Source organism: Rhodococcus aetherivorans (genome assembly GCF_011058165.1).
Classification (GTDB): Bacteria; Actinomycetota; Actinomycetes; order Mycobacteriales; family Mycobacteriaceae; genus Rhodococcus; species Rhodococcus aetherivorans.
On the sequence record NZ_JAALEG010000049.1, the window covers coordinates 1 to 44,201 of the forward strand.

At 71.0% G+C, this 44,201-nt stretch carries 37 protein-coding genes and 1 pseudogene; 29 read left to right on the forward strand and 9 right to left on the reverse strand.

From position 1 onward, the window contains the following. Window positions 1-78: 78 nt before the first annotated feature. Window positions 79-294, reverse strand: a complete 216-nt coding sequence (locus tag G6039_RS18420; RefSeq protein WP_006948069.1) for a hypothetical protein — start codon at window positions 292-294, stop codon at window positions 79-81. 216 nt (window positions 295-510) lie between these two features. Between G6039_RS18420 and coaE the strand changes: the two genes are divergently transcribed. Then, window positions 511-1,728, forward strand: coding sequence for a dephospho-CoA kinase (gene coaE, locus G6039_RS18425; RefSeq protein WP_029543986.1), 1,218 nt, complete (start codon window positions 511-513; stop codon window positions 1,726-1,728). A 24-nt stretch (window positions 1,729-1,752) separates the two neighbouring features. Here the strand turns inward: coaE and G6039_RS18430 are convergent, their stop codons facing one another. Both G6039_RS18430 and G6039_RS18435 read right to left on the reverse strand, forming a co-directional pair. Then, window positions 1,753-2,265 carry a ribonuclease FAU-1 family protein gene (locus G6039_RS18430; RefSeq protein WP_006948072.1) on the reverse strand — a complete coding sequence of 171 codons (513 nt, stop codon included), beginning with the start codon at window positions 2,263-2,265 and terminating at the stop codon, window positions 1,753-1,755. A gap of 49 nt (window positions 2,266-2,314) precedes the next feature. Beyond that, window positions 2,315-2,908, reverse strand: coding sequence for a DUF3267 domain-containing protein (locus tag G6039_RS18435; protein ID WP_006948084.1), 594 nt, complete (start codon window positions 2,906-2,908; stop codon window positions 2,315-2,317). 218 nt (window positions 2,909-3,126) lie between these two features. On the opposite strand from G6039_RS18435, the gene uvrB reads away from it, so the two are divergent. From uvrB to G6039_RS18450, 3 genes are all read left to right on the forward strand, one after another. Next, window positions 3,127-5,280 (forward strand): excinuclease ABC subunit UvrB, encoded by a 2,154-nt coding sequence (uvrB, locus tag G6039_RS18440; RefSeq protein ID WP_029543981.1) that lies wholly within the window; start codon window positions 3,127-3,129, stop codon window positions 5,278-5,280. A 10-nt stretch (window positions 5,281-5,290) separates the two neighbouring features. Then, window positions 5,291-6,163, forward strand: coding sequence for an SCO6745 family protein (locus G6039_RS18445; protein ID WP_006948091.1), 873 nt, complete (start codon window positions 5,291-5,293; stop codon window positions 6,161-6,163). A 169-nt stretch (window positions 6,164-6,332) separates the two neighbouring features. Beyond that, window positions 6,333-6,785 carry a universal stress protein gene (locus G6039_RS18450; protein ID WP_006948093.1) on the forward strand — a complete coding sequence of 151 codons (453 nt, stop codon included), beginning with the start codon at window positions 6,333-6,335 and terminating at the stop codon, window positions 6,783-6,785. A gap of 8 nt (window positions 6,786-6,793) precedes the next feature. Here the strand turns inward: G6039_RS18450 and G6039_RS18455 are convergent, their stop codons facing one another. From G6039_RS18455 to G6039_RS18465, 3 genes are all read right to left on the reverse strand, one after another. Next, a complete protein-coding gene (locus G6039_RS18455) occupies window positions 6,794-7,207 on the reverse strand; it encodes a DUF732 domain-containing protein (protein ID WP_235194028.1) in 414 nt (137 codons plus the stop codon). Window positions 7,208-7,301: 94 nt separating this feature from the next. Further along, window positions 7,302-9,542, reverse strand: a complete 2,241-nt coding sequence (locus G6039_RS18460) for a HelD family protein (protein ID WP_144415070.1) — start codon at window positions 9,540-9,542, stop codon at window positions 7,302-7,304. A gap of 166 nt (window positions 9,543-9,708) precedes the next feature. Next, window positions 9,709-10,755 carry a DoxX family protein gene (locus tag G6039_RS18465; RefSeq protein ID WP_029543972.1) on the reverse strand — a complete coding sequence of 349 codons (1,047 nt, stop codon included), beginning with the start codon at window positions 10,753-10,755 and terminating at the stop codon, window positions 9,709-9,711. A 136-nt stretch (window positions 10,756-10,891) separates the two neighbouring features. On the opposite strand from G6039_RS18465, the gene G6039_RS18470 reads away from it, so the two are divergent. From G6039_RS18470 to nuoN, 18 genes are all read left to right on the forward strand, one after another. After that, window positions 10,892-11,497, forward strand: a complete 606-nt coding sequence (locus tag G6039_RS18470) for an SRPBCC family protein (protein WP_231385909.1) — start codon at window positions 10,892-10,894, stop codon at window positions 11,495-11,497. A 42-nt stretch (window positions 11,498-11,539) separates the two neighbouring features. Beyond that, a complete protein-coding gene (locus G6039_RS18475) occupies window positions 11,540-11,899 on the forward strand; it encodes an ArsR/SmtB family transcription factor (RefSeq protein ID WP_029543966.1) in 360 nt (119 codons plus the stop codon). Window positions 11,900-11,981: 82 nt separating this feature from the next. Further along, window positions 11,982-13,784 carry a SulP family inorganic anion transporter gene (locus G6039_RS18480; protein ID WP_029543964.1) on the forward strand — a complete coding sequence of 601 codons (1,803 nt, stop codon included), beginning with the start codon at window positions 11,982-11,984 and terminating at the stop codon, window positions 13,782-13,784. Window positions 13,785-13,963: 179 nt separating this feature from the next. Next, entirely contained in the window at window positions 13,964-14,386 is a 423-nt protein-coding gene (locus tag G6039_RS18485; protein ID WP_006931010.1) for an Rv3143 family two-component system response regulator, read from the forward strand. A 292-nt stretch (window positions 14,387-14,678) separates the two neighbouring features. Continuing rightward, complete coding sequence (locus tag G6039_RS18490) at window positions 14,679-15,038, forward strand: NADH-quinone oxidoreductase subunit A (RefSeq protein WP_003937927.1); 360 nt, start codon at window positions 14,679-14,681, stop codon at window positions 15,036-15,038. A 67-nt stretch (window positions 15,039-15,105) separates the two neighbouring features. After that, entirely contained in the window at window positions 15,106-15,672 is a 567-nt protein-coding gene (locus G6039_RS18495) for a NuoB/complex I 20 kDa subunit family protein (protein WP_006931008.1), read from the forward strand. Between the two features lie 110 nt (window positions 15,673-15,782). Beyond that, window positions 15,783-16,466: an NADH-quinone oxidoreductase subunit C gene (locus G6039_RS18500; RefSeq protein WP_235193996.1), complete on the forward strand. Its 684-nt coding sequence runs from the start codon at window positions 15,783-15,785 to the stop codon at window positions 16,464-16,466. Then, window positions 16,466-17,779 carry an NADH dehydrogenase (quinone) subunit D gene (gene nuoD / locus G6039_RS18505; protein ID WP_006931006.1) on the forward strand — a complete coding sequence of 438 codons (1,314 nt, stop codon included), beginning with the start codon at window positions 16,466-16,468 and terminating at the stop codon, window positions 17,777-17,779. Before G6039_RS18500 ends, nuoD begins: the two co-directional genes overlap by 1 nt. Further along, a complete protein-coding gene (gene nuoE, locus G6039_RS18510) occupies window positions 17,776-18,639 on the forward strand; it encodes an NADH-quinone oxidoreductase subunit NuoE (RefSeq protein ID WP_006931005.1) in 864 nt (287 codons plus the stop codon). Before nuoD ends, nuoE begins: the two co-directional genes overlap by 4 nt. Window position 18,640: 1 nt before the next feature. Beyond that, window positions 18,641-19,966 (forward strand): NADH-quinone oxidoreductase subunit NuoF, encoded by a 1,326-nt coding sequence (gene nuoF, locus G6039_RS18515; RefSeq protein WP_006931004.1) that lies wholly within the window; start codon window positions 18,641-18,643, stop codon window positions 19,964-19,966. After that, a complete protein-coding gene (locus G6039_RS18520; protein ID WP_029543957.1) occupies window positions 19,963-22,434 on the forward strand; it encodes an NADH-quinone oxidoreductase subunit G in 2,472 nt (823 codons plus the stop codon). The genes nuoF and G6039_RS18520 overlap by 4 nt, the downstream gene beginning before the upstream one ends. Further along, window positions 22,427-23,842 (forward strand): NADH-quinone oxidoreductase subunit NuoH, encoded by a 1,416-nt coding sequence (gene nuoH / locus G6039_RS18525; RefSeq protein WP_037200919.1) that lies wholly within the window; start codon window positions 22,427-22,429, stop codon window positions 23,840-23,842. The genes G6039_RS18520 and nuoH overlap by 8 nt, the downstream gene beginning before the upstream one ends. Then, a complete protein-coding gene (gene nuoI / locus G6039_RS18530) occupies window positions 23,835-24,428 on the forward strand; it encodes an NADH-quinone oxidoreductase subunit NuoI (RefSeq protein ID WP_029543953.1) in 594 nt (197 codons plus the stop codon). Before nuoH ends, nuoI begins: the two co-directional genes overlap by 8 nt. A gap of 33 nt (window positions 24,429-24,461) precedes the next feature. Continuing rightward, on the forward strand, window positions 24,462-25,268 hold the full coding sequence (locus G6039_RS18535) for an NADH-quinone oxidoreductase subunit J (RefSeq protein WP_170914106.1): 807 nt from the start codon (window positions 24,462-24,464) through the stop codon (window positions 25,266-25,268). After that, window positions 25,265-25,564 carry an NADH-quinone oxidoreductase subunit NuoK gene (nuoK, locus tag G6039_RS18540; protein ID WP_006930999.1) on the forward strand — a complete coding sequence of 100 codons (300 nt, stop codon included), beginning with the start codon at window positions 25,265-25,267 and terminating at the stop codon, window positions 25,562-25,564. Before G6039_RS18535 ends, nuoK begins: the two co-directional genes overlap by 4 nt. A gap of 122 nt (window positions 25,565-25,686) precedes the next feature. Continuing rightward, a complete protein-coding gene (gene nuoL, locus G6039_RS18545) occupies window positions 25,687-27,705 on the forward strand; it encodes an NADH-quinone oxidoreductase subunit L (protein WP_164528095.1) in 2,019 nt (672 codons plus the stop codon). Then, window positions 27,705-29,339: an NADH-quinone oxidoreductase subunit M gene (locus tag G6039_RS18550; RefSeq protein ID WP_043799570.1), complete on the forward strand. Its 1,635-nt coding sequence runs from the start codon at window positions 27,705-27,707 to the stop codon at window positions 29,337-29,339. The genes nuoL and G6039_RS18550 overlap by 1 nt, the downstream gene beginning before the upstream one ends. Continuing rightward, on the forward strand, window positions 29,336-30,985 hold the full coding sequence (gene nuoN / locus G6039_RS18555) for an NADH-quinone oxidoreductase subunit NuoN (RefSeq protein WP_051446059.1): 1,650 nt from the start codon (window positions 29,336-29,338) through the stop codon (window positions 30,983-30,985). The genes G6039_RS18550 and nuoN overlap by 4 nt, the downstream gene beginning before the upstream one ends. 102 nt (window positions 30,986-31,087) lie before the next feature. On the opposite strand, the pseudogene G6039_RS31300 reads toward nuoN, so the two are convergent. Continuing rightward, a pseudogene (locus tag G6039_RS31300) lies at window positions 31,088-31,204 on the reverse strand (hypothetical protein); the annotation flags it as partial. Window positions 31,205-31,463: 259 nt separating this feature from the next. Between G6039_RS31300 and G6039_RS18565 the strand changes: the two are divergent. The 5 genes from G6039_RS18565 (at window position 31,464) to G6039_RS18585 (ending at window position 36,182) form a co-directional block, all read left to right on the forward strand. After that, window positions 31,464-33,041: an alkaline phosphatase D family protein gene (locus tag G6039_RS18565; protein ID WP_043799574.1), complete on the forward strand. Its 1,578-nt coding sequence runs from the start codon at window positions 31,464-31,466 to the stop codon at window positions 33,039-33,041. A gap of 162 nt (window positions 33,042-33,203) precedes the next feature. Further along, complete coding sequence (locus tag G6039_RS18570; RefSeq protein ID WP_043799578.1) at window positions 33,204-33,422, forward strand: helix-turn-helix domain-containing protein; 219 nt, start codon at window positions 33,204-33,206, stop codon at window positions 33,420-33,422. 154 nt (window positions 33,423-33,576) lie between these two features. After that, entirely contained in the window at window positions 33,577-33,858 is a 282-nt protein-coding gene (locus G6039_RS18575) for a P-loop NTPase family protein (RefSeq protein WP_043799581.1), read from the forward strand. A gap of 329 nt (window positions 33,859-34,187) precedes the next feature. Further along, window positions 34,188-35,384: an adenylate/guanylate cyclase domain-containing protein gene (locus G6039_RS18580; protein WP_043799585.1), complete on the forward strand. Its 1,197-nt coding sequence runs from the start codon at window positions 34,188-34,190 to the stop codon at window positions 35,382-35,384. A gap of 441 nt (window positions 35,385-35,825) precedes the next feature. After that, a complete protein-coding gene (locus tag G6039_RS18585; protein ID WP_152103848.1) occupies window positions 35,826-36,182 on the forward strand; it encodes a hypothetical protein in 357 nt (118 codons plus the stop codon). Window positions 36,183-36,406: 224 nt separating this feature from the next. Here the strand turns inward: G6039_RS18585 and G6039_RS18590 are convergent, their stop codons facing one another. Beyond that, window positions 36,407-39,877: a serine/threonine-protein kinase gene (locus tag G6039_RS18590; RefSeq protein ID WP_043799592.1), complete on the reverse strand. Its 3,471-nt coding sequence runs from the start codon at window positions 39,875-39,877 to the stop codon at window positions 36,407-36,409. A gap of 1,041 nt (window positions 39,878-40,918) precedes the next feature. Here G6039_RS18590 and G6039_RS18595 point away from each other — a divergent pair. Next, window positions 40,919-41,635, forward strand: coding sequence for a hypothetical protein (locus tag G6039_RS18595; protein WP_006936541.1), 717 nt, complete (start codon window positions 40,919-40,921; stop codon window positions 41,633-41,635). Beyond that, window positions 41,632-42,984 (forward strand): nitroreductase/quinone reductase family protein, encoded by a 1,353-nt coding sequence (locus tag G6039_RS18600; protein WP_043799595.1) that lies wholly within the window; start codon window positions 41,632-41,634, stop codon window positions 42,982-42,984. The genes G6039_RS18595 and G6039_RS18600 overlap by 4 nt, the downstream gene beginning before the upstream one ends. 364 nt (window positions 42,985-43,348) lie before the next feature. Here G6039_RS18600 and G6039_RS18605 read toward each other — a convergent pair. Beyond that, a partial coding sequence (locus tag G6039_RS18605; RefSeq protein ID WP_164528096.1) for a CHAD domain-containing protein occupies window positions 43,349-44,201 on the reverse strand: 853 nt, incomplete at its 5' end.

Consider the following 44,201-nt stretch of genomic DNA (forward strand, 5'->3'; position numbering starts at 1 on the left):
CCGGAAAAGGCCGCGGCCCCGCTCCTCGAGGAGCGGGGCCGCGGCCTTTTCCGGGGGCCGACCGGATGCCGGAGGTGCTCAGCTCACCGCCGGGGTGCTGGCCCACTGGGCCGGCAGTTCGGCGGCGCGCTTGCGGATCGCCGCCTGGCTGTGGCGGGCGTTGCTGAGCAGCATGGTGAACCAGTTACGCCGGTGCTCGGCGAGCGCGGCGGCGACCTCGGGGATGAGGATGCAGTGAACACCGTTCTCCATGCCGAGGCGATGCCGACCGGGCAGCTGAGGGGAGGATCGCATGCGGTGCCTTTTCGAGTGGGGCGGGTAATGACGATGGTCGGACGCTCGGTCCGACGATATCCGACGCGCCGATGATACTGGGGCAGGCGAGGCGGGTGAGATGGGCGTGTTGCCGACGAAATCCCAGGTCGCGACCAGTCCGTGACCCCGTTGTGACTGCAGTGTGACGACCGACCGGTGTCCGGCACCCGGATCGGTGATGCGACACTGTTCGACGTGCTGAGACTCGGACTGACCGGAGGCATCGGAGCGGGCAAATCCACCGTCTCCCACGAACTCGTCGCGCTGGGGGCGGTGCTCGTCGACGCGGACACCATCGCCCGCGAAGTCGTCGCGCCGGGCACCGAGGGCCTGGCCGAACTCGCCGCGGCCTTCGGTGACGACATCCTGCTGCCGGACGGATCCCTGAACCGACCGGCGTTGGCCGCCAAGGCCTTTGCCAGCGACGAGGCGCGGGCGGTGCTCAACGCGATCACCCATCCCCGGGTGGGGGCGCGCACCGCCGAACTGGTCGCCGCCGCACCCGCCGACGCCATCGTCGTCCAGGACATCCCGCTCCTCGTCGAGGGCGGCATGGCGCCCGCGTTCCATCTCGTCGCCGTGGTGCACACCGACGCCGGCGAGCGCCTGCGCCGCCTGGTCGAACTGCGGGCGATGCCCGAGGGCGACGCGCGTGCCCGCATCGCCGCCCAGGCCACCGACGAACAGCGCCGCGCGGCCGCGGACGTCTGGCTGGACAACAACGGCGACCGGGACGCCCTCGCGGCGGCCGTGCGCGCCCTGTGGACCGAGCGGCTCGTGCCGTTCGAGGCGAACCTGCGCAGCCGCACCCCCGTGCAGCCGGCGCCGGTGCTCCGCGACCCGAATCCGGACTGGCACCGGCAGGCGCAGCGGCTGATCGGCCGGCTCGCGCTCGCCGCCGGGGGCGGCGCCGTGCGGATCGACCACATCGGCTCGACCGCCGTGCCCGGGCTGGCCGCCGTCGATGTGCTCGACCTCCAGATCACCGTGCCGGACCTCGCCGCGGCGGACGCACTCGAGGACCCCCTCGCCGGCGCCGGATTCCCCCGCATCGCCCACGTCGACCACGACGACCCGCGGCCGTCGTACGGTGCCGGCGGCGAGACCGACCCGGCCGTGTGGGGCGCGCGCCTGCACGGCAGCGCCGACCCCGGTCGGCCCGCGTACGTGCATCTGCGGGTGCAGGGCTGGCCCGGCCAGCAGTTCGCCCTGCTGCTGCGGGACTGGTTGCGCGCGAACCCCGAGGCCGTCGCCGAATTCGCCGAGATCAAGCAGGCCGCGGCCCGTGACGCGGCCGCCCGGCACGACCCGGCCGAGGCCGCCGCCGTCTACGCCGGGGAGAAGGCCCCCTGGTTCGACGGCGCCTACACGCGTGCCTGGGAGTGGGCAGAGAAGACCGGCTGGTCGGCCTGACGCCCGGACCGAGGCGGGACCCGCTCAGCGCCAGCTGACCGGCATGGCCAGCGCGGCCAGCCAGGCATCGAGATCGTGGCCGTGCGTGGCGATGCCGTCCACCGCCCGCAACGCCCGCTGCACCGCGCGCTCGGCGGTCCCCGGATCCAGCAGTCCCGCCGCCGCGGCGGCGAGCAGTTCGTCGACGTCCTCGACGGCGGTGTCGCGGCCGGTGCGCACCACGAGATCGAGGTAGTGGTCGCGCGAGTGCCACACGTTCCCCTCGCACCAGAACTCGCCGACGTCGACGTACCGGTCCTGGTCGCGTTCGAAACCGGGCCGGAAGTGGAAGATCGACGCGCGCAGGCCGAGGTCCGGCAGCAGCCACGACTCGAGATACCCGAACTGCGGGTGGTCGGCGGGCCGCGCCATGTACAGGCCCCACCGCTCGACCCGGTACACCTCCACCTCCCGCACGATGCCCTTCGGGTCGACGTTCGTGTGCGCGGCCACATCGAAGGTCTCGACCTTTACGTGGTGAAGTTTCGCCTCGGGCATGGGCTGAACGTTACTGCGGTCCGGGCCGGTAAACCCGCCGGTGCCGGACCTACCGGCCCGCCGGCCCGGCCGGCACCACCGTCGTCGTCTCGTGCCCGTTGTCCTGCACGAGCGCGGAGGCGGGCAGCCGCCACAGCGCGCCGGCCTGGACGTAGTCGCCGGCCGACCCCGCGAAGTTCACCACCGTGACGACAAAGACGGTGAGGACGAAGTCGGCGGGCACGGCGAACAGCAAGGCCACCAGGACCGCGCCCCACAGCGCCACGGGGGCGAGCGTGACGGTCACGGCCGCGTTCCGCGTGAGCCAGGCGTCGCTGCCCGTCGTAAGGAAGGGGAACCGCACCGCGTACGTCGGGCGCACGCCGGAGAGGATCCGGGAGACCAGGCCGTGGGTCAGTTCGTGCACCGCCAGGTAGCCGAGGCACGCCACGACGGTGACGACGACCGTGGGCGCCGTGCCCCACCCGCTCCGCAGCGGCAGGCCCAGGACCACTGCCGCGCCGAGGAGCACGGCGACGGTGAGGACGAGGACGGTCCGGACGGCCGCGGCCGCCCGCGTGTCGTTCTTCAGGTCCAGCCGGGTGTGGACCCGATAGTCCGGTGGGGGCGCCACCGCGGGCTTCGGGTCGTTGCGAGCGTTCACGTGTACCCCCTGGATTTCGCGGTCTCCCGGGCGGACGCTCCGACGAGAGCCGACGGTGGACGGGCGGGCCGGTCCGACCGATCATGCCCGGCGGACGACTCCGTGTCCCGGCGGATGACTCCGTGTCCCGGCGGATGACTCCGTGTCCCGGCGGCCAGGCACCGGGTCCCTGCCGCCGCCGATCGGCATTGTCGGTGCCGCCGCCTACCCTGGTTCCCATGGCGTTCGCAAGCGAGCATCCCGTTGTCGCCCACTCCGAGTTCCGCCCCGTGGGGGAGATCGAACGGGCCGAGGGCCGGTTCGAGGTGGTCAGCGACCACAAGCCTGCCGGGGATCAGCCGGCCGCGATCGACGAACTCGAGCGCCGCCTGCAGGCGGGGGAGAAGGACGTGGTGCTGCTCGGTGCCACGGGCACCGGCAAGTCGGCCACCACCGCGTGGCTGATCGAGCGGGTCCAACGCCCCACCCTGGTGATGGCGCCGAACAAGACCCTCGCCGCGCAGCTCGCCAACGAGCTGCGGGAGATGTTGCCGCACAACGCCGTCGAGTACTTCGTGTCGTACTACGACTACTACCAGCCCGAGGCGTACATCGCGCAGACCGACACGTACATCGAGAAGGACTCCTCGATCAACGACGACGTGGAACGGCTGCGGCACTCGGCCACCTCCGCGCTGCTCTCCCGTCGCGACGTCGTGGTGGTCGCGTCCGTGTCGTGCATCTACGGCCTGGGCACGCCGCAGTCCTACCTGGACCGTTCCATCGCGCTCGAGGTCGGGGTGGAGGTGCCCCGCGACGCCCTGCTGCGCCTGCTGGTGGACGTGCAGTACACCCGCAACGACATGGCGTTCACGCGCGGCTCGTTCCGGGTCAAGGGCGACACCGTCGACATCATCCCCGCGTACGAGGAACTCGCCGTGCGCATCGAGTTCTTCGGCGACGAGATCGACGCGCTCTACTACCTGCACCCCCTGACGGGGGAGGTGGTGCGCAAGGTGGACTCGCTGCGGATCTTCCCCGCCACCCACTACGTCGCCGGGCCGGAGCGGATGGAACGGGCTGTGACCGACATCGAGGCAGAACTCGAGGACCGTCTCGCCGACCTCGAGAACCGCGGCAAGCTGCTCGAGGCGCAGCGCCTGCGCATGCGCACCCAGTACGACCTCGAGATGATCCGCCAGGTCGGGTTCTGCTCCGGCATCGAGAACTACTCGAGGCACATCGACGGCCGTCCCGCCGGTTCCGCGCCGGCCACCCTGATCGACTACTTCCCGGAGGACTTCCTGCTGGTCATCGACGAGTCCCACGTCACCGTCCCGCAGATCGGCGCCATGTACGAGGGGGACATGTCGCGCAAGCGCAACCTCGTCGAATTCGGGTTCCGGCTGCCCTCGGCCGTCGACAACCGCCCGTTGACCTGGGAGGAGTTCGCCGCCCGCATCGGCCAGACCGTGTACCTGTCGGCCACCCCCGGCCCGTACGAGCTCGGGCAGGCCGGCGGCGAGTTCGTCGAACAGGTCATCCGGCCGACCGGACTGGTGGACCCGAAGGTCGTCGTCAAGCCCACCAAGGGCCAGATCGACGACCTGGTACACGAGATCCGCGAGCGCGCCGACCGGGACGAGCGGGTGCTCGTCACCACCCTCACCAAGAAGATGTCCGAGGATCTCACCGACTACCTGCTCGAGCTCGGCATCCGGGTGCGCTACCTGCACTCGGACATCGACACCCTCCGGCGCGTCGAGCTGCTCCGGCAGCTGCGGCTCGGCGAGTACGACGTCCTCGTCGGCATCAACCTCCTCCGCGAGGGCCTCGACCTACCCGAGGTCTCGCTCGTGGCGATCCTCGACGCCGACAAGGAGGGGTTCCTGCGCTCGACCACCAGCCTCATCCAGACCATCGGCCGGGCCGCCCGCAACGTCTCCGGCGAGGTCCACATGTACGCCGACAAGGTCACCGACTCGATGGCGCGTGCCATCGAGGAGACCGAGCGGCGCCGCGAGAAGCAGATCGCGTACAACCGCGAGCACGGCATCGACCCGCAGCCGCTGCGCAAGAAGATCGCCGACATCCTCGACCAGGTCTACGAGGAGGCCGACGACACCGTGGAGGTCGGGGGCTCGGGCCGCAACGCCTCCCGCGGCCGCCGCGCCCAGGGGGAATCCGGTCGCGCCGTGAGCGCCGGCGTCTACGAGGGCCGCGACGTGAAGTCCATGCCCCGGGCCGAACTCGCGGACCTCGTGCAGGAACTGACCGACCAGATGATGAACGCGGCCCGCGAGCTGCAGTTCGAACTGGCCGGGCGGTTGCGCGACGAGATCGCCGACCTGAAGAAGGAACTGCGCGGGATGGACGCCGCCGGCCTCGCGTAGCGTCTGCGGCATGGACCCACAGTCTGCCGGCCGCATCGCCCGTGCCCTCGAACTGATCCACTCCGTCGGGTACTTCGCCCCCGAAGTCGACGCCGCGCTCGGCGACACCGGCCTCGAGGCCGGCCGGATGCGGTACTTCGCGGCGCGTTCCGCCGCGCTCGGCGCGGTCGGGGCGGGCGTCGTGACCGCCACCTTCTACAACTTCAGTCCCCGTCTCGTCGCGTCCGCGATCCCGCACGCCTGGCGGCTCGCCACCCCGGAGGCCGTCGTGGCCGCCCGGCTGCGCGGCATCGACGAGTCGCTGGCCCGAATCCTCGGGCCCGAGGTGCTGGACTCGCCGGAGATGCGCGAGGCGGCGGACCTCGCCGCGAGCGCCGCCCGGGCCGTCCCGGGACCGGAGGGCCGGCCGCTGTACGCGGGGCACGCCGACCTGCCGTGGCCGGACGCCCCGCACCTGATCCTGTGGCACGCGCTGACCCTGCTGCGCGAATACCGGGGCGACGGGCACGTCGCGGCGTTGCAGACCGCCGGCCTGACCGGGATCGAGGCCCTCGTCACCCACACCGCCGCGGGGATCGGGTTCAGCGAGGACTTCGCCCGCGCGCGCCGCGGCTGGAGCAAGGAGGAGTGGGCCGACGCGGAGACGGCGCTGCGCTCGCGCGGACTGCTCGACCGCTCCGGTGCGCTCACGGACGAGGGCTTCGAGGTCCGCGAACTCGTCGAGGACCTGACCGACGACCTCGCGGCGGTGCCGTGGGCGGCGCTGGGCGAAGACAAGGCCGACCGGCTGACGGAGCTCGCGCTGCCGTGGCGGGACGCCATCGTGGAGTCCGGCGTGTTCCCCGCGCAGATGTTCGGCCCGCGTTACGGTGACGCACGGTAACGTCAACGGTCGTCAGTGGCGTCGAGCGCACGGCGGCGGGCCCTGTGGGATCCACCCCAAAGGCCGTCAACCCCGTCCGGTCGGCCGCTACTGTCGACGCAGCAGTCGGAAGGGGGACGCAACGACGGTCGCCCGCCGGCGAAACCCGACCAATTTCATGGAGGAATGCATGAGCGCCTACCGGACCGTAGTCGTCGGAACCGACGGTTCCGAGTCGTCGTACCGCGCCGTCGAGAAGGCAGCAGCTCTCGCCGGTGACGCCGAGGCCCGTCTCGTCATCGCGTGCGCCTACTACCCGGTGGATCCGAAGGACAGCGCCCGCGCCGCCGACGTGCTCGGTGAGGACGCCTACCAGGTGACCGGATCGGCGCCCACCTACGACATCCTGCGCACCGCCCGGGAGAAGGCCCACGCAGCCGGCGCCAAGAACGTCCTCGAACGGGCCGTCGTCGGGGCTCCCGTCGACTCGCTCCTCGAACTGGTCGACGAGGTGGAGGCGGACCTGCTCGTCGTGGGCAACCGGGGCCTGAACACCCTCACCGGCCGGTTGCTCGGCTCCGTACCCTCGGATCTGGCCCGCAAGTCGACCTCGGACGTGCTCATCGTGCACACCGTCCGCTGACGCGTCGATCAGCAGTAGGTCTCGCGGGCGGCACCCACGTAGAACCGGGCGGCGTCGTCGCCCTGCAACGCCGTCCGCGAGACGGACGCCGCGAAGGCCGCGACGGACCGGACCGAGCCGAGGATCTGTTCTTCCGGCAGGCCGGCGGCCAGCTGGGCACACGTCCCCCGGACCAGTGCCACCAGCGTCTCGTCGGGCACCCCGGCGGCCAGCCCGGCCTCGGCCAGGGCCTGCTTGAACCGCAGGGCCGGCCCGTCCAGCGCCTCCGCCTCGACCGGTGCGGCCGCCATCGGGACCGTGACCGGGATGGCGGCCGCGGAGTCCTCCGAGGCCGCGGTCCCCGCACAACCCGCGGTGGTGGCGAGGACCCCGAACCCTGCCAGGATGCGCGCCCAGCGCCCCCGAGGCCACACCGCTCTCACCGCCCCGCCTCCCGCTCCGACCGGTCGCACGTTCGTCCGCAACATACCGCCCGGCCGAACGGCGCAGGCGGTGAAACGGCACATCGGTGACCTGTCACAGCCGGGCCGGCGCCACCAGCGCCGCCAGTGCCTCGGGCAGTTCCCCGGTGTGCAGCACCCCGAGCCGTTGGGTGGCGCGGGTGAGCGCCACGTACAGGTCGTTGAGCCCGCGAGGCGACTCCGCCACGATGGCGGTCGGCTCCACCAGCAGCACCGAATCGAATTCCAGTCCCTTGACGTCCTTCACGGTGGACACCCGCACCGAATCCGACCGCAGATGCGCCCACTGCGCCGCGAGATCGTGCGGCACGATCACCGCCGTGAGGCCCGGGCCGTCCTCGGCCGCGAGGGCGCCGTGCACGGCTTCGAGAAGGCCGTCCGCGTCGACGTTCCGGACCCACGGTGTGAACCCGGACTCGCGCACCGAGCGGGGCGGCACCTGGTGCGGATCGATCTCGGCGAGGACCGCATGTGCGATCTCCATGATCTCCGCGGGCGTGCGGTAGTTGACGGTCAGCTCGGCCTTCTTCCACCGGTTGGCCACGTACGGCTCCAGGATCCGCTGCCAGGACGAGCTGCCGGCCGGATCCCCGGTCTGCGCGGTGTCGCCGACCAGGGTCATCCAACGGTTCGGGATGCGCCGCATCAGCATCCGCCAGGCCATCTCGGACAGCTCCTGCGCCTCGTCGACGATCACGTGCCCGTACGTCCAGGTCCGGTCCCCGGCGGCCCGTTCGGCCGTGGTCTCGTGGCTCGAGCGGCTCTGTCGCTGCGCGAGCTGGTCGGCGTCGATCAGGTCGTACGCCATCAGGATCTCCGGATCCAGCTCGTCCTCGAGATCCTGCGGGGCCGACCCCGTCAGGATGTCCAGGGCGCCCTGCGCGTCGGCGATCTGCTTGCGCCACTGCCGCGCGACGCGCTCCCGCTCGGCCGCGTCGTCGACGCCGAGCAACTCGGCGAGTTCGTCGAGCAGTGGCGCGTCCGCGGCGCTGAACACCCGCGTCGCCGAGGGGCGCAGCAGCAGGGCGCGCTGGTCCTCGTCGAGTTCCGGCGCCGCCGACGCGAGCCGCTCCCGGGACGCGAACAGCTCCGCGAGCACCTGCTGCGGGCTCAGCTGCGGCCACAGCGAGTCGATCGCCGCCGTGATGTCGCGGTCCGCCCGCATCTCGGCCCGGATGTCGTCGATGTCGTCCCGGCTCAACAGGTTTCCGCCGTCGACCAGATTCGCACCGATGATCGACGCGAGCTGGTCGGCGAGCGCGTCCACCACCGCGGAGACGAAGATCGGGCGAGCCAGGTTGTGCGGCCGGCGCGACGACCGGGCCCGGCCCCGCGCCCGCGTGACCGTCTTGCGGTCGAGGGTCAGCCGGTAGGTGTCGAAGACCAGGGGGATCGGCGTCGTCGGGATCTCCTGACGGTCCCGCACCGCCTTCTTCAGCACCTCGATCATGTCGAGCGAGCCCTTGATGGCGCCTGCCTCGAGGGAATCCTCGACGCTCGCGCGCACCCCGGGGTACAGGTCACCGATCGTGGACAGCAACACGCCGGTCTCGCCGAGGGACGGCAGCACCTGCCCGATGTAGTCCAGGAACGTCGAGTTCGGTCCGACGATGAGCACACCGCTCTTCGCGAGCTGCCGACGGTACGTGTACAGCAGGAACGCCGCCCGGTGCAGGGCCACCGCGGTCTTCCCGGTGCCCGGGCCGCCCTGGACGACGAGCACGCTCTTGTGCTCGGACCGGATGATCGCGTCCTGCTCGGCCTGGATCGTCGCGACGATGTCGTGCATCTGCCCGGTCCGCGCGGCGTTCAGTGCGGCCAGCAGCGCCGTCTCGCCGGCGACACCCCCCGCCGAGACGGTGGCGTCGTGCGCCTGGGCCGCGTCGAGATCGAGGTACTCGTCGTTGAGCGCGGTGATCGCGCGGCTGCGCGACCGGATGTGCCGGCGCCGCGTCACGCCCTCCGGCGCCGCCGGCGTCGCCAGATAGAACGGCCGGGCCAACGGCGCCCGCCAGTCCAGCAGCAGCGGCTCGTAGTCGTTCGCCTCGTCGAGGATGCCGATGCGGCCGATGTACCGCACCTCGGTCCCGTCGCCGTCCTCGCCGTCGCGCACGTCGATCCGGCCGAAGCACAGCCCGTGCTCGGCCGCGTCGTATTTCGCGATGTCCTCCGTGTACAGCTGCGTGAAGGACTCCCGCTCGCTGCGGGCCTGCGGAGTGCCGCCGGTGTCGAGCAGCACCCGGCTCAGCCGGGTCTTGGCGTAGGCCCGCATGGAGTCGAGGTGGCCGTACAGCATCGACAGGTAGACCTGCTCACGCTCTTGGTCGGGGTGGGACAGGCCATCGGCCGGCAAGGGGTCTCCTCGGGGTCGGACGGGCGGCGGGTGCGCCGCCACGAAGTGCCCAAGAAGTCTAGTGGCGGTCCCGCACCCGCGCAGAATCGCCGGGTGCGGGACCGTGCTGTCAGCGCTGCAACTGCAGGCGGGCGCGGGTGAGGGCCTCCTCGGCGCGGTGACGGGCCTGCTGCGCCAGCAACAGGGAACGCTCCTCCGCCGTCAGCGCCCGCTCGCGGGCGACCTTCGCCAGCTCCGGGCCGCGCTCACGGGCCGTGCCCCACAGCAGCGAACTCCGTTCCCGGGCGACCTCGGCGAGTTCGGGGCCGCGTTCGCGGGCGACGTCGAGCAGTTCGGTGCCGCGTTCGCGGGCGACGTCGGCGAGTTCGGGGCCGCGTTCGCGGGCGACGTCGAGCAGTTCGGTGCCGCGTTCGCGGGCGACGTCGGCGAGTTCGGGGCCGCGTTCGCGGGCGACGTCGAGCAGGTGCGTGCCGCGCTCGCGGGCGACCTCGGCGAGCTCGGGTCCGCGCTCGCGGGCAACGCCCAGCAGGTGGCTTCCACGCTCACGGGCGGTGCCGGCCACCTCCGCTGCCTCCTCCGACAGGACCCGGACCCGCTCGGCCACCTTGTGCAGGCTCTCGGTGACCGCTTCGCCCGCGCCGTCGTCCTGATGAGGCAGGACACCGGCGACGGCCTCCTGGGCGCGCCGTGCGGCCCGCCGTCCGCGCCACCCCAGCGACGGCTTGCCTTCGGTGTCCACCGCGGTGATGATCAGCCCGCCGAGCAGGCTGACGTTCTTGAGGAACTGGGTGCGCTGGATGGCCCGGGCCTCCGCATCCTCGACGTTCCAGAAGTCGTGACCCGCCACCGTCGTGGGCACGAGCGTGGTGGCCAGGGCAAGAGCCGCCAGCCGCGGTGCCTTCCCGACCGCGAGCAGCGCACCCGCCCCGATCTGCACGGCGGCGTTGATCCGCACGAGTGTCTCCGGATCGTTCGTGAGCTTCTCGCTCACCGAGTCCGGGAGCTTCTGCGTCACCGTGTCGGGCAGCATGCCCACCGCCCGGTCGAGTCCCGGCTGCGCTGCCGCCGCCTTGGTGGACGAGTCTCTCAGCGCGTCGATGCCCCCGGCGACGAAGACCGACGCGAGCATGGGGCGGGCAATTCTGCGGACAATCATGTGCTTCCTCCCGTGATCGGTGGCGGTTCCACCTTTGCACGCATACCCCGCCGCCCGGCGCGATATGCGCGTTCGACCCGGATCACGCTCCGGACGCCGCGCAACGATTGCGCGCCGAGGTGGCACGATGTGCGGCGTGAACGATGGGGGAGAAGCGGCAGGGGTCGGCGACATCGGTGGGGCCGGGGTGCGCGTGGTGCGCACGACGACATCGGTCCGGGTCGAGGCCACGATACCGGTGTCGGCCGCGGCGCTGTTCGGGGTGATGCGGGACCCGCTGCGGCACAGCGAGATCGACGGCTCGGGCACGGTGCAGGTGCCCGCGGGGCAGCCCCCGATCACCGCCGTCGGCCAGCGCTTCTCCGCGCAGGTGCACTTGCCCGGGCGCAGCGCGTATCCGGTGGTCAACCACGTGGTGGCGTTCGAACCCGACCGGCTGCTGGCGTGGCTGCCGGCCAACCCGGACACGCCGCCGCTCGGCATCCGGTGGGAGTGGTCCTTCACCGGGACGACCGGGGGCGCTGCGGTGAGCCAGACGTGCGACTGGTCCGCGGTGACCGACACCGCGTACCTGCGTCGCGTGCGGCTTCCGCGGGTCTCGCCCGCGCAGATGTCCGCGAGCCTCGCCCGGCTCGGGCGTGCGGCGCGTTCCCGAACCGCGCCGGGTGCCGACGGTGTCGGTGTCCGGTGTGTCGCATGTCACGCACACCCTACCTCTTTGATTGCTAAACTACGCAAGTAACGGCATCGCCCGCCGGCGGTGGCTCGGACGACGGGAACGGTGATGGTCGCGCAGGCGCGTCAGCCCCTCTATCGGATGAAGGCCGACTTCTTCAAGACGCTCGGACATCCGGCGCGCATCCGCGTCCTCGAGCTGCTCAGCGAGCGCGAGCATGCCGTCTCCGAGATGTTGCCCGAGGTGGGGATCGAACCCGCCAATCTCTCCCAGCAACTGGCGATCCTCCGGCGCGCAGGCCTGGTCACCGCGCGCCGGGAGGGGCTGTCGGTGACGTACGCGCTGACGTCGCCGCGGGTCGCGGAACTGCTGGGCGTCGCCCGCGCCATCCTCACGGGGGTGGTCGCCGGACAGGCGGAGCTGCTCGAGGACGACGTAGCCGAACCGGCGGGCCGAGCGCGCCGCTGAGCCGGTCGCGCACCGGGGCGCTTCGCGCGCATTGATTGCAGACTTTATTAAGTGCTTATTTATTGTTTGTGGTGGAGGCACGATGTCGATGTCGGCAGAGCAGCAGGATGCGGTGACCGGGCGCACCGAGGAAGAGGCGGCGGGAGCCGGCACCGTCGTGGCTCGCGCCGCGCGGTCGGTCGCCGCGCTGATGCCGCGCTGGGTCGAGTGGAAACCGGCCCTGCGCTCGCCCCGCGCCGATCTGACCGCCGGACTCGTCGTCGCCCTCGTCGCGTTGCCCCTCGCGCTCGGCTTCGGCATCAGCTCCGGTCTCGGGGCCGCGGCGGGCCTCGCGACCGCCGTCGTCGCGGGAGCGGTCGCCGCCGTGTTCGGCGGCTCCCGCTTCCAGGTGTCGGGCCCGACCGGCGCGATGACCGTCGTCCTGGTGCCGATCTTCCATGAGCACGGCGCCTCCGGCGTCCTCGCGGTGGGACTCGTCGCCGGCGTCGTTCTCGTCGTCCTCGCCTTCGCCGGCATCGGCCGGGCGGTGCGGTTCATGCCCGCCCCGGTGATCGAGGGCTTCACCGCCGGGATCGCCGTGGTCATCGCCCTGCAGCAGGTTCCGGCCGCGCTCGGCATCGCCCACGCCGAGGGGGAGAAGGTGTGGCAGAGCGCGTTCGACGCCGCCCGGCAGTTCGTCGACCAGCCGTCCCTTCTGCCCACGGTCGTGGCGGTGCTTGTCGCGGCGGCCATCCTGATCGGCGGCCGGTACCTGCCGAAGCTGCCGTTCTCGCTCGTCGCGGTGGTGGTGGCCACCGTCGTCGCACAGCTGTTCCATCTGGACGTCACGCGGATCGGGTCCATCCCGTCCGGCTTCAGCGCCCCCAGCCTCGGATTCCTCGACCTGGGTGAGCTGACGTCGCTTCTCGCGCCGGCGCTCGCGGTGGCCGCGCTCGCGGCCCTCGAATCTCTGCTGTCCGCGACCGCCGCGGATTCGATGAGCGTCGGCACCCGGCACGACCCGGACCGGGAGTTGTTCGGGCAGGGCCTGGCCAACATCGCCGCCCCCCTGTTCGGCGGCGTTCCGGCCACGGGCGCGATCGCCCGGACGGCCGTCAACGTCCGCTCGGGGGCGCGGTCCCGGCTGTCCGCCCTCACCCACGCCGTCATCCTCGCCGGGATCGTCTACCTCGCCTCGCCGCTCGTCGCCCAGATCCCCCTTGCCGCGCTCGCCGGCGTTCTGCTCGCCACCACGGTGCGCATGGTCGAGACCGCCTCGATCGTCGCGATCACGCGGGCCAGCCGCGCGGATGCGATCGTCATGACGGTGACGTTCCTGGTCACCGTCGCCCTCGACCTCGTGACGGCGGTCGCGATCGGTGTCGGGTTCGCTGCGGTGCTCGCGCTGCGGGCGGTCGCGAAGTCCGCCCGGATCGAGCAGGTTCCCCTCGACGAGGAAGGGGATCACGCCGCCGAGGAACACGAGCTGTTGCGTGAGCACATCGTCGCGTACCGGATCGACGGTGCTCTGTTCTTCGCCGCGGCCCACCGATTCCTGCTCGAGCTCGCCGACGTCACGGACGTCAAGGTCGTGATCCTGCGCATGTCCCGGGTGACGGCCATCGACGCCACCGGCGCCCTGGTCCTCAAGGACGCCATCACCAAGCTCGAGCACCGGCACATCACGGTCCTGATCTCCGGGGCCAAACCGGAGCACCTGCGGCCGCTGTCCGCGCTGGGTGTCTTCACCACCAAGGACAGCGAGGAGCGGCACGTCTTCGCGACCACGCCCCGAGCGATCGCGTACGCCCGCATGCTGGTGCTGCCGGAACACCGGTACGCCCAGGCCGCCGCCGGTTCCGAGGGGAAGGGGCCGGGAGATTCCGAAGCTCTTCCGGGCGAGTAGAATCGGCGGTGTGACCGGCCCTCGTGGCAGCCTGGCTCTCCTCACCCGGTAACGCCAGGTGAGCACGGGGACCGGTCGCCTGCCGTCGGCGGGACCGGCGGGGCGCGGGCGGCCGCGAGCCGTGCGTGCCGCGGCTCGCCTCCCGGGGGCCCTCCGTTCCGGCCAGTAGCATCTGCTCCGTGACCGACTCGACCGCGAGTACCAGCCGTCCTGCCGCCCTGCGCGTTCTCGTCTACAGCGACGACGCCGACACGCGCGAGCAGGTCACCCGGGCGCTGGGCCGGCGACCCGATCCCGAACTCCCCGAACTCGACTTCGTCGAGGTGGCGACCGAGCCGATGGTGATCCGCCGCATGGACGCCGGTGGTATCGACCTCGCGATCCTGGACGGCGAGGCGGCCCCCGCCGGTGGGATGGGGATCGCCAAGCAACTCAAGGACGAACTCGAACAGTGCCCGCCCGTCGTTGTGCTGACCGGCCGGGCGGACGACGCGTGGCTGGCCGACTGGTCCCGCGCCGAGGCCGCGGTGCCGCGGCCTCTCGACCCGTTCCGCCTCGCGGAGACGGTCGTCGCGCTGCTGCGCGGCCGCAGCGCCACCTGAGGGCGGCGCGAAGCGGGCGCCGGCATCGGCCCACGGTCCGGGCGATCTGCCGGTCCCGGCGTCCCGGCACCCCCGCAAGGGTCGGGCGAAACGGAGAAATCACGCCGCGTCGTATCCGCCTCGGCGGGACACCGCGCCGGTAGGCTGAGCCGTACATCACAATGATGCGGTTGAAGTGACTCACGGCACTGTCTCCGTATCGTGATCGTTCGGCCCCAGCGGCCGGTGGAGGTCGGCAAGGGCAACGGGGTCGGCGCGGGTGGCCGGCTCGCACGGAGAGGAGCCAGGCGCCATGAACGTCTACATCCCGATCCTCGTGCTCGGAGGGATCGCGGTCGCCTTCGCGGTGTTCTCGGTCGTCGTGTCCTCGGTGATCGGCCCGAGCCGCTACAACCGAGCCAAGCTCGAAGCCTACGAGTGCGGGATCGACCCGACGCCGCAGCCGCCGGGCGGCGGCAGGTTCCCGGTGAAGTACTACCTGACGGCCATGCTGTTCATCATCTTCGACATCGAGATCGTGTTCCTCTATCCGTGGGCCGTGCACCTCGATGCCCTGGGGGTCTTCGGGCTGGCCGCGATGGCGCTGTTCGTGTTCAACGTCGCCGTCGCCTACGTCTACGAGTGGCGGCGGGGTGGTCTCGGCTGGGAATGACCGCGACAGGGAATGGGATTGTGCCGTAATGGATTCGAACACCGACCGAAAGTGATAAGAGTCGGACATGGGTCTCGAGGAGAAGTTGCCGAGCGGCTTTCTGCTGAGCACGGTGGAGAGCTTCGCCGGTTTCGCGCGCAAGGGTTCGCTGTGGCCCGCGACCTTCGGGCTCGCGTGCTGCGCGATCGAGATGATGACCACCGTGTCGCCGCGGTTCGACATCGCACGGTTCGGGATGGAGGCGTTCCGCGCCTCGCCGCGACAGGCCGACCTCATGATCGTCGCCGGCCGGGTCAGCCAGAAGATGGCCCCGGTGCTGCGGCAGGTCTACGACCAGATGGTCGAGCCGAAATGGGTATTGGCCATGGGTGTGTGCGCCTCCTCGGGCGGCATGTTCAACAACTACGCCGTCGTCCAGGGTGTCGACCACATCGTTCCCGTCGACATCTACCTACCCGGGTGCCCGCCCCGGCCGGAGATGCTGCTGCACGCCGTCCTGATGCTGCACGAGAAGATCCAGCAGATGCCGCTCGGCGTGGACCGGGAGAAGGCCGTGCAGGCCGCCGAGGAGGCGGCCCTGGCCGCCGCCCGGCCCGTCGTGCCCACCCTCCAGGTGCGGGGGTCGGCCCGGTGACCTCCTCCTCCGACAACGAACGGTCCTCGCGCCCTACGGATCCCGCGACGCGCGCGCAGGACACCGCACTGCCGGTGGACCGGGCGGCCACCACCGGCCCCGAGGGAACGCTGCCGGCGCGGCCCGACGGCGGCGCCGAGGTGATCGGCGTCCGCACGGGCATGTTCGGGGTCCGCGGCAGCGGCGACACCTCCGGCTACGGGCGGCTCGTACGCCCGGTGACCCTGTCCGGGAGCACCCCGCGCCCGTACGGCGGGTACTTCGACGACGTGGCCGACGCCCTGCACGCCGCCGTCACCGAGTCCGGGGTGGATGTCGAGGCGGCGATCGAGAAGGTCGTCGTCCACCGCGGTGAGCTGACCTTCCACGTCCGTCGCGAGCACCTTCCCGAGGTGGCCCGGCGGTTGCGCGACGAACCGGACCTGCGCTTCGAACTGTGCCTCGGCGTCGACGGGGCGCACTACCCGCAGGACACCGGCCGCGAACTGCACGCGGTGTACCCGCTCATGTCGATCACCCACAACCGCCGCATCCGGCTCGAGGTGTCGGCCCCGGACGCCGACCCCCACATCCCGTCGCTGTACGGGGTGTATCCGACCAACGACTGGCACGAGCGCGAGACCTACGACTTCTTCGGGATCGTGTTCGACGGCCACCCGTCGCTGACCCGCATCGAGATGCCCGACGACTGGTCGGGACATCCGCAACGCAAGGACTATCCGCTCGGCGGCATCCCCGTCGAGTACCACGGGGCGGAGATCCCGCCGCCCGACGAGCGGAGGGCGTACAGCTGATGACCGACATCACCGAGGGGCCGGTCCACACCGTCGTCGGCGAGGACTGGGACAGCATCGTCGAGGCCGCCCGCGCCTCGGCCGCCGACCGCGGCGACGAACGCATCGTGGTCAACATGGGGCCCCAGCACCCGTCGACCCACGGCGTCCTGCGGCTCGTGCTCGAGATCGAGGGCGAGACCGTCACCGAGGCCCGCTGCGGAATCGGCTACCTGCACACCGGCATCGAGAAGAACCTCGAATACCGCACCTGGACCCAGGGCGTCACCTTCGTCACCCGGATGGACTACCTGTCGCCGTTCTTCAACGAGACCGCCTACTGCCTCGGCGTCGAGAAGCTGCTCGACATCACCGACGCGATCCCCGAACGGGCCACCGTGATCCGCGTGCTGCTCATGGAGCTCAACCGGATCTCCTCGCACCTCGTCGCCCTGGCCACCGGCGGCATGGAACTCGGCGCGATGACCGCGATGTTCCTCGGTTTCCGGGAGCGGGAACTGATCCTCGACGTGTTCGAGACGATCACCGGTCTGCGCATGAACCACGCCTACATCCGTCCGGGCGGGCTCGCGCAGGACCTGCCGGCCGGGGCGGTCGAGAAGATCCGCGACCTGCTCGACCTGCTGCCCCGGCGGCTGCGGGACATGGCGGACCTGCTCAATGAGAACCACATCTGGAAGGCCCGCACCCAGGGCATCGGCTACCTCGACCTGACCGGCTGCATGGCCCTCGGCATCACCGGCCCCGTCCTGCGCTCGACCGGCCTGCCGCACGACCTGCGCAAGTCGCAACCGTACTGCGGCTACGACACCTACGAGTTCGACGTGTGCACCGACACCGGATGCGACGCCTACGGCCGCTACCTGATCCGGATCGACGAGATGAAGCAGTCGATCAGGATCGTCGAGCAGTGTCTCGACCGGCTGCGACCCGGGCCGGTCATGGTGGAGGACAAGAAGATCGCGTGGCCGGCCGACCTGTCCCTCGGCGCGGACGGTCTCGGTAACTCCCCGGAGCACATCCGGAAGATCATGGGCAACTCGATGGAGGGCCTGATCCACCACTTCAAGCTCGTCACCGAGGGTTTCCGCGTCCCACCCGGCCAGGTGTACACCGCCGTCGAGTCCCCGCGCGGGGAACTGGGCGTGCACATGGTCAGCGACGGTGGCACCCGGCCGTACCGGGTGCACTTCCGGGACCCGTCCTTCACGAACCTGCAAGCGGTGTCCGCGATGTGCGAGGGCGGCATGGTCGCCGACGTCATCGCCGCGGTCGCCAGCATCGATCCCGTGATGGGGGGAGTGGACCGTTGACGCAGGAGCAGCGAGTAGCGATCGAGCCGGACCCGGCCCCCGGCCCGGTGTTCATCCAATTCGGCCCACGACCCGAGGAGCGGACCCGATTGGTGCGGCCGGGCGCCCGCGAGCGGTACCCGGCGGACGTGCGGGCCCGCCTCGAGACCGACGCCGCGGAGATCATCGGCCGCTACCCGCAGCCACGCTCCGCCCTGCTGCCGCTGCTGCACCTGGTGCAGTCCGAGGACGGGTACATCACCCCCGCCGGCGTCGAGTTCTGCGCCGACCGGCTCGGGCTCACCGGCGCCGAGGTCGGCGCGGTGGCCACGTTCTACTCCATGTACCGGCGCGAGCCCACCGGCGACTACCTCGTCGGCGTCTGCACCAACACCCTGTGCGCGATCATGGGCGGCGACGAGATCCTCGAAGCGCTCGAGGGACACCTCGGGCTGCGCACCGCAGCCGCCGGCACCGCGGAGGACGCCGCCGGCGACGCCACCGAGGCCGGCACCATCACCCTCGAGCACCTCGAATGCAACGCCGCCTGCGACTTCGCACCCGTCGTGATGGTCAACTGGGAGTTCTTCGACCACCAGACCCCGGACTCGGCCCGCGCGCTCGTCGACGACCTGCGCGCCGGCCGCCCCGTCACGCCCACCAGGGGCGCACCGCTATGCACCTTCCGGCAGACCGCCCGCATCCTCGCCGGGTTCCCGGACGAGCGTCCCGGCGCCCTGGCGGCGGGCGGCAGCGCGGGTGCGGCATCGCTCGCGGGCCTGCGCATCGCCCGTGAGCGGGGCATGCGGGCCCCCGCGCCGGAGCCGGACCAGTCCTCCGACCCGGGCCCGGTCGCCGGACCCCGATCCGAAGGAGGCTGACGTGCCGTTGACCCCTGTCCTGAGCCGGTACTGGGACGAGCCCGAGTCCTGGACACTCGACACCTACCGCCGCCACGACGGATACGAGGGCCTGCGCAAGGCACTGCGCATGCCCCCGGACGAGGTGATCGCCACCGTCAAGGAGGCGGGCCTGCGCGGCCGCGGCGGCGCCGGCTTCGCCACCGGCGTGAAGTGGAGCTTCATCCCCCAGGGTGACGGCAAACCCCACTACCTGGTGGTCAACGCCGACGAATCCGAGCCGGGCACCTGCAAGGACATGCCCCTGCTGCTGGCCACACCGCACGCGCTCGTCGAAGGCGCCGTCATCGCGGCGTACGCCATCCGCGCCGCGCACGCCTTCGTCTACGTCCGCGGCGAGGTGGTGCCGGTGCTGCGCCGGCTGCAGGCCGCGGTCGCCGAGGCCTACGCCGCGGGCTTCCTCGGCCGCGACATCCTCGGCAGCGGCTACGACCTCGAACTCGTCGTGCACGCCGGCGCCGGGGCGTACATCTGCGGTGAGGAGACCGCGCTGCTGGATTCCCTCGAGGGCCGACGCGGCCAGCCCCGGCTGCGCCCGCCGTTCCCCGCCGTCGCGGGCCTGTACGCGCGCCCGACGGTCGTCAACAACGTCGAGTCGATCGCGAGCGTGCCGTCGATCCTCCACAACGGGATCGAGTGGTTCCGCTCCATGGGCACCGAGAAGTCACCGGGCTTCACGCTCTACTCCCTGTCCGGTCACGTGACGACACCCGGCCAGTACGAGGCGCCCCTGGGAATCACCCTGCGGGAACTGCTCGACTACGCGGGCGGCGTGCGGGCCGGGCACCGGCTGAAGTTCTGGACCCCCGGCGGCTCGTCGACGCCGCTCTTCACCGACGAGCACCTCGACGTCCCGCTCGACTACGAAGGCGTCGCCGGGGCCGGCTCCATGCTGGGCACCAAGGCACTGCAGATCTTCGACGAGACCACCTGCGTGGTGCGCGCGGTGCTGCGCTGGACCGAGTTCTACGCGCACGAGTCGTGCGGCAAGTGCACACCGTGCCGGGAGGGCACCTACTGGCTGGTGCAGATCCTGCGGCGGCTCGAGCGAGGCGACGGAACCGGAGCCGACCTGGACAAGCTGCTCGACCTCTCCGACAACATCCTCGGCAGGTCGTTCTGCGCACTCGGCGACGGCGCGACCAGCCCCATCACGTCGTCGATCAAATACTTCCGCGACGAGTACCTGGCGCACTTCGAGCACGGCGGCTGCCCGTTCGACCCGCACCTGTCCACCCTCATGGCGGGCGCCGGTGCGGGCCGACCGAACGACGGGGGTACGCGATGAGCGTCCACACCAACCACGACACCACCGGCCTGCCGACCCCGCCCGATCTGGTGACCGTCGTCGTCGACGGCGTCGAGATCAGCGTCCCGAAGGGCACCCTCGTCATCCGCGCCGCGGAACTGCTCGGCGTCCAGATTCCCCGATTCTGCGACCACCCGCTGCTCGAACCCGTCGGCGCGTGCCGCCAGTGCCTGGTCGACGTGGAGGGCCAGCGCAAGCCCGTCGCCTCGTGCACAACCCCGGTGACGGACGGCATGGTCGTGCACACGCAGCTGACGTCGCCTGTGGCCGACAAGGCGCAGAAGGGCGTGATGGAGCTGCTGCTGATCAACCATCCGCTGGACTGCCCGGTCTGCGACAAGGGCGGCGAATGTCCCCTGCAGAACCAGGCAATGTCGAACGGGCGTGCCGAGTCCCGCTTCAGCGAGGTCAAACGCACGTTCCCCAAACCGATCTCGCTCTCCTCGCAGATCCTCCTGGACCGCGAGCGATGCGTGCTCTGCGCCCGGTGCACACGGTTCTCCCAGCAGATCGCCGGCGACCCCTTCATCGAACTGATGGAACGCGGCGCCCTGCATCAGGTCGGCATCTACGAGAAGGAACCGTTCGAGTCCTACTTCTCCGGCAACACCGTGCAGATCTGCCCGGTCGGCGCGCTCACGGGGGCGGCCTACCGGTTCCGCGCCCGGCCGTTCGACCTGGTGTCGAGCCCGAGCGTGTGCGAACACTGTGCCAGCGGCTGCGCCCAGCGCACCGACCACCGGCGCGGCACGGTGCTGCGCCGGCTGGCCGGTGACGACCCGCAGGTCAACGAGGAATGGAACTGCGACAAGGGCCGGTGGGCCTTCACCTACGCCACCCAGCCCGACCGCCTCACCACCCCGTTGGTCCGGGGCGACGACGGCACGCTCGCACCCGCCTCGTGGCGCGACGCCCTGCGGGTCGCCGCCCGCGGCCTCACCGCCGCGCGCGGCCGTACCGGCGTGCTCGTCGGCGGCCGCGTCACCGTCGAGGACGCGTACGCGTACGGCAAGTTCGCGCGTATCGGCCTGGACACCAACGACATCGACTTCCGGTCGCGTCCGCATTCCGCGGAGGAGGCACAATTCCTGGCGGCCCGGGTCGCCGGCCGGTGGCCCGGCGCCGGCGCCGTGACCTACGACGACCTCGAGAACGCCCCCGCGGTGCTGCTCGCCGGATTCGAGCCCGAGGACGAGTCGCCCATCGTGTTCCTGCGGCTGCGCAAGGCGGTCCGCAGGCGGGGGCTGGCGGTGCGCGCGATCGCACCGTTCGCGAGCCGTGGCCTCGAGAAGCTGTCCGGCCGGCTCCTGCCGGCCGTCCCGGGCGCCGAACCGGACCTGCTCGACACCCTCCGCCTCGCCGGTCGGCCCGGACACCGGGACGAAGCGGAGACCGCCGAGCTCCTGCGCCGACCCGGTGCGGTCGTCCTGGTGGGGGAGCGGCTGGCCGCGGTGCCGGGGGCGTTGTCGGCCGTCGGCCGTCTCGCCGACGACACCGGCGCGCGGCTGGCGTGGATCCCGCGGCGGGCCGGTGAACGCGGTGCGCTGGAGGCCGGGACCCTGCCGGGACTTCTGCCCGGCGCCCGACCGGTCACCGACGCCGACGCCCGACGCCAGGTCGCCGCCGTCTGGGGCGTGCCGGACCTGCCGCCGTCCGCCGGCCGGGACACGGCGCAGATCCTCACCGACGCCGCGTCGGGCACGCTCGGAGCCCTGGTGATCGGCGGGGTCGACGTCGACGACCTGCCCGACCCGCACGCCGCTGTCGCCGCGGTCGACGCCGCCGGCTTCGTCGTCAGCCTGGAACTGCGGCGCAGCGCGATCACCGACCGGGCCGACGTCGTCTTCCCCGTCGCACCCGCGGTGGAGAAACCGGGAACCTTCCTCGATTGGGAGGGCCGGGCGCGCCCCTTCGCCGCCGCGTTGCGCAACACCGGCGCCCTGCCGGATCAGCGGGTCCTCGGCGCGATCGCCGACGAGATGGGCGTCCGCCTCGGCCTCGTCGACGCCGCGGCGGCTCTCGACGAGCTCGTGGCGCTGGGTTCCTGGGACGGCGCACCTGCCGGTCCGCCGGACGTCGCGCCGCGGGACCGCCCGCAGCCGGGCCCCGGTGAGGCGGTGCTCGCGGGATGGCGGATGCTCCTCGACCGCGGACGGATGCAGGACGGCGAACCGCATCTCGCCGGGACCGCCCGCCGGCCGGTGGCCCGGCTGTCCGCCGTCACCGCCGCCGAGATCGGCGCCGACGCCGGGGATCCGGTGACCGTCGCGACGGACCGGGGCTCGATCACGCTGCCCTTGGCGATCGCCGACATGCCCGACCGGGTCGTGTGGGTGCCGCTCAATTCGCCGGGATGCGCGGTGCATCGGCAACTGGCCGCGTCCGTGGGGGACACCGTCCGGATCCGCCGGGGCGACGCCCGGTCGCAGGAGGTGACCGATGAGTGACGCCGTTCTGTTCGGCGCCGCGGCGGTGCCGGTTCCCGGTGCCCTGTCGGCGCAGTCCGGGTACCCCGATCCGGCGTCGTTCGGTCAGGATCCGTGGTGGCTGGTCGTCGTCAAGGCGGTGGCCGTCTTCGCCTTCCTGGTGTTGACGGTGCTCGTCGCGATTCTTGCGGAGCGAAAGATCCTGGCGCGCATGCAGATGCGGGTCGGCCCGAACCGGGTGGGCCCGCGCGGGTTGCTGCAGAGCCTCGCCGACGGCGTCAAACTCGCCCTGAAGGAGGGCATCGTGCCCGCGGGCGTGGACAAACCCATCTACGTCCTCGCGCCGATCATCGCGACAGTGCCGGCGTTCATGGCGTTCGCCGTCATCCCGCTCGGGCCGGTGGTCTCCGTGTTCGGCCAGCGCACGCCGCTGCAGTTGACGGACCTGTCCGTGGCCGTGCTGTACATCCTCGCGGCCACCTCGATCGGCGTCTACGGCATCGTGCTCGCCGGCTGGGCGTCCGGGTCCACCTACCCGCTGCTGGGCGGTCTGCGCTCGACGGCGCAGGTGATCTCCTACGAGATCGCGATGGCCCTCTCGTTCGCGGCCGTCTTCCTGCTGTCGGGCACGCTGTCCACCTCCGGCATCGTCGCCGCCCAGGACGGCGTCTGGTACGTCTTCCTGCTCCTGCCCTCGTTCCTGATCTACGTCACGGCGATGGTCGGCGAGACCAACCGGGCACCGTTCGACCTGCCCGAAGCCGAGGGCGAACTCGTCGGCGGCTTCCACACGGAGTACTCGTCGCTGAAGTTCGCGATGTTCATGCTCGCCGAGTACGTCAACATGGTGACGGTCTCGGCGCTGGCCACCACCCTGTTCCTCGGCGGCTGGCGCGCGCCGTGGCCGCTGAACATGTGGGAGGGCGCGAACTCCGGCTGGGTGCCGCTGCTGTGGTTCGTCCTCAAGGTGTGGGGATTCCTGTTCCTGTTCGTATGGTTGCGCGGCACACTGCCCCGGCTGCGGTACGACCAGTTCATGAACCTGGGCTGGAAAGTGCTGATTCCGGTGGCGCTCGCCTGGATCATGGTCGTCGCCGTGATCCGCGTCCTGCGCACGGAGGGCCTGGACCGGTGGCAGTTCGTCCTCGCCGCGGCGGGTGTCGTCGTCGCCCTGGCGGTGCCGTCGCTCATGTGGAACCGCATGCGCGCCGGCCGCCCCCGGCCCACCGGGACCCCCGGCGGGACGGCGGCCCCTCCGTCTGCGGCGACCGCCGAGCCGTTCGACCCGATGGCCGGGGGCTTCCCCGTCCCGCCGCTGCCCGGCCAGACGCTGCCGCCGCGGCGGCGACGCACCCCCGTCGCCGCAGCCGCCGAGGGCGGCGCCGGGCGCCGTTCCGATCCGACCACCGAGGAGAACCGCGATGCCTGACTTCCTCGATCCCATCGCGGGATTCGGAGTGACCTTCAGGGCGATGTTCCACAAGGCCCAGACCGAGCGCTACCCCGAGCAGAAGGAACCGACCGCACCGCGCTACCACGGCCGACATCAGCTCAACCGCCATCCCGACGGACTGGAGAAGTGCATCGGGTGCGAACTGTGTGCCTGGGCGTGCCCCGCCGACGCCATCTACGTCGAGGGTGCGGACAACACCGACACCGAGCGATACTCGCCGGGGGAGCGCTACGGACGCGTCTACCAGATCAACTACCTGCGGTGCATCGGGTGCGGGCTGTGCATCGAGGCCTGCCCGACGCGGGCGTTGACCATGACCAACGAGTACGAGATGGCCGACGACAACCGGACCGACCTGATCTACGACAAGACCAGGCTGCTCGCGCCGCTCGCGCCCGGCATGGCCGCCCCGCCCCACGACATGTACCCGGGCACGACGGACGAGGACTACTACCTCGGCACAGTGACCGAGGCCGCGCCCGGCACCACGTCGGCCGCCGACGGAACCGTCGAAGCCGACCGGGAACCGACGCAGCCGCGAGGCGGCCGCGATGTGGCGTGACCGGCGGAGAGGGGAGTGGTCTCGATGGACCCGATGACTCCGGCGCTGCTGGCGGCCGAGGCCTTCACCCGCACGTCCACCGGTGAGGCCGTGCTGTTCTGGATCCTCGGAACACTCGCGGTGATCGGCGCACTGGGCGTCGTCACCGCGACCAAGGCCGTGTACTCGGCGATGTTCCTCGCCGTCACCATGATCATCCTCGCGGTGTTCTACATCGCCCAGGACGCGTTGTTCCTCGGCGTCGTGCAGATCGTGGTGTACACGGGGGCGGTCATGATGCTGTTCCTGTTCGTGGTCATGCTCGTCGGCGTCGATTCCTCCGACGCGCTCGTCGAGACCCTGCGCGGCCAGCGGGTCGCCGCGATCGCGGCCGGCCTCGGATTCGGGCTGCTGCTCGTCGGCGGTCTCGGCAACGCCGCCGTCGGGGAGTTCGCCGGCCTCGACGACGCGAACGCCGCAGGCAACATCGCCGGCCTGGCCGAGCTGATCTTCGTACGGTACGTCTGGGCGTTCGAACTCACCGGAGCCCTGCTGATCACCGCCACGATCGGCGCCATGGTCCTCGCCCATCGGGAACGCTTCGGGCTGCGCAAGACCCAGCAGGAACTGTCGCAGGAACGCTTCCGCGCCGGCGGCCGCGCCACCCCGCTGCCGAGTCCCGGGGTCTACGCCCGCCACAACGCGGTCGACGTGCCGGCCCGGCTGCCCGACGGATCGTACTCGGACCTGTCGGTCAGCGAGGTGCTCCGGCGGCGGGCGATGTCCGCCGACGGAGCAGCCGGCCCACGCGCGGGCGACGCACCCCGACGCGGCTCGTCCGGTGAGGAGGGATCGCGGTGAACCCCGAGAACTACCTGTACCTGTCCGCCCTGTTGTTCACCATCGGTGCGGCCGGTGTCCTGCTGCGCCGCAACGCGATCGTCGTGTTCATGTGCATCGAGCTCATGCTCAACGCCGCGAACCTGGCGTTCGTCACGTTCGCCCGCATGCACGGCAACCTCGACGGTCAGGTCATCGCGTTCTTCACCATGGTCGTCGCCGCCGCCGAGGTCGTCGTCGGCCTGGCGATCATCATGACCATCTTCCGCGCCCGGCGTTCGGTGTCCGTCGACGACGCCAACCTCCTGAAGTACTGACGACCCCGGACAGCCCGTCCGCACACGCACGAGGAGGAGACTGTGCCCGAGACGACCGCGCCCGAGACGACCGCGCCCGAGACGACGGCCCGCGCCGGCGGCGCCCCGACGGGCGGACCGGCATGAACGGCGGAATCTCGTCCACCGTCTGGCTGCTGCCCGCGCTGCCGCTGCTCGGCGCGGCCGTGCTGCTGCTGGCCGGCCGGCGCAGCGACACGTGGGGACACCTGCTCGGATGCGCGACGGCACTCGCCTCGTTCGCGCTCGGGGTCGCCCTCTTCGTCGACATGCTCGGCCGCGACGCCGCCGACCGTGCCGTGAACCAGAGCCTCTTCGAATGGATACCGGTCGCGGGCCTGCAGATCGACTTCGGGTTCCAGCTCGACCAGCTGTCGATGTGCTTCGTGCTGCTGATCACCGGCGTCGGCTCACTCATCCACATCTACTCGGTCGGGTACATGGCACACGGCCCCGACCCCTCGGGTCGCTCCGCCGGCTCCGCTCCGGATGCGTCGGGTCGCTCCGCCGGCTCCGCTCCGGATGCGTCGGGTCGCTCCGCCGGCTCCGCTCCGGATGCGTCGGGTCGCTCCGTCGCTCCCGGGCGCCGGTTGTTCTTCGCCTACCTCAACCTCTTCCTTGCGGCGATGCTGCTGCTCGTCCTCGCCGACAACTACCTCGGCCTGTACGTGGGCTGGGAGGGTGTCGGTCTCGCCTCGTACCTGCTCATCGGGTTCTGGCAGTACAAGCCGTCCGCCGCAACCGCCGCGAAGAAGGCGTTCGTCGTCAACCGCGTCGGCGACATGGGCCTGGCCGTCGCCATGATGATCATGTTCGCGACGTTCGGTTCCGTCACCTTCGACGACGTCTTCGGCGGGGCCGAGGGTGCGAGCGACGGCGTGCTCACCGCACTCGGCCTCGTGCTGCTGCTCGCCGCCTGCGGCAAGTCCGCGCAGGTGCCGCTGCAGTCCTGGCTCGGTGACGCGATGGAAGGCCCGACGCCGGTGTCGGCGCTGATCCACGCCGCCACCATGGTCACCGCGGGCGTCTACCTGATCGTCCGGTCCGATGCGATCTTCGACCTCGCCCCCACCGCGCAACTCGCCGTCGTGCTCGTGGGCGCGGTGACCCTGCTGTTCGGGGCCGTCATCGGCTGCGCCAAGGACGACATCAAGAAGGCGCTCGCCGCGTCGACGATGAGCCAGATCGGCTACATGGTCCTCGCCGCCGGCCTCGGTCCCGCCGGGTACGCCTTCGCGATCATGCACCTGCTCACCCACGGCTTCTTCAAGGCCGGACTGTTCCTCGGTGCCGGATCGGTGATGCACGGGATGAACGACGAGGTGAACATGCGCCGCTACGGCGGCCTGCGCACCGTCATGCCCGTCACGTTCGTCACCTTCGGCCTCGGCTACCTCGCGATCATCGGCATCCCGCCGTTCGCCGGCTTCTTCTCCAAGGACAAGATCATCGAGGCCGCCTTCGGAGCGGGCGGCGCCGAAGGCGTCGTCCTCGGGACGGCCGCCCTGCTCGGTGCCGGCATCACCGCGTTCTACATGACGCGGGTGATGCTGATGACCTTCTTCGGCCGGCGTCGCTGGGCCGCCGACGTCCATCCCCACGAGGCGCCGGCCGTGATGACGGTGCCCATGATCGTGCTGGCCGTGGGTTCGGTCGGCGCCGGTGCTGCGCTCAGCCTGGGGGGAGCGCTGCAGAACTGGCTCGAGCCGGTGGTGGGGACGTACGAGGCCGAACACCTGCTGCCGGTGTGGGTGACCACCGCCCTCACCCTCGCCGTCGTGCTCGCCGGTGCCGCGGTGGCCTACCGGCAGTACGCTCGGCGCGACATTCCCGAGGTCGCCCCCGCCGAGGTATCGGTGTTCACCGTCGCCGCCCGCAGGGATCTCTACGGCGACACGGTCAACGAGGCGGTGTTCATGCGGCCCGGACGGTCCCTGACCTCGACCCTGGTGACCGTCGACGACAAGGGCGTCGACGGCGCGGTCGACGGGATCTCCGCCACGGTCGGCGCCTTGTCCGCCCGGATGCGGCACCTGCAGACCGGTTTCGTGCGGTCCTACGGCTTGTCCATGTTGGTAGGCGCGGCCGTCGTGGTCGCGACGATGGTGCTGGGGAGGCTGTAGTGGACGACTTTCCCTGGTTGACGACCCTGTGGGTGGTTCCGCTCGTCGGTGCCGTCGTCGTGCTGGCGCTTCCCGCCCGCATGCGAAGCCTCGCCAAGACGACGGCGCTGGCGGTCGCGGCCGTGGTGCTCGTACTGGCCTGCGCACTGGCGGTCGGATTCGATCCGGCAGGTGAGCAGTACCAGTTCGTCGAATCCCACGAGTGGATTCCGGCCCTGGGCACCCGATACACGCTGGGCGTGGACGGTATCGCGCTCGTGCTGGTGCTGCTGACCGCGGTGCTGCTTCCGCTGCTGATGCTGGCGGGCTGGAACGACGCGACACAGGCCGAGTCCGCCGCGACCGCCCGGGGATCCGCGCCGCGGCGCACCACGCAGCTGTACATGGCGCTGATGCTGACGGTCGAGGCGATGGTGATGGTGTCGTTCACCGCCCTCGACGTGCTGCTGTTCTACATCTTCTTCGAAGCGATGCTCATTCCGATGTACTTCCTCATCGGAGGATTCGGGGATCGTCTCGGGGATCGCACGCAGCGCTCCCGCGCGGCGGTGAAGTTCCTGCTCTACAACCTGTTCGGCGGACTGATCATGCTGGCCGCGGTCATCGGGCTGTACGTGGTCACCGCCCGGCAGGGCGCCGGCACCTTCGACTTCCGGGACATCGTCGCCGCCGTGACCGGCGGCGGTCTCGGCGCCGACGCCGTGGTGCTCCACGCGCTGTTCCTCGGCTTCATGTTCGCCTTCGCCGTGAAGGCACCGTTGTGGCCGTTCCACACCTGGCTGCCCGGCGCCGCGGTGCAGGCCACCCCGGCCGGGGCGGTGCTGATGATGGCCGTGGTCGACAAGGTCGGCACGTTCGGCATGCTGCGCTACTGCCTGCAACTGTTTCCCGAGTCGTCGGTGTACTTCGCGCCGGTGATCGTCACGCTCGCGGTGATCGGCATCGTCTACGGCGCGGCGGTCGCCATCGGCCAGACGGACGTGATGCGCCTGATCGCCTACACCTCCATCTCGCACTTCGGGTTCATCATCCTCGGCATCTTCGCGATGACCAGCCAGGGGCAGGCCGGTTCGACGCTGTACATGGTCAACCACGGCATCTCCACCGCGGCGCTGTTCCTGATCGCCGGGTTCCTCGTCTCCCGGCGGGGATCCCGCGCGATCGCCGCCTACGGTGGCGTCCGCAAGGTCGCCCCCGTCCTGGCCGGCACGTTCCTCGTCGCGGGACTGGCGACCCTGTCCCTTCCCGGCCTGGCGCCGTTCGTCAGCGAATTCCTGGTGCTGATCGGCACGTATCCGCGTTACCAGGTCGCTGCCGTGTTCGCAGTGCTCGCACTCGTCCTCTCGGCGATCTACGTGCTGTGGCTGTACCAGCGCATGATGACCGGACCGATCACCGACGGCAACGAGCACGTGTCCGATCTGGTGCCCCGCGAACTCGCCGTCGTGGTGCCGCTCATCGCGTTGCTCCTCGTCCTGGGCGTGTATCCGAAACCCGCCCTCGACGTGATCACCCCGGCGGTGAGCCGGGTCCTGGTCACGGTCGACCAGCCCGATCCGGCGCCGCCCGCGCCGGCCGAGCCCGTCGCGGGCGGCGGGACCGGGCCCGACACTCACGGAGGGACGCACAGGTGACTCTCTCGGACGGCACCACCGTTCTCGCTCAGGCGATTCCGGCCCCCGACCTCGAATACGGCCCGCTCTCTCCCATACTGATCGTGTTCGGGGTGGCCGTCGCCGCAGTGCTCGTCGAGGCGTTCGTTCCCCGCCGCGGCCGGTACGCGAGCCAGCTGCTGCTCGCGCTCGGCGGTCTCGTGGCCGCGTTCGTGGCCGTCGTCGTGCTCGCTGCGGGGCTGGACTTCTCCGCCGAGGCCGCGCCCGGGTACACCGCCGCGGTGGACGCGGTGGCGGTCGACGGGCCCACTCTGTTCCTGCAGGGCACCATCCTGCTCGTCTCGATCCTCGCGGTGCTGCTCGTCGCCGAACGCGGAATCGAGCCGGGCGCCCGCGGCGCCACTGCGGGGGGACCGGGCGCGGCGGCGGCGACGGGCGCCGGCGGTGCCGACGCATTCGCCCCGCAGGCGTCCGCGGTGCCGGGCAGCCTCGCCGAGCGCGAGGCCGCCGCGGTGGGGATGTCGCAGACCGAGGTCTTCCCGTTGGTGCTGTTCGCGGTCGGGGGGATGCTGCTGTTCCCGGCCTCGAACGACCTGCTCACGATGTTCATCGCGCTCGAGGTCCTGTCGCTGCCCCTGTACCTGCTGTGCGGCCTGGCCCGGCGGCAGCGCCTGCTCTCGCAGGAATCGGCACTGAAGTACTTCCTGCTCGGCGCGTTCTCCTCGGCCTTCTTCCTCTTCGGCGTGGCGCTGCTGTACGGCTACGCGGGCACGGTCCGGTTGGCGGGCATCGCCGACGCCGTCGCGGGCCGCGCGGACGGGGACACACTGGCATTGATCGGCGCGGCGATGCTCGCGGTGGGCCTGCTGTTCAAGATCGGGGCGGTGCCGTTCCACTCGTGGATCCCCGACGTCTATCAGGGGGCGCCCACACCGATCACCGCCTTCATGGCGGCGGCCACCAAGGTCGCGGCGTTCGGCGCGATGCTGCGGGTGTTCTACGTGGCGCTGCCCGGGCTGCGCGACGACTGGCGTCCCCTGCTGTGGGGCGTCGCGATCCTGACGATGGTGGCGGGATCGGTGCTGGCCGTGACGCAGAACGACGTGAAGCGGATGCTGGCCTACTCGTCGGTCGCCCACGCCGGCTTCATCCTCACCGGCCTGATCGCCGCCGACCGGGCGGGGCTGGCGTCGACGATGTTCTACCTGTTCGCCTACGGATTCAGCACCCTCGGCGCGTTCGCCGTGGTGACCCTGGTCCGCGACGATCTCGGGGAGGCGACCCACATGTCCCGCTGGGCGGGGCTCGGCCGGCGCTCACCGCTCGTCGGCGCGGTCTTCGCCCTGTTCCTCCTCGCGTTCGCCGGCATCCCGCTCACGAGCGGGTTCGTCAGCAAGTTCGCCGTGTTCGGGGCGGCGGCGGGCAGCGGAGCCGTTCCACTCGTGATCGTCGGCGTGGTCAGCAGCGCGATCGCGGCGTACTTCTACGTGCGCGTCATCGTGCTGATGTTCTTCGACGAGCCGGACCGCGACGCCCCGACGGTCGTGGTGCCCAGTGTGCTGACAACCGTCGCGGTCGCCGCCGGGGCGGTGATGACGGTGGTGCTCGGCGTCTTCCCGCAGCCGCTGCTCGATCTCGCGGATCGGGTCGCGGTGTTCCTCGGCTGACCGCCGCGTCACCCGGCGGTCGCGGCGCGGCGGCGTCCGGTTCCCGCCGACCGCGTCGATCAGGCCGTAGTCACGGGCCTGCTCGGCGGTCAGGATCCGGTGTGCGCGCATGTTCTCGGCGATCTCTTCCACGGGGCTCCGGCAGACGTCCGCGAGGTGTTGCTGCAGTGCCCGCAACTGCTGCCGGTCGGCCTCGACGTCGTGCGGCCACAGCTGCACCGGGTCGTCGCCGGAGGTGTCGAGCAGCGCGAGCGTGGTCGAGACGACCCGTCAGCCGGACGATCCGTCGGTCGCACAGCCGCTCGGCCAGCCAATCGGGGCCGGGGGCGACGAGCGACGTGTACTGCGCCGGTGCGGGGGCAGGCGGGTGAGGTTCGGGCTGCCAGGGCGGCACGGCCGAAGCGGGCCTGGAGCAGTCTCGATAGTGATGCACCCCGTCGTCCGGCTCGCTGACCGCAGCCGGGATATACCGTGGTGTATGTCCCTCTCCCGTCGGCAGGTGTTGCGAGTCGGTATGGCCGGAGCGGCTGCGGTGCTGGTGGGTACGTCGGGGGTGAGCAGCGCGCGCTTGCCGGCGCCGCGGTGGCGAGGAGATGACCCGTTCGTACTCGGTGTGGCATCGGGAGATCCGACACCGGACGGTGTCGTCCTGTGGACCCGTCTGGCACCGGACCCGCTTGCCCCCGGCGGGCGCGGCGGCATGGGGTGGGATCCGGTGACCGTCGAATACGAAGTCGCGCACGATGAGAGCTTCCGGCAGGTGGTGACGCGCGGTACGGCTGTCGCGACGCGCGAACTCGCCCACAGCGTGCACCCGGAGATCCACGGCTTGGAGCCCTCTCGCTGGTACTTCTACCGGTTTCGTGCCGGCTCGGCGATCTCTCCGGTGGGCCGGACCCGCACGGCCCCTGCTCCGGGACAATCCACCTCGCGGATGCGGTTTGCGTTCGCCTCCTGTCAATCGTGGAGTTCGGGGTTCTACACCGCATACGAGCACATGAGCGATGAGGACCTCGATTTGGTCGTCCATCTGGGCGACTACATCTACGAACGCGGGTGGAGGCGCGGCCGTGAGGGAATGTCGATGGGAGTGGACCGTGACGAAGCCGTCGATCTGCCCGGCTACCGGTTGCGCTACGCACAGTACAAAGCGGAGCAGCCGCTGCGGGACGCGCATGCAGCTTTTCCCTGGATTGTGACCATGGACGATCACGAGGTCGACAACAACTGGGCCGCCGATGCGCCGGGGCTGGGCATCGACATCTATCGCATCTCCGCGCTGTTCCGTCGGCGCCGAGCCGCTGCCTTCCAGGCGCTGTACGAGCATCAGCCGCTGCGACTCGCGCAGCGGCCCTCCGGGCCGGGGATGCGCCTGCACCGTCGCTATCGCTTCGGTGATCTCGCGCAGATCACCATGCTCGATACACGGCAATATCGGGACCGGCAGGCCTGCGGGGAGGACGTCACCGCGAACTGCGCCGACCGGCTCGACACCGACCGCACGATATTGGGTGCACCGCAACGGGACTGGCTGATCGATGGATTCATCGACTCGGCGGTCCGTTGGCAGATCATCGGCAATCAGGTGGCGATGGGCCAGACCGACAACGATCCCGGGCCGGAGACGGTCGTGTCGTCCGATTCCTGGGACGGGTACGTCGCCGATCGCAACACCGTCCTCGGCGCTGCGGCGGATCGCGGCGTCCGCAATCTGGTGGTGATCACCGGGGACCGTCACCAGAACATCGTCGCCGACTTGCGCCGGGACTACGCCGATCCGGAATCACCGGTCGTTGCGGCGGAATTCTCGGGAACGTCGATCACCTCAGCTGGCGACGGCGCCGACATGAACGACACCGGGCGCCGCCTGCTGGCCGCCAACCCCGACATGAAGTTCTTCAACGCGCAGCGTGGATACGTGCGCGTCGACCTGGATCATCAGGTGTGGCGAAACGACTTCCGCGTCGTTCCCTATGTCCGGCGCCCGGGCGCGCCCATCCACACCCGTGCCAGCTTTGTTGTCGAGGATCAGAAGCCCAGTGTCACCGAGGCCTGACGGGGTTCAGCACTGATCCTCGGCCGGTCGGCGGCGGGCCCCTTTCGTCGCCCGCACTTCTGTCGCCTGCACGTTCGGTGACGTAGGTTCGAGTCATGGCCGGGTCATCTGTCCCGACGACCGCGGAATCGACCACAGCGACCGGTTGCCGAGGAGTTTCGAGTGGAGCGACTCCGCAGGCACCTGACTCACGGCGCTCTCGCCAAGGCGAGCGGCGTCAGCCACCACACGATCCTGCGCCTGGAACGAGGCGAAGGAATCACCGACATGGTGGATCTCGTCTGTATCGGCCTGGTGTTGGAGGTGCAGGCAACGGATCTGTTGAGGCGCGCTCTCGCGGAGGCGCGCCTGGCGGGGTACTTCACTGCCGAAGCGGAGTAGATCGCTCGCGGAAGCGGTCCCCCTCGAGCAACTACGGGCGATGTGCACCGACGCCGACGGCGGTGCCCAGTTTCGAGGCGTGACTACAGGGACTTGCGGGGCGGATAATTGCGGCAGGTGAAATCGGTGCTGAGCCGAGTCGAGGGCGGTCGGCATGGATTGGCAACAACGCTGGGCGGTCGAGGGTGTGCAGACAGGAATTCTCATCGTGCGATCCCTGGTCGCAGAGGCGCTCGACGAGGTCCCCGCCGGAGTCGCACTGCGCGATGTTGCGTTGCCCGAGGACCTTCGGTGCCGCTACGAGCAGGCCCGCCTGTTGCTCGCCCGGGCGGTGACCGAGGCCCGGGCGATCGGTGTGGTCGTTCCCCCGGCCGCCGAACTCGACCCGGACAGGCTTTTTCGGGGGTTGCGGCCGTGTGAGTCGGGGAGGAATTAGAGCACCGGCCGTCGGCCGGAGCCGGGCAGCGCGAGCGATCGCGTCCTCCGGCGGTGCGGTGCCCCGGATTCTCGGTGCGCTCGCCCACGGCGTTCAGGCACGGCTCGTCGACGTCGAGGCGACCGCCCTGATCGACCGACCGGGTTCTGTGTGCTGCATGTGAGGCACCGGTACCGAGTGCTGATCCTGAAGGGCATCCGGGTCACCCCGAGGTACCGAGCGACGTTTGCGGCAGCAGTGGCCATGTCCGACGCCGGTCGTTTCGACGTCGTCGTCATGGACGCGAGACTCCTGGGACAGGAGGCGGCGCGAGCCGGGACAATCCAGAAGTGCTCCTTTCGTTGGCGAGGCGTCTGCTGTCCGCGCCGTCCCGGCTGTGCCGCCGCCGACGTCGCGTTCGTGAGTTCGCGGCGGCCGGCTTGCTGGACGGGCTGGGGGGAGTAGCCAGAGCACGCCGCATCCGCGTCCTGCTGCACCTCGCCGACCATGGCGCAAACGTGGCAGCGCTGACCGAGGCCACCCGGCGAGGCCAGCTGGGATATCTGCTGTTCGACGATGCGTTGACTCCCCGCGGGGTCACCTACACGATCGAACAGATCTCGGGGCGGACCGGCCTCTCCAGGTCGGATGTGGAGCGGTGGTTTCGCTCGATGGGCCGTGGGGTGTCGACCGCGGGGGCGGCGGACTACAGCGAGGACGACCTGCGTCTGGCCCGGCTGTTGGCCGAGTACCGCGCTCTCGGCGGCGCGGACGCCGACCTGTTCGCGTTCGCCCGGATTGTGGGCAGAAATACCGCGACCCTCGCCGGCGCGACCGTGTCCTTGATTCAGCGGCAGCTCGATGCCGACGCCGATCACCCCGAGATGGCACTGCGCTATGCCCGCGAGCTGCGACGGTTCGCGGAGTTTCAATCCCGCTTGCTCGGTCGCGCCGTCACCACGCGCCTTCGGCAGTATCTGCGTCAGCAGATCCACGCCGATACGGTCGATCACCGTGATCCCGGGGCACACGAGGTCGCGGTGTGCTTCGCCGATCTGGTCGGGTTCACCGGTCTCGGGGAGCAACTGTCGCCATCGGAGCTCGGCGAGTTGGCCGATCGACTCGATGCTCTGACCACGGATGTGGTGGCCCCGCCGGTGCGGTTCGTGAAGACCGTCGGGGACGCGGTGCTGCTGCTGTCCCCGGACCCGACGAGTCTGGCCACGGTGGTGCTGGAGCTCCTTGCTGCCGCGCACCGGCAGGGTCTTCCGCCGCTGCATGCCGGGATCGCATGGGGCACTGCCGTGCGCAGTGCCGGTGATTGGATCGGTCGACCGCTCAACCGGGCGAGCCGCATCGCTTCGATCGCCAAACCACTCGAGGTGCTTGTCGACGTCGCAGCGATGCGTCGGCTGGACAGCGCGGCAGTGGCCGCGGAGCCGGCGGGCAGGTACACGCTGAAAGGCTTCGCCGGCGAGCATGAGCTTTATCGGGTCCATGCGGTCCGAAGGTCACCGAGCGAGACGGGACTCGAGCACTCCCCGTAGCGGCTCCTCCCGATAGAGGATCGGGTGGTGAGTTGCGCCCGCGGTTGGAGCAATCCCGCGGCCGCCCGCGAAGTCGGAGTCCCCCGGTCATCCGGCAACAATTGGGCCGCGGCTGCAGCAGGTCTGCTGCCGGCACTTCCGCTGCCACGGCGAGGTAGACGAGATCCACCATGTTCACCAACCGGATGTAATTGAGCCGCAGAGTTTTTTCTGTAGGTGGACCGCGCCGGTGAGGGGAGCGGCGTGGACAAGTCGGCTCGGACGGGATCGTGTGTAGTTCCTCGACAATCCACCGATTCCAGGCGACCGGTGTGCCGGCTCCGCATCCGTGGTGGACGGAGTCTGCGGCTTCCCTGCGCGCACCACCACCCGGTACCGGCGCTGCGCCAGATGCGCGTCGACCGTGGGGCTGTCCGAATCGGGTCCGACGGTCTCGCGGAGGTGTTCGAGCGCGTCGACGGCGGTGATGCCGCCGGCCTGGCGTGCGGCGTGCTCGGCGGCCTTCGCCGGAAGCGAGAACGCGGCGCGGCCGCGCAGGTGGGCAGGACCAGGGTGCCGGCCGGATACGTGTCGACGAGGTCGTCGGTGCTGTCGGTGCCCAGCCGGCCGAAGTACAGCCCTTCCGGCAGGACCACCATGGTGGCCGCGAAGCGATCCCCGCCCACGTGGAGGACGACGGATGAGCAGGGCCCGGATGTGGCCGTGCGCTGCGTCCACGGCATCGGTGACCGCATCGGGCAGAACGCCGGAATTCGGATTCGGCCACTGCGGCGGTTTACCTCGAACAACGCACCGTGACGGAGAGCGTCAGGAACGCTTCATCCTCTCGCGCACCCGATCGTCCACCGAACACCCCGCGCGGCAGGTTCTGACGCACGCATCGACCAGTCTGGCGGGTGGCGCGACGAGGCCGGGCGTTGGTCCGCAGGTTCGCGCCCTCTCGCGGTCGGAGTGGGGCCGCGGGATGCGGGTGGATGCGCCGCTGAGGTTGTGGACGATGCGATGAGCGCATGGGCGGGGCATCACGGTTCTGTCGGGGTGACCGCGTCCCAGAATCGGTCGGGCACCGCGGGCCACTCGTCTCGCCACCGCCCGGCCTCCCAGTCCGCGCGCAGATCCGAGAGCAGCGCCACCAGGTGCGGCCCGCCGTCGAGCAGGTAGCGCACGATGCCGAGCGTGGCGCATTGCGCGGTGATCGTCGCGAGCAACTCTTTGGCCTCGTCGGCGCGGTCGGCCGCGGCGAGGGTGTCGACCAGCAGCCGCCGTGCCTGCAGTAGCGCCCGCGGCCGGCCGGCGTCTGCGAGCATGTCCACCCATTCCTGCGCCCAGGTGCAGGCCAACTCCGTCGACGCCGGTGTGTCGTCGTCGAGCAGTGCCCAGATGGCGACGGTCTCGTCGAGTTGGGCGGTGATCGCGTCGACCCCGTGCACCGGCCGGCGCCGCTCCGGATAGGCGATCGGGGGGCGCGGGGGAATGCCGGCGGTCGGGGGCAGCCGCAACCGTACGCGTTCCTCCTCGATCCGGGCCCGCAGCCTGGGTAACGTCAGCGTGTGCGCGGCCCGAGCGCCCGCATCCAGGCGCTGCGCGGCCGCCGCGCGATCGCCCCGCACCGCCTTGATCCGGGCGCCGATCGCGTACCGGGCCACCTTGAAGTCCACGGCACCGCCCTCGTAACCGAGCAGGTAGGCCTCGTCGAGGAGTCGTTCCGCCTCGTCGAGGCGGTCCTGCTCGTACAGCAGCTCGCCGAGCAGTGACGCCGCGAGTCGGGCGGCGAGAGAGTGCCCGTCGCCCCGGCTGCGGGATACCCGCAGACCCTGCCGGAACCGCTCCTCGGCGGTGGCGATGTCGAGTCGTTCGTGCGCGGCGAGGCCGAGGCAGCAATAGCTGTGCATGTGGGCGTATGGCCCGTGGTTGCGGGCGTGGTATGGCGCGGCCCACTCCTGAAGCCGCTCCGTCGCGTCGAAATCGAACCGGTAGATCGCGGCCATGCTGGCGAGGTTCGCGGCCGCGGACACTACCCAGGGTGAGAGCGAGTCGGCCCGGGCCAGGCTGGGGCGGACCAGCTCGTCGATGGTGTCGAAGCGGTCGCACCGGGCCGCTACGACGGCACGCACCACCCCGACTTCGGCTCGCAGGTCCTCGGTCTCGTCGGCGGTGAGAGGCGCGGTGGTGAGGAGGGATTCGACGGCCTCGAGGGCCTGTTCGGCGGGGCGAACGCGGTTCAACAGGATCGTGGTCCATGCCACCATCAGTTGCAAGCGGGGGCGGTTGGACAGCACCGCCGGGGGTAGCTTGTCGAGAAGCGCCAGCGTGGACGTCACCTGGGAGTGCTCGAGCAGGCTCGCGCCGTGCCGTTCGACCAGGTCGACGGCCATCTCCTGATCCCCCGCGGCCTGGGCGTGGGTCACCGCGTCGCGGATGATCGCGTGCTCGGCGAACCATTGGGCCGCGGTGCGGTGCAGCTGCGTCACGCGTTCGGGGGTCTCGCGTTCGATTCGGCGTTGCAGGAACTCTCGGAACAGGTGGTGGTAGCGAAACCAGGTGCGGTCCTCGTCCATCCGGCGCAGGAACAGGCCGCGGTCCTCGATCTCCTCGAGCAACGACTGGCATCGAGTCGTTCCGGTGAGCACGGTTGCCAGCTCTGCAGAGACGTATTCGCAGATGCAGGTGGCGAGCAGGAACTCGAGAATTCGGGGTTCGAGGGTGTCGAGGACGTTCTCGGCGAGGTACTCCCCGATGACATGGTGGCGGCCGGTGATTCCGCGGATCAGCTCTGCCGGATCGTCGCTGTCGCGCAGCGACAGCGAAACCAGCTGCAGCGCGGCCACCCAGCCGCCGGTGGCGCGGGTCAGTGCGTCGACGTCGTTGTCGGTCAGGCGGAGTCCGGCCAGCTCGACCAGCAGCCGTCGTACCTCCGGAGGGTCGAACCGCAGGGTGGCCGCGTCCACCTCGATCAGCTCGTCGCGCAGCCGCATGCGGCTCAGCGGCAGTCCGGTGCGCGCCTGGCTGGTCACGATGATCTGCAGGTGATTGGGGTCGGCGTTGTCCAACAGGTACGCCATCGCAGCGATGGTCGCGGAGTCGGAGACTCGGTGCCAGTCGTCGATGATCAGAGCGACGTGCTCCTCGGACTCCTGGATTTCGTTGATCAACGCGGTGAGCACATACTGCGTGGCGTCGTCGCCGTACTCCTCGAGGACCGCGCCGAGATCCTGGGCCAGGGCCGGCCGCACCTGTCGGAGGGATTCGAGCAGATGCGCCAGAAGCCGCACGGCCCCGTTGTCGTCACTGTCGACGGACAGCCAGGCCACCTGGACGCCGTTGTCGGCCAGTTCGCGCGACCATTGTGCGGCCAGGGTGGTCTTGCCGAAGCCCGGCGGGGCGGTGATGGCCGTCAGGATGCGCCGCCCACCCACACGCAGCAGCCGCAGCAGGCGCTCGCGGACCACCAGGGGGCGGGTCGCCGTCGGTGGGCGCAGCCGCGTGGCAGGCACCGGTGGGGTCAGCCGGCCGGATCCGGTCCGCCGCCGGCGGCCGGTGCCGGTCGTGGCGCGGGGGTGCGCGGCGCCGAGGTCGGTGGGCTCGCTGGCATCGGGCACCGGTAGCTCGTCCACCGGCAGCCCGTGGTCTTCCTCGACCGCACGCAACTGCTCGCCGAATGCGGCGGCGGTGCCGGTGCGTGAGGTCGGATCCCGGTCCATCGCGCGCTCGAGCATCTCGCCGACATCATCCGGGATGCCGGTGCCGCCGTGCAGGTCAGGTGCCGGCCCGCGGGTGATCCGTAGGAACTGCGCGACCACGGATTCGCCGCGGCGCCTCTCGTACGCCGCGTGCCCGGTGATGGCACAGAACAAAGTCGCGCCGAGCCCGTACACGTCCGCCGAGCGGGAGGGGGATTGTCCGGCGAGCACCTCCGGGGCGGTGAACGCCGGAGATCCCGTGACCGCGCCGGCGGCGGTCTCGAAAGCCCCGGCGACCCGAGCGATTCCGAAGTCGGTCAGCTGCGGCTCACCATAGTCGGTGAGCAGGATGTTCGCCGGTTTCACGTCCCGGTGCAGCATGCCCATGCGGTGCGCGGTCTCCAACGCGCCGGCGATCTTGACGCCAATCCCGAGTGCGTCCTCCCACCGCAGTGGGCCCTGCTCCCGGATCCGGGCCTCGAGCGAGTTGCGGCGGTGGTACTCCATCACGATGTACGGCTGACCGGATGCGGTGGCGCCGACCTCGTGGACGGTGACGATATTCGGGTGGCCGGACAGCCGCCCCATTGCGCGCTGCTCACGCAGGAAGCGTTCGAGGTTGTCGGGGTCCGGTTCCGAGGTCAGCACCTTGATCGCCACGGTGCGGTCCAGGGCGGGCTGCCGACACCGGTAGACGACGCCGAAACCACCCCGGCCGATCTCGTGCACGTCCTCGAACCCGGCCGCGACAAGTTCGGCCACGATGCGCGGCGGGGTCTCCCGCTGCGTCGCCAGCGGATCGCTCTCGGCCATCGGCTGCCTCACTCATAGCCGGGGTTGGTCGAATGCCCTGATCATATCCCCGTGGGATCGGAGGCGGGGCGATCGAACGGACGACCAGCGGCCTGTCCATCGAGGGAGTGGGCATTGTCGGCGGGCACCCACGCCTGGGGTCGCATGTTCCCCGAGAACCATTGTGCGGCAGCAGAACCCGACTCGTCGACCTACGCGTCCGCGTCGCGGCGGCGTCGGCCGCGACGCCGAAGTCGGCTGTCGGCCGGTTGTCGGCCCCGGTTGGCCATTCGCCGATACGCGTGACGCACCGCCTTCTCAGCGGACGCTCAGCGAGCGGTTGGCCGCGCGGCGGCGACGTCGGTGTGTTGGCCGCACCCCAGAGCTGGAGCTGGTACGAGGGGCCTCGTCTGTCGCCAGGATTCGGCGCGGAACGGGTCCTCGAGGATGATCGGGTAGCCGGGGACAAGACTGTTCACCTCGTCTTGGCCGGCGATGGTGTATCCGGCAGTTCGGGGCCGGCGGGGACCGGGTCCGGGCGTCGGGCGGGTTTGACGCCGCTCGAGGCTCGGAGGGCACCGTGCAGCGTCACCCGCAGCGGATTCTGGGCGGCGTGTGCGAGGAGGGTGTGGAACTCGACGTCGAACCTCAATGGCTCTTTCGATGAGAGCGATTCGCTTCCCCGACCTGCCGTCGACCTCCCTGACCACGCTGCAGGAACTGGACTTTCACCCACCGCGGCAGTCATGACCGCGCCTGCGCACACCGCACTCCCGCGGTGGAAGGCGGGACCGGCCCGCAGCTGGGCGGCGTTCCCGCTCGCCGCCTGTAGTGGCGGTTTCTGGGGTCGTGTGGCTTCTTCGGCAGATCGGCACGAGATCTCGTGCCGATCTGCCGCGATGCGCACCTACAGTGGGTGCACCCACCGCAACCGCGGTCGGAGAAGGGCGCCGTGCACACCTTCGAGGATCCGAGGTGAGAGATGACTGCATCCGAAGCCGGTTCCGCGGAATACGTAGTCGAGTCGACCGGCGCCCCCGTGACCGCCCCGGGGTGATTCGGGTGACCACCGCAGAGAACGCCGAGTCCGGCGGCAGCCGGCAGCAGGTCCGGCCGGGTGCCGCCACCGGGACCGTGGTCGCCGTGTTCGGGGCGCTGGCCGCCCTGGCCGGCATCGAGCACGGGGTCGGGGAGATGCTTCAGGGCTCGGGCCCACCGCCGGGGTGGGTGATCCGGTCCTGGCCCGAGCACGCGGCGTTCGAGGCCCTCGGCGGCGAGCCCGCCCTGACCGTGCTCCCCGACCTGCTGGTCTCCGGGGTCGTCACCGTGGTGGTGGCGACCGCGCTGGGTGCCTGGGCGATCGTCGGCGTGCACCGCCGGCACGCAGGGCCGCTGCTGCTCGGGCTGTCGTTGCTGCTGTTGGCCGTGGGCGGCGGGTTCGGGCCGCCCCTGCTGGGCATCGTCTTGGGCTTGGGCGCAGCCTGGCCGGCCGTATCCCCGCAGCACTTCGGCGCAGCCAGGCGCTCCCTGGCACGGATGTGGCCGTGGGCGCTGGGAGCCGGCGTGGTCGGCTACCTGGGATTGGTCCCGGGCACTCTGGTGATGCACGCGGTGTGGGGTTCGACGAGTCCTGCCGGGGTGTACGGGCTGATGGTGCTGGCCTTCGGCGGGGTGATCCTGGCGCTGCCGGCGGCCCGGGCCCGCGACCGGCTCGAGGCCGGGCGCGGCGTCGCACACGCGCAACCCGGCAGCGGCCACCGCAGCAGGGGCACCCGATGACCTTCCGTGCCCGACCGCACCAGATCGCCCCCGGCGTCCACCTGCTCCGGGCCGGCCGGAGCGCCGCCGCCTCCAACGTCTACCTGATCGCGTCGGGGTCGACGTGGGTGTTGGTGGACGCGGCCTGGGCCGGCAGCGCCGAGACCATCACCGCGGCGGCGGAGTCGCTGTTCGGCACGGGCACGAAGCCGGCGGCGATTCTGCTGACCCACCTCCACCCGGATCACTCCGGGGCCGCCGGGGCCCTGGCCCGGACCTGGGGGGTGCCGGTGTACGTCCACCCCGCTGAGCTGCCGATGGCCCCGGGCCGGTACCTGCCGGAGTACACGATGCCGCTGGACCGGTGGGTGGTGATCCCGCTGATGCGGCTGCTGCCCCGGCGGACTCGGGCCCGGATCGAACAGGCGGGCAGCCTCACCGACGTGGTGCGTCCGCTGGGGCCGGGCGGCGTGGTGCCGGCGCTGCCCGACTGGCAATGGGTGCACACCCCCGGGCACACCCCGGGTCACGTGGCCTACCTGCGACGCAGCGACGGCGTGCTGATCGCCGGGGACGCCGCGGTGACCGTGGACCTGAACTCGGTCCTCGGGACGCTGACCGGCCGGCGGCGGCTCGCCGGACCACCCCGGTACACCACCTGGGACCAGCCGGCGGCGGTGCGGTCCGTCGCTGCCCTGGCGGCGCTGGAGCCGCGGGTGCTCGCTCCCGGGCACGGGCTGCCGCTGGCCACCGCAGCGGCCGAGGCACTGCACCACCTGGCCCGGAAACTGGACCGGCCTCGGGCCGGTCGGCTGCGCCGGGGGCTGCGCACGCTCCGGGTCGCTGTGGCCGCACCCCGGTACGGCGGAGCGGGCCGGTATCGGCCCCCACCGCTGGTGTACGCCCGGCTGCAGTGGCTGGGTCACGCGTTGACCCGGCTGCGGCTCAGCCCGCGATATGTCGTGACGCTCGAGGTTCCCGGGCGCCGCTCCGGTGTCGTGCGCCGGACCAACCTGGTGCTGCTGGACCACGACGGCGAGCAGTACCTGCTGTCGCTGGCCGGGCAGTCCCAGTGGGCCCGCAACGTGGGGGCCGCCGGCGGGCGCGCGATGCTGGCCCGCGGCCGCCGACGCAGGGCTGTCACGTTGGTCGAGGTGCCGGTCGCCGACCGGGCCGGCCTCCTCCGCGCCTACTTGCTGCGGCGCGGACGGCAACCCGGCAACCGACGGATCGCCCGGGAGGAGGACATGTACTTCGGCCTGGCCGGTGCACCCACCCTGGAAGAGTTGGCGGCTGTGGCACCGCGCTACCCGGTGTTCCGGGTCACCGACAGCGGACAGCCGGCCCACCAGACGAGAGCACCGCGATGACCGTCACCCGAAGAGCGGCCCCGCCCGGTACTGCGTTCCCCGACATTCGCCCACCTCCGGGGGACCTGGCGGCCCATGGCCGGCTACCGTCGCAGCCTGCTCGACGTCGAGCACCCGCCCTGTGCTTCGCCGGGGGTCGGACCCCCATCGCGGCATACGCCGCCATGCGGGTCCTGTGCGGCATCGCGGCGGTCGTCGCCATCGCCAGGTCGATCACGACCTCGCTCGGATCATGGATCGACCGACCCTCGCCGCGGTGGTGCAGTGACGGCTCCCGGGGATCGGCGCGGTGGTGCACACGGTGACCGAGGCCGGCAGCCTCGACGAGGCGCGCCGCCGCCTCGACCGGACCAGGGGGTGCCGCTCAGGTGGCCAGGTCGGCGGCGTGGCGACGGGCCCGCTCGGCCGCCTGCAGCTCGAGCCCGTACAGCAACCCGAAGGTGAACCCGTTCTCCCCGGGTGTGGTCCCGGCCCGGGCACCGAACTCGCGCAGCAGGTCGGTGGCGACGGCGCTGTCCCGATGTTCGCCGAGGACCTGCTGGATGTTCGTGTAGCGGGCGATCTTGCGCTTCGCGCGTGTGCGGCCCAGCAGCGGGGCAGCCAACTCGACGGCGTAGCGGGCCCGCTCGGCGGCCTTGCGGGCCCGACTCGGCGCCGCCTCGTCCTCGCCGGCGGCGGCGGCCCGCACCCGGCTCAGGGCCGTGCGTTCGGCGGTGCGCACCGCCTTCTCGATCACCCGCGCACCGTCCCCATGGTCGGTCAGCGGTGGCTGCGTGCGCCAGCGTGCCAGCGCGGCGAGCAGCATGCGATACCGGTCGGAGTCCAGGGCGCGCAGCACCTCGTCGAGGTGGCGGCGCTCGTCGGCGAGTAGATCGGTGTCGAGCCGGGACGCCACCGGGCCCATCACCACTTCCGGCGGCAGTGTCTCGAGCGCGGCGGCCAGCCGGGCGCGCTGCACCTGCCGATCCCGAACATGACCGAGCAGCCCGGAATACCAAGACAATTCGGAATCGAGCCAGGTGCGTTGCGCGGGTTCGAACAGGTCCTGCCACACCCGGAGGGTGCTGCGCAGCCGCCGGATACCGACCCGGGTGGGATGTATCGGGTCCAGACCGCGGCGCAGCCACACGTCCCCCGCGCCGATCGCCTCGATCTGGGCGTCGAGGTAGGCACCGAGCATCCGCCGCGCTGTGGGGGCCTTCCCGGTGGGGGTGTGG

Excerpts from the sequence above, each read along its gene's own strand:
- G6039_RS18480 (WP_029543964.1), top strand. The coding sequence starts at position 11,982 with ATGTCGATGTCGGCAGAGCAGCAGGATGCGGTGACCGGGCGCACCGAG.
- nuoL (WP_164528095.1), top strand. The coding sequence starts at position 25,687 with ATGAACGGCGGAATCTCGTCCACCGTCTGGCTGCTGCCCGCGCTGCCG.
- G6039_RS18495 (WP_006931008.1), top strand. The coding sequence starts at position 15,106 with ATGGGTCTCGAGGAGAAGTTGCCGAGCGGCTTTCTGCTGAGCACGGTG.
- nuoD (WP_006931006.1), top strand. The coding sequence starts at position 16,466 with ATGACCGACATCACCGAGGGGCCGGTCCACACCGTCGTCGGCGAGGAC.
- uvrB (WP_029543981.1), top strand. The coding sequence starts at position 3,127 with ATGGCGTTCGCAAGCGAGCATCCCGTTGTCGCCCACTCCGAGTTCCGC.
- G6039_RS18565 (WP_043799574.1), top strand. The coding sequence starts at position 31,464 with ATGTCCCTCTCCCGTCGGCAGGTGTTGCGAGTCGGTATGGCCGGAGCG.
- G6039_RS18600 (WP_043799595.1), top strand. The coding sequence starts at position 41,632 with ATGACCTTCCGTGCCCGACCGCACCAGATCGCCCCCGGCGTCCACCTG.
- G6039_RS18430 (WP_006948072.1), bottom strand. The coding sequence starts at position 2,265 with ATGCCCGAGGCGAAACTTCACCACGTAAAGGTCGAGACCTTCGATGTG.
- G6039_RS18445 (WP_006948091.1), top strand. The coding sequence starts at position 5,291 with ATGGACCCACAGTCTGCCGGCCGCATCGCCCGTGCCCTCGAACTGATC.
- G6039_RS18460 (WP_144415070.1), bottom strand. The coding sequence starts at position 9,542 with ATGCTGTACGGCCACCTCGACTCCATGCGGGCCTACGCCAAGACCCGG.
- G6039_RS18535 (WP_170914106.1), top strand. The coding sequence starts at position 24,462 with ATGACTCCGGCGCTGCTGGCGGCCGAGGCCTTCACCCGCACGTCCACC.
- G6039_RS18520 (WP_029543957.1), top strand. The coding sequence starts at position 19,963 with ATGAGCGTCCACACCAACCACGACACCACCGGCCTGCCGACCCCGCCC.
- nuoH (WP_037200919.1), top strand. The coding sequence starts at position 22,427 with ATGAGTGACGCCGTTCTGTTCGGCGCCGCGGCGGTGCCGGTTCCCGGT.
- G6039_RS18465 (WP_029543972.1), bottom strand. The coding sequence starts at position 10,755 with ATGATTGTCCGCAGAATTGCCCGCCCCATGCTCGCGTCGGTCTTCGTC.
- G6039_RS18590 (WP_043799592.1), bottom strand. The coding sequence starts at position 39,877 with ATGGCCGAGAGCGATCCGCTGGCGACGCAGCGGGAGACCCCGCCGCGC.
- G6039_RS18575 (WP_043799581.1), top strand. The coding sequence starts at position 33,577 with ATGGATTGGCAACAACGCTGGGCGGTCGAGGGTGTGCAGACAGGAATT.
- G6039_RS18475 (WP_029543966.1), top strand. The coding sequence starts at position 11,540 with ATGGTCGCGCAGGCGCGTCAGCCCCTCTATCGGATGAAGGCCGACTTC.
- G6039_RS18490 (WP_003937927.1), top strand. The coding sequence starts at position 14,679 with ATGAACGTCTACATCCCGATCCTCGTGCTCGGAGGGATCGCGGTCGCC.
- nuoI (WP_029543953.1), top strand. The coding sequence starts at position 23,835 with ATGCCTGACTTCCTCGATCCCATCGCGGGATTCGGAGTGACCTTCAGG.
- G6039_RS18420 (WP_006948069.1), bottom strand. The coding sequence starts at position 294 with ATGCGATCCTCCCCTCAGCTGCCCGGTCGGCATCGCCTCGGCATGGAG.
- G6039_RS18450 (WP_006948093.1), top strand. The coding sequence starts at position 6,333 with ATGAGCGCCTACCGGACCGTAGTCGTCGGAACCGACGGTTCCGAGTCG.